Origin of the sequence: Flavobacterium chryseum, assembly GCF_004362015.1 — a bacterium.
GTDB lineage: Bacteria > Bacteroidota > Bacteroidia > Flavobacteriales > Flavobacteriaceae > Flavobacterium.
This window is the reverse complement of record NZ_SNWW01000014.1, coordinates 1-57,671: the sequence shown is the minus strand read 5'-3', so window position 1 is coordinate 57,671 and position 57,671 is coordinate 1. Positions and strand designations below refer to the sequence as shown.

Sequence of the window (57,671 nt, the reverse complement as noted above, 5' to 3'; positions counted from 1 at the left end):
AGAGATTCACTTTCAGTTATTGATTTATTTCAGAAAAATATAATTTCAAAAATTAGAAAAAGAAGTTTACAAAAAGCCACTTCAAATCAATTGATAATTAAAGAAGAAAACAATTTTGAATTATTTTGGAATGAGGTTTTAATTCCGAATTTAGAAATAAAACACAATGCAAAACCCGTTCATTCAGTAGAAGAAATCAACCAATTAAAATCGCATTTTCCAGATAATATTCATCAGTTTAATGTTTATTTAGAAGATAAAATTGTTGCAGGAACAACTGTTTTTGAAACTGAAACCGTGGCACATTGTCAATATATTTCAAAAAATGAGAACGACGAAGATTTAGGAAGTTTAGATTTTTTATTTGATTATCTGATTCAGGAAAGATTTGCTAAAAAGAAATTTTTCGATTTTGGAATTTCAAATGAAAATCAAGGAAAAAATCTTAACGAAGGATTGTCTTATTGGAAAGAGAGTTTTGGTGCAAGTACGATAGTTCATGATTTTTATGAAGTGGGGACGGCAAATTATAACAAGTTAAATGGTATTTTTGTTTAAACAATTAAAGATAAAATGATATCATTTCTTGATCTTAAAAAAATAAACGAGCCTTACGAAACTGCTTTTCAGGAAAAATTGAAAACAGTTTTGCATAACGGCTGGTATATTTTAGGAAAAGAATTGGAAACTTTTGAAAAGGCTTTCGCCGAATATAATCAGGCAAAATACTGCATTGGAGTAGGAAATGGTTTCGATGCTTTAGTTTTGATTTTTAAAGGATATATCGAATTAGGAAAACTTCAAAAAGGCGATGAAGTTATTGTTCCCGCCAACACTTATATTGCGAGTATTTTAGCCATTTTACAGGTAGATTTAGTTCCTGTTTTGGTCGAGCCAAAGTTAGAAACCTACAATATCAATCCAGATTTAATTCAGGAAAAAATTACTCCAAAAACAAAAGCCATTTTAGTCGTTCATTTATATGGACAATTGGCTGAAATGGAAAGAATTAATAAGATTGCGAATCAAAATAATTTGTTAGTTATTGAAGACGCAGCACAATCGCATGGAGCTTTTGAAAATCCCAATAATTCTAAATCCCAAATCCCAAACGCAATGAATGTCATTCTGAGCGAAGTCGAAGAATCTTCAGGAACAAAAGCTTTCAGTTTTTACCCAGGAAAAAATCTTGGTTGTTTAGGCGATGGCGGAGCAATCACAACAAATGATAAGGAATTGGCAAAAGTACTTTTTTCGCTTCGTAATTATGGTTCTGAAAAAAAATATTATAATGAATATGTTGGAGTAAATTCAAGATTAGATGAACTTCAGGCTGCTTTTTTAAATTTAAAATTGCCAAATTTAGATAATGACAACAATAAGCGCCGGGCAATTGCAAAACGTTATTTATCTGAAATAAAAAACAACAAAATTGAATTGCCATTTTGGGGTTTTTCAGAAAATCATGTTTTTCATTTATTTGTAATCCGGACAGAAAACAGAGAAGCTTTGCAGGAATATTTAACTCAAAATAATATTCAAACCGTAATTCATTATCCAATTCCGCCGCACAAACAAAAAGCATTTCCGGAATGGAATAATTTATCATTTCCAATTACAGAAAAAATTCACAACGAAGTTTTAAGTTTGCCTATTAGTCCGGTTTTGACAGAGGAAGAAGTCAGTTTTGTTATTGAAATTTTAAATAGGTATTAATTTTAATTTGATAAAATGACAGAATTAAAATTAGCTATTAAAAAACACGTACCTGAAAAGATTTGGTTTTCACTTATTAGAATTTATAATTTCACAAAACTTCGTGCTTTATATGATTTATATCAAATTAAAAAAGCACCTAAAAAACACGAAAAAGCGCTTCAAATTGTTAGAAAAAAAGAAAAAGTAAAAGTAAAAGTTGCCTTCTTTTTAATTCATGAATCGGTTTGGAAATATGATGTGCTTTTTGATTTAATGCTACTGCATCCCAGATTTGAACCTCAAATTTTTGTTTGTCCAGCCGTAAATTTTGGTATGGAAAATATGCTGTTTGAAATGGACAAATCATATGATGCATTTAAAAAGAAAGGTTATGAGATTATTAAAACTTATGATAAAGTAACGGGAGAATATTTAGATATAAAAAATACTTTTTCCCCGGAAATAATCTTTTTTACAAATCCTTATGAAGGTTTACAAGATTATAGATATTATATAAAACAGTTTTCTGACACCTTGACTTGTTATGTGCCTTATGCTATTATGACAACCAATTATGATGCTTTTTATGATTTAAATTTTCATAATCTTGTTTGGAAAATATTTTCAGAAACGCCTATTCACCAAAAAATAGCATTTAAAAAGCAAAGAAATAAAGGAAAAAATAATGTTGTAACAGGTTATCCGGGATTTGATAAGTTGTTAATTAATAAAATGCCAAATAATAGTATTTGGAAAAATAAAAATGCAAAGCTAAAAAAAGTAATATGGGCACCGCATCATTCAATGAATGAACTAAATAAGGTTTCCAATTTTTTAGAGTATTTTGATGTATTTTTAGACTTGGCTAATACTTATAAGAACAAGTTGCAAATAGCATTTAAACCGCATCCGTTATTGAGAATTAAATTAGAAAATGATTTAAATTGGGGTAAAGAAAAAACGGACATATATTATGAAAAATGGATGAATTTAGAGAATGGTCAGTTTGAAAATTCAGATTATGGAGATCTTTTCTTAACATCCGATGCTTTAATTCACGATTGCGGTTCGTTTATGGCAGAATATCTCATTACAGGAAAACCTTCTCTTTTTATGGTTAGAAATGAATCTGTTATGAAAGAATGGAGTGAATTTGGAGAGAAGGTTGTGTCGGTGCACTATCAATCCAGAAATAAGGAACAATTGATAGATTTTATCGATAATGTTGTGTTGAATGAAAATGACTGGATGAAAGAAAAGCGTTTAGATTTTGTGCAGGATAATCTAATACAAAAGAATAAATTAACCGCTTCTCAAAATATAATGAATTACTTAGAAACTCAAATTTTCAACTAATCTATCTAATGAATTTTAAACTTTTATTAAAGAATAATAAATGAATATAGCTGTCATTTTAGCGGGAGGAACGGGAATTAGGTTAGAAAAATCTTTACCTAAACAGTTTTTTAAAGTTGCCGGAAAGATGGTTATAGAACATGCTGTTGATGCATTTGAAAAAAATGAATTAATTGATGAAATTGCCATTGTTATTAATAAGCATTATCTCTTTATGGTGGAAGATATGATCATTAAAAATGAATGGAAAAAGATTAAGCGAGTTTTAATTGGAGGCGAAGAGCGATATCATTCCAGTCTTTCGGCAGTTAGTGCTTATGATGATTTTAAAGATGCTAATTTGATTTTTCATGATGCTGCCCGTCCGTTAATTAGTCAAAGAATCATTAATGATGTTGTAAAAGCAATGGATCATTATAAAGCTGTTGATGTTGCTATTAATTCTGCGGATACTATTATTGAAGTTGAAAATGATATTATAACAGCTATTCCGGAGAGAATAAAAATGCGTCGAGGACAAACTCCTCAAGGGTTTAAACAAGTTGTTATTGCAAAGGCATACGAGTTGGCATTACAAGATAAAAATTTTAAGGCAACCGATGATTGTGGAGTTGTAAAGAAATATTTGCCCGATGAAAAAATTTATGTAGTAAATGGTGAAGAAGTTAATATGAAGTTGACTTATCCGGAAGACACTTATTTATTGGATAAATTATTTCAATTGCGTTCGGTCGAAATTCAAAATATAAAACTGTCTGTAGAGTCTTTATCAGATAAAGTTATGGTTGTTTTTGGTGGTGCTTACGGAATAGGGAAAAGTATTGTAGATTTAGGAAAACAGAACGGAATTCGAGTTTATAGTTTTTCACGAAGTGAAAATAATGTAGATGTCTCTAATATGGATGCCGTTATAAATGCTTTGGAAAAAGTGTTTCAAATAGAACATAAAATTGATTTTATTGTTAACACAGCAGGAATATTGTATAAAGAGCCATTGGAAACGATGAATTATCAAGATATTCTGAATTCGATAAATGTAAATTATACTGGAATAGTTAATATTTCACTTGCTTCATTACCTTATTTAAAAAAATCAAAAGGACATATTTTATTTTTCACTTCGAGTTCCTATACAAGAGGCAGAGCATTTTACAGTATTTATTCTTCGAGTAAGGCTGCTACTGTAAATTTTGTGCAGGCAATTTCGCAAGAATGGGAAACGTTAGGTATCAAAGTAAATTGCATGAATCCGGAACGTACACAAACACCAATGCGAATAAAAAATTTTGGTAATGAACCGGAAGATACTTTATTAAAACCAGAAATTGTTGCTTTAAGATGTATCCAGACTTTATTGTCTAATTATTCAGGGCAAGTTATAGATGTACGACTTTAAAGCAATAAATTGAATGCACGATAGCTCTCTAAAATCAACCGCAACAAAAGGAATTATTTGGTCTGCTGTAGATAAATTTGCAGTTCAGTCAGGACAATTCTTTGTGGGTATAGTACTTGCACGAATTTTGCTGCCGGAAGATTTTGGTTTAATAGGAATGTTAACCATTTTTATAGCCATTTCACAAACTTTTATTGAAAGTGGTTTAGGAGTGGGTTTAATTCAGCGTCAAAATAGGTCAGATATTGATTTTTCAACTCTATTCGTGTTCAATTTAGCAGTAAGTAGTTTTTTTTATTTTGCATTATTTTTTTCAGCGCCTTTTATTTCTTCTTTTTTTGGACAACCCCGATTAACTGACTTGACACGAATATTGGGACTAATTCTATTTTTAAATGCTTTTGCAATTGTTCAACGAACGAAACTAACAATCTTGATTGATTTCAAATCGATCGCAAAAAGTAATGTAATTGGAATGATTGCAGGCGGATTATGTGGAATATTTGCTGCTCTAAACGGATATGGTGTTTGGTCGTTGGTTATTCAAATGCTTATTGGTTCGTTCAGTTCTTCAGTGACTTTATGGTTTTTAAGTAATTGGTTTCCTTCTATATCTTTTTCTAAAAAATCATTTAAATCATTATTTGGTTATGGCTCAAAACTGCTGGCAGCCGGTTTGTACGCTCAATTATTAAACAATGTGTATAATATTTGCCTAGGAAAATTTTATACAACTGCTACACTGGGATATTACGTTAGAGCTAAAAGTTTTGCAGACATATCTGCAGGCACAGTTGTAAGTATTTTGCAACAAGCGACTTTCCCTATTCTTACCAAAGTACAACACGATAAAGAGAAATTAGTTTCTATTTATAGCAGAATAATTCGCATGTCGGCTTTTTTGATAATTCCATTAATGACTCTCATTGCTTTACTGGCAAAGCCAATTGTAATTCTATTACTTACAGAAAAATGGAATTCACTTATTCCACTTTTACAATGGATTGTTTTTTCGCGTGTTTTTCTTCCAATGAGTGCACTTAATATGAGTCTATTAAATGCAGTCGGACGTTCAGACTTATTTCTAAAAGTAGATTTATCTAAACTGCCCTTAACAATACTGGCTATGATTATCACAATTCCTCTGGGAGTAAAAGCTATTGTAATTGGGCATGTTGTTACATCAGCTGTATTTTTTGCTGTAAATGCTTATCTGCCAGGAAAGTTTTATGGTTATGGTTTTATTAAACAATTGAAAGATATGCTGCCTTTTTTGCTTGCTGCAATAGGAATGACAATTGTAGTATTTATAGTGTCTTATTTTATAAGTAATCTGATACTTCAGTTACTTTTAGGAACTATAGTTGGAATAATAACTTATTTGTTTATCTGCTGGTTATTAAAATTGAACGAGCTAACGGAAGTATGGAAATTATTTTTGAATTTGAGGAAAAGACAGCACTCTAAATAGAGAAAATAGGAGTTCTGAAATGATATGTACAAATTTACAGATTTCAATATTTTTTAAAATTTGTTCTGCAAAATAACCAAAATCGCAAACCTACATTTTTCAAAAATAAACTATAATCTTTAATTTTAAAAGTGTGAATTATTTCATGATGTACTCTTTTTTGAACAGTAAAATCTTCCTCTTTTGTGCGATTTAATTTAATACCTTTTTTCAGGACTAAATAAGTAGATAAATTTATTTTTTTAAATCGGGAAGTATGATTAATATAAAAGTTGGTAGTTAAGGAATTAGCCGAAATTCTTTTTTTAATTAAAACTTCATCTATAAAATCAAATTCATATAAACGAGATGAGCGTATCCAAAAATCTAAATCCTCATAAGCAAGTGTTTCATCATAACCGTTTAAGAAATCATAAACTGATTTTTTAGCCATTGAAGAAACGGAACAAATACTATCTCCGCCAGAAAGAACACTTAAATAGATATTACCTGTTTGTCTTTTTTGGATAATTTTTCGGTTATGATCTACAGGAAAATAATAAGAATCAAATTCACCATTTTCAGTAATTAATTCAGCATTTCCGTAAACAATTCCGAGGTTTTTAAAGATACTTTCGTTAAAGGCTTCTATTTGTAACGAAATGCAATTTGAAACTAAAACGTCATCAGCAGCCAAATCAATGATGTAATCTCCATTGGCTAATTTAAGCGCTTTATTGAATGATTTAGTATTTCCTAAATTGGTTTCATTGGCAATAAATTGAGCTTCAGGATAATTTAAGAGCCATTCTTTTATTATGTTTTTAGAATTATCAGTACTGTAATCATCTACAATTATTAATTCAATAAACGCATAATCCTGATTGATAACTGAAAGCAAACTCTCTGTAACAAATTTTTCGTGATTATAACACAAGCAAATAACTGTGACTAATTTATTTTGCATATTGTTTTTAAAGAGTTATATATTTGATACGAAAATAAGAAATCGATAAGTATTAGTGCCTAACAAAAATTATAAAATTGAAATAACATTATGAATATAGTTTTAATCGATTTTCCAAAAATTGAAAATATTTTAGGCAACATTGCAGTAATTGAAAATGATACTATTCCTTTTGAAATAAAAAGAGTCTATTATTTATACGATATCCCAAGTTCTTCAAAAAGAGGTGGGCATTCCCATAAAAAACTGCAACAAATTTTAATCGCAATTTCCGGAAGTTTTGACGTCGTTTTAAAAGATGGTAAAACCGAAAAAACAATCACTTTAAATAAACCAGATAAAGGTTTGCTGATTGAAAATAATATCTGGCGCGAGCTCGAAAATTTTTCATCTGGAGCAGTTTGTCTTGTTTTAGCATCTGAAGTTTTTGATGAAGATGAGTATTTACGAGACTACAGTGAATTTTTGAAATCAAAATAATGAAATTACTTTATATCACGCAAAGGGCAAATGAAGAAGGAGGAGTACAAAGAGTGCTTGCAGTAAAAACCAATTATTTAATTGAAAAATTTAATTATGAAGTTTGCATTATTACTCAAAATGAAGGAAATGAAAATCTTTTTTTTGAATTTAATAAGCAAATTAAATTCTATGATATTTCACTTAAAAGCAATAAAGCTTTTAATTTACTTCGATATAAAAAAGAGCTGCAGAAATATATAAAAAAAATACAGCCAGACTGTATTATCGTTTGTGATTTTGCACTAAAATCATTTTCAATTCCATTACTTATAAATACAAAAGTGCCCATAATTTTTGAAGCACACGGTTCCAGATTCAATGAATACAGGGAATCTCATTTTTTTGGATTTACCAATAAATTCAAATATATATATCGAAATTATTGTGCTTCTCAATTTTTATCTTTTATCGCATTATCAAAAGAAAGCTTGAACGAATGGTCTGTTAAAAACAGCACCATAATTCCTAATCCATTATGGATTGAAACGAAATCTTTTTCAGATTTGAAATCAAAAAAAGTTATTGCTGTCGCGAGACATTCACATGAAAAAGGAATTGACAGATTATTGCAAATATGGAAATTAGTTGCAGAAAAACATCCTGATTGGTTATTAGAGATTTATGGAAAAGAAAACGAAGATTTAGGATTATTAAACTTAGCAAAAAAATTAAAGATTGAAAAAAATGTAGTTTTTGCTGATCCGGTTAAAAAGATACAAGAAAAATATACAGAAGCATCAATATTGGTAATGACTTCCAGAAACGAGGCATTGCCAATGGTTTTAATTGAAGCTATGGCTTGCGGTTTACCCTGTGTCGCATATGATTGTCCTGTCGGTCCAAAAGCAATCATACAAAACAATAAAAATGGATTTCTTATTGAAGATGGGAATAAAGACGCTTTTGTTGAAAAATTAAGCCTCTTGATAGAAGATGAAAATTTACGGATAAAGATCAGTAAAGAAGCAATAAAAAGTATAGAAAAATATGATTTAAAAACTATAATGAACCAATGGAGAACTTTATTTGATTCAATTAAAGGAGTTAATTTATAAAGTACAATAATATCCCAATCGATAAATATCAAACAACAAAAGCGATGGTTTTTTACCTAGCAATTGTTTCAAAAAAAACAATCTAAATGTTTTAAACCCAAAAGCAATTATCGATTGTAAGCCATATTTTTTCAAGATTAAAAAATAATGGGACAGTCTTACATAATCAGAAGAAATTAAATTAGAATCTACAAGGTTTTTTAATCCCACAACCGCTTCCTCAGATTTTCTTAAGAATGTTTTGCTATCCTCAATTCCTAAATGATAAACGGGATTTTCAATATGAATAATTTCAATTTTATATTGCATTAATTCATAGGAAAACAAAGTATCTTCATGTCTTAAATTTGGAATGTTTTCATTAAAATTTACTTGAGAAAAAACACTCTTTTTAATCAGAAAATTTAAGGTTAAAAATGAAAGATAAGGATTTTTATTTCGCTCTAAAGTAGATAACGCTTCACGTTGTGTGCCATAAACCCAGCGTAAAAGTTGTTCTTTTAGAGGTTTTGAAGCTTCATACAAAATGCCTCCATAAACTACTTTTTCATTATTATTTATTTCTGAAACATAGTTAGAAAGAAAATTATCATGAACCGGAATTGTATCAGCATCCAGAAAAAGCAAGTTGTCATAAGTTGCTTTTTGAGCTAACAAATTCCGAATAGCACTTCGGCCTATGTTTTTATCTAAAACAGAATAAGAACTATCTTTGAGTAGATTGATTTTTTGATTTTCCGATAAAAAAGCTTCAGAACCATCATCTAAACAAATAATTTCAAAAGCAATATTACATTCCAAAGCCTGATTATACAATGTTTCGACAAGCGGAAAAACATTATAGTTATAAACAGGAATTAAAATAGAAAGCATTACACGCTGCGTTGCACCACTTCAAATATTCTTTCATCCTCGCATTTCAATGTTTTAGATGGAAATTTCATTAACAAAGCATAATCGTGCGTTGCCATTATAACCGTTTTACCATTTGCATTGATTTTTTTCAATACTTCAAGAACTTCAGAACTTGTTTGAGGATCAAGGTTTCCTGTTGGTTCATCGGCAAGAATAAATTCAGGATCGTTTAATAAAGCTCTTGCAATTGCAACACGTTGTTGTTCTCCGCCCGAAAGTTGGTGCGGCATTTTATTGATGTAATCTTTCATACCAACTTTATCAAGAACTTCATCAATTTTACGTTCCATTCCTTCTTTATCAACCCATCCTGTTGCTTTTAGAACAAAAAGCATGTTGTCTTTTACAGAACGGTCCGGAAGCAATTTGAAATCCTGAAATACGATTCCAATTTTACGTCTCAAGTACGGAATATCATTTTCTTTTAAATTAGCCAAATCAAATTCTACAATATGACCTTCACCTTCTGTTAAAGGCAAGTCTCCATATAAAGTTTTCATGAAACTACTTTTTCCGGAACCTGTTTTTCCAATTATATAAATGAATTCGCCGTGTTGAACATCTAAATTGATATGAGATAAAATTTTTCTTCCTTCTTGATATATAGTGACTTCCTTAAGAGATAGTACGGTTTGTGACATAATAAAAGTGATTTTAATGGTAAAAGTAATAAGATAACGGTTGGATTCAAAATAAAATTGAATCATTTCTAAAGAAAATTTATAAAACGCAGAAATGAAATTTTAAACGTCTTAAGTGATTTTAGCTGAGCTGAGTAAATATTCCCCAACTAAAAAAACATATGACTTGTATTGTTAAACTATAATTTGAATAATAAATTGTTTGAGAAAGTTTGAGAACCAATATTTTGAAGCTCAAGATGCCGATAAATAACAACTATTAAATAATTTGTTCATAATAAATGCCAGAAACGTTTCGTTATAAACGGTATAAAATGATACATTTGAATACTAAATAAAATTAAAATGCGTAAACTTTCCTGGTTCTTTTTATTACCAATTGTCCTTATTTCGACCATAGTTTCGGCACAAAAATCAGCTATATATACTTACGATTTAAAAGATTTTGACAAAGCACTTGCTTTATATAATGATAAACAATATGCTTCGGCACAACATATTTTTGAGTATGTAAAAAATAACGCGACGACCGAAGAGGTTAAGTCAGATTGTGCGTATTATATCGCCAACTGCGCCATCAGAACCAATCAGGCAAATGCCGATGAGTTGATGGAAAAATTCGTAAGCGATTATCCCACAAGTACCAAACAAAATCAGGCTTATATAGAAGTCGCTCATTTTTTCTTCGAACAAGGCAATTATCCAAAAGCACTGCAATGGTTCGATAGAGTTGACGAAAGCTATATGAGCAAATCTGATTTGGATAAATTCAATTTCCAAAAAGGATATAGTTATTTCAATGCAAAGAAGAAAAAAGAAGCAACCACTTATTTCAATAAAGTTGTAAACTCGCCTGAATTTGGTTCTCAAGCCAAGTATTATCTAGGATTTATGGCTTATGAAGGTGATGATTATAAAGAGGCAACTAAATATTTTGATGAAGTTTCGGGCGAAGAAAAATACAAAGAAAAGCTTTCGTATTATCAGGCTGATATGAATTTTAAATTAGGGAATTTCCAGAAAGCAATTGATTTGGGACAAGTAGCAATGGCTAAATCAAATGCACTTGAGAAATCAGAACTGAATAAAATTATCGGAGAAAGTTATTTCAATTTAAAACAATATGGCAAAGCAATTCCGTTTTTAGAGCAATATGCAGGTAAAAAAGGAAAGTGGAACAATACTGATTTCTACCAGTTAGGATATGCGTATTATGAGCAAAAAGAATATGAAAAGGCTATTTCTCAATTTAATAAAATCATTGAAGGAAAAGATTTCGTAGCACAAAATGCATATTACCATTTAGGTTTAAGTTATTTAAATACAGGAAAAAAACAAGAAGCTTTGAATGCATTTAAAAATGCATCGGAAATGGATTTTAATGCACAAATTCAGGAAGATGCAGCTTTAAACTATGCTAAATTGAGTTATGAAATAGGAAATGCTTATCAAACCGTTCCGGGAATTTTACTTGATTTCCTGAAAAAATATCCGAACAATTCAAGCAGAGCCGAAGTTGAAAAACTATTAGTCGATTCTTATATTTCATCTAAAAATTATAAGGAAGCTTTGGTTTTATTAGAAAAAAACAGAACTCCTGAAAATAAATTAGCGTATCAAAAAGTACTTTTTTATAGAGGTTTAGAATTGTACACAGAATCGAATTATTCTGAAGCATTAAAAATGTTTAACGGTGCTGTCAAAGAACAAAAAAATCCAGAAGTCACAGCTCGTGCTACTTTCTGGAAAGCAGAATCTGAGTATGTTACAGATGATTTTCAATCAGCATTATTAAGCTACAAACAATTTGCAGGTTTAGCTGGAGCGAAAGCAACGGATGAATACAAAAACATCAATTATAATATTGGATATACCTATTTTAAACTAAAAGAATACGATCAGGCAGCCAATTCATTTCAGGCACAAATTGATAATGTAAAAGATGATAAAGTTCGTTTAAACGATTCGTATTTGCGTTTAGGAGATTGCAGATTTGTAAGTTCTAAATATGGCCCTGCGATGGAAGCATACGCAAAAGCCATAGAAGCAAAAGGCGTTGATGCTGATTATGCTCAATTCCAAAAAGCGATTTCTTATGGTTTTATGGGTAAAAACGATAAGAAAATTGATGAGCTGAATAATTTTCTTCAGATGTACAAAAAATCAGAATATCGTGATGATGTTTTATTTGAATTAGCGAATACTTATGTTGCAGATAAAAGGAACGATCAGGCGATTAAAACATACGATCAGTTAATTTCAGAATATAAAAACGGTTCGTTTACTTCAAAATCAATTTTAAGACAAGGTTTAATTTATTACAACTCAGATCGTGATGAACAAGCTTTGGTTAAATTCAAAAAAGTAGCGGCAGAATTCCCAAAAACTCCCGAAGCTTTAGAAGCAGTTTCTACAGCAAGATTAATTTATGTAGATTCAGGAAAAGTAGACGAATATGCCACTTGGGTTCGTACCTTAAACTTTGTTGCCGTAACCGATGCTGATTTAGATAATGATACTTACGAAGGCGCATTTAAACAATATAGCCAAAATAATAGTAAGGTAGCCATTACCGGTTTTACAGGTTATATTAGCAAATTTCCATCAGGAATTCACGCTCTTGAAACTAACTTTTATTTAGCGCAATTGCTTTACGCAGAAGGTTCAGAAAGCAAATCGGTAACAAATTATCAATATGTAATCGATCAGCCTAGAAATGAGTTCACAGAACAAGCACTAACAAGATTGTCTCAAATTTTCTTAAAAGCAAAAGATTGCGATAAATCGGTTCCGGTTTTAGTTCGTTTAGAAAATGAAGCTGATTTTCCTCAAAATAAAAGCTTTGCCCAGGCAAATTTGATGAAATGTTACTATGATAAAAAAGATTACAATAACTCAGTAATTTATGCTGATAAAGTACTGCAAAATCCTAAGGCCGACGCCAATGTAAAAGCAGATGCACAAATTATAGTGGCACGTGCTGCAATGCAAACAGGCGATGAAGATAAAGCAAAAGCAGCTTACGCTAAATTATCGGCAACATCTAAAGGAGAATTAGCAGCAGAAGCTTTGTATTACGATGCTTATTTTAAAACCAAAGAAGGCAAATTTGATGCATCGAATGTTGCGGTTCAAAAACTGGCTAAAAATTATTCGGGCTTTAAATATTACGGAGCTAAGAGTTTAGTTTTAATGGCCAAAAACTTCTACGGATTAAAAGACAGTTATCAGGCAACTTATATTTTAGATAACGTAATAAACAATTTTACAGATTATCCGGATGTAGTTGAAGAAGCGAAAACAGAATTGAGCGCTATTAAACTGGAAGAATCTAAAACAAATTCGTCAATTACTAAATAAATAAAAAGAGTAAAGAATAAAGAAAATAGAACATAGAGTGGAAAGCAAAGATTTGAAATCTATTTTCTTTTTTCTTTGCTCTATATTCTAAAAAAAGAAAAAGAAATGAATTTACCCTTTTATATAATTGATGTTTTTACAGATAAAAAATATGCCGGAAATCAGTTGGCAGTTTTTTTAGAAGCCGGAAATTTAAGTTCAGAAGAAATGCAAAAGATAGCGCGCGAAATTAATTTTGCAGAAAGCACTTTTGTTACCAAACTTGATAAAGAAAACAATAAGGCAGAAATTAAAATATTTACACCATCTCAGGAAATGCAGTTTGCAGGTCATCCAATAATTGGAACTTCATGGGTTTTGATGAATAAAGTATTTGATAATTCGCCTGAAAATATAACGTTGAATGTTCCAATTGGACCAATTTCAATTCATCAATCAGATGATTTGATTTGGTTAAAAGCGGCTCAGCCAAAATTTTGGGATACTTTTTCGAAAGAAGATTTTACATTCTTCAGTAATCTGAAAGTAGAAGATTTTGAAAATCAATTCCCAATTCAGGAAGTTTCTACCGGAAGCGCATTTGTGATGGTAGGGCTGAGTAATAAAAAAGCGTTGGAAAATTTGGTTTTAGACAAAGATAAAACTGATAAATGGTTGAAAAACAATTGCAAAACAGCTCACAGAGGTTTGTATTTCTACTATTTAGAAGGTTCAAAACTTTTCAGCAGAATGTTGTGTATCGAACATAATCAATTGGTCGAAGATGCAGCTACAGGAAGCGCAAGTACTTGTCTGCAGGCTTATCTTTTAAAAAATAATACTCCGCAAATTGATTTGATAAATTATCAGGGAGATTATATAAATCGTCCTTCTCAAATTCACTTTAAAGGAAAATTAACCGAAAACGAATTTGATATTAAAATAGGAGGAAAAGCCCAGTTTATTGCTAAAGGCGAATGGGAAGCTTAATTTAAGAGAATAGAATAAAGATTTTAGAGTAAAGAATAAAGATTTTAGAAAATAGAGTAAAGAATATAGAGAATAGAATAAAGAGAAAAGATTAGTAAACAAAGAATATAGATAAACTATAAAGTCTATTTTCTTTATTCTATCTTCTTTGTTCTCAAAAAAATAAAATATGAAAATTAATTTCCATAATAAGACTATCATTTTGATGTTGCTGTTTGTATCTCAGCTTTCATTTTCGCAAAAGAAAGAAGAAAGCATTGGTACTGAAACCGTAAATGTTGTTAAGCCGTATTCGCCAACTATATCAGACGCTTATAAAGTAAAAGAAACTCCGTCGCTTGACGATAAAGGAAACCAGGCCAAAGAAACCATAAAATACAGTATTTTATCAGTTCCTGTGGCGTCGACTTTTACGCCTTCGAAAGGAAATGCCGCAAGCGTTGACAAATCGAAACAGGAACGTTTGTTTAGCAATTATGCGACTTTAGGCGTTGGAAGTTATGGAACATTGAATGCAGAATTGTTTGTGACACAAGATTTAGGAAATAATGATTATGTTGCTGGAATGTTTCGTCATCACTCGTCGCAAGGCGGGATTAAAAATGTGCCTCTGAATGATGAGTTTTATGACACAGCATTGAATGTTGGTTACGGTCAAAACAATCGCGATATGTCATGGAATATTGATTTAGGATATCAAAATCAAATTTATAACTGGTACGGTTTGCCGGCTGATTTTGGGTTGACTTTACTTCCTGAAGAGCGTTTTGGTTTAATAGATGCTATTAATCCGAATCATTCTTACAACACTATTTCTTTGGGAGGAAATATAGATTTAAACGAAAGTATTTTTAGTAAAGTAGCTGCAAGATTTACACATTTTTCGGATAGTTTTTCTTCATCAGAAAATCGTTTTTATGTGAAACCAACTTTTAAAGTTGATGTTATGGATCAGTCCATAAATACCAATGTTATTGTAGATCACGTAAGCGGAAGTTTTAAAAATAATTACTTTGAAAATACCGGACAGCCAATAGATTACAGTCTTACCAATTTTGGAGTTGAACCAAGTTTTGTGGTAAACGAAAATGACTGGACTCTGGAATTAGGAGCAGGATTATACTATGGTTTAGATTCAGAAAACAGCGGAAATAAATTTTATATTTATCCAAAAGTAAATGCTTCGTATAAGTTAGTAGGTGATTTGATGATTTTTTACACAGGAGTAAATGGTAGTTTAAATCAAAACTCTTATGCTGATTTTGTAACTGAAAATCCGTTTTTATCTCCAACTTTAAACATGAGACCAAGCAGCACTCAATACAATGTATTTGCTGGTCTAAAAGGTAAATTAGCGAATAATATCAATTATAACCTGACTGGTTCGTATTTGAATGAGAAAGATAAAGCTTTGTTTAAAAGCAATGATTATACAGAAGATATTTCTAATGAAAATTATGCTTTCGGAAACTCTTTTGGAGTTGTATATGAAGACATCAGAACGTTTCGTTTTTACGGAGAATTAAAAGCTGATTTTTCTGAAAATGTTAGTTTTGGAATCAACGGAACTTTTAATAGTTACAAAACAGATGGAGACGTAGAAGCCTGGAATCTACCAACGATAAAATTGAGTTCAAACCTTGATGTAAACATTACTAAACAATGGTATGCTGGTTTAAATGTGTTTTATGTTGGAGAACGTAAAGACATGCAAACAAATTTAGATATTAATGCTTTTGGAACGCCGGTTACTTTAAAAAGCTATTTTGATGCAAACGCACATTTAGGATACAAATTCAGCGAACGTTTGACTTTCTTCGTAAAATTAAATAATATCGGAAATCAGGCTTACGAAAAATGGTTGAATTATCCTGTACAAGGATTCCAGGTTTTAGGCGGGGCTAATTATAAATTCGATTTTTAAATTTATTTAGCCACTAAGGCACTAAGTTTTTTTATCCAAGTTTTAAAGCCACAAATTCACGAATTTATATTAATCTAATTCGTGAATTTGTGGCTTGGTTTTTTTTACGATCTTTGCGACTTAGCGCCTTTTTGGCAGACAGCTTATGGAATTCAAACAAAAAATACATTCTCATTATTTACAAATGGTTCAGGACCGAATAGATGTTTTTAGAGACATGATTTCGGCTTTGACCGAAGATTCTAAAAATGACGCCAAAGGTTCAGCGGGCGATAAACATGAAACCGCATTATCGATGATGCATATCGAACAGGAAAAACTTACCAATAAACTAAAAGAAGCCATAACTCAAAAAGCTATTTTAGATAAAATTGATGCCTCAAAAACAACCGAAAATATCATTTCAGGAAGTTTGGTAAAGGCAAACGGAATTCATTTATATTTGAGCGTGGCGTTGCCCAAAATCACAATAGATGGTGTAAATGTTATTGCGCTTTCTCCACAATCTCCTTTGGGATCTCATTTAATGGGGAATAAAGTGGGGTTTCAATTTGAAATTAATAAGACGCATTATACTATTGAAAGTGTTGAATAACTTTCTATTTCGTTTAGTCAAATGTAATAGACTTATCAGGTTTTTAAAACCTGTTAGGTCTCTCCTGATCTAAGTTTTTATGTCATTTCGAGGAACGAGAAATCACATCCAGAGAGAAACGAACCGTGAATCCGTAATGTGATTTCTCGTTCCTCGAAATGACACGATTGAGGAAAACAATAATTTTTGAACAGCTTTTCTTTCTCTCATTATGAATCTTTCAACGATTCTAAAATATTTCAAAATTTAATTCAAAGATCTCTCAAAACCCTTGTGCTTTATCACTTGTTTAAGCTCAAAATTAAAATTTTCAAGTTGAGAGCTTTATTTTGTGCTAAAATTTTACATTTTATATGTAAAAATAAAATTATGGTTATAAATTGTAATCGAAATAAGGATTTGTGTTTTTCGATTATAACCATTAACGCATCTTTGCCCTATCAAAATAAAATTTAAAAATAAAAATATATAGTTATGTGTGGAATCGTATGTGCCTTTGATCTAAAACAAAAAGCTGAAGCATTAAGACCTCAAGTATTAGAAATGTCTAAAATCATTCGTCACCGTGGACCGGACTGGAGCGGAATTTACAGCAATGAAAAAGCAATTCTGTCTCACGAGCGTTTGGCAATTGTAGATCCGGCTTCAGGAAAGCAACCTTTATTTACAGAAGATAAAAAATTGGTTTTGGCTGCAAACGGTGAAATTTATAACCACAGAGAATTGCGTAAACAATTTGAAGGAAAATATAACTTTCAGACTGAAAGTGACTGCGAAGTTATCCTGGCGCTTTACAAAGAAAAAGGTCCTCATTTTGTGGATGAAATGAACGGAATCTTCGGATTTGCGATTTATGATGTAGACAAAGATGAGTATTTTATTGCTCGTGATCACATGGGAATTATTCCACTTTACATTGGTTGGGATCAGCACGGAACTTTTTATGTAGCTTCAGAATTGAAAGCTTTAGAAGGATATTGTACAAAAATTCAATTGTTTCCTCCGGGACATTACATGACAAGTAAAGATGGTGAATTTGTACAATGGTACAAAAGAGACTGGGTTGATTATGATGCAGTAAAAGATAACGAAACAAGTATTCCTGCTATTAAGGAAGCGCTTGAAGCAGCGGTTCACAGACAATTAATGAGTGATGTTCCTTACGGAGTTTTACTTTCAGGAGGTTTAGATTCATCTATTACTTCGGCTGTAGCCAAAAAATTTGCACAAAAACGTATTGAATCTGATGATACTACAGATGCCTGGTATCCGCAATTGCACTCGTTTTCAGTAGGATTAGATGGTTCTCCTGATTTAGCAGCTGCTCAGATTGTAGCAAAGCATATCGGAACAATTCACCATGAAATTAAATTCACTATTCAGGAAGGTTTAGATGCTGTTCGTGATGTAATTTATAACCTGGAAACGTATGATGTAACTACGGTTAGAGCCTCAACACCAATGTGGTTAATGGCGAGAGTTATTAAATCTATGGGAATTAAAATGGTGCTGTCAGGAGAAGGCGCTGATGAATTATTCGGAGGATATTTATACTTTCATAAAGCACCAAACGCAAGAGAATTTCACGAAGAAAATGTTCGTAAATTAAGTAAACTTCACATGTACGATTGTTTACGTGCGAACAAAAGTTTAGCAGCGTGGGGAATTGAAGGTCGCGTTCCGTTTTTAGATAAAGAATTTATGGATGTTGCCATGCGCATCAACCCACAAGATAAAATGATCAACAAAGAACACCCAATGGAAAAATGGGTAGTTCGTAAAGCTTTTGAAGATATGTTGCCAGAAAGTGTAGCATGGAGACAAAAAGAACAATTTTCTGATGGAGTAGGATACAGCTGGATTGATACTTTGAAAGAAGTGGTAGGAAAAGAAGTTTCAGATGAACAATTGGCAAATGCGAAATATAAATTCCCATTACAAACACCAACTTCTAAAGAAGAATATTACTATCGTTCTATCTTCGCAGAACATTTCCCAAGTGATGCTGCGGCTCTATGTGTGCCTCAGGAAGCAAGTGTTGCTTGTAGTACAAAAATCGCTTTGGAGTGGGATGAAGCTTTTAAAAACATGAACGATCCTTCAGGTAGAGCAGTTGCAAGCGTTCACGATGATGCCTACGTAAAAGCTTAAACTTAGTTAATTAAATATTTTAGTTATTAGAAAAACGTTCTCAGTCAGTTCTGGGAGCGTTTTTCTTGTCTTAAAATGTTAATTTGTGATATTTCAATTACTTGAAGATAATTATTACTAATTATTTAACTTTCTTTTTTATATTTGACATTCCCCAATCAAATGTTTTAAAATTAGTTCAGCTAGATATAAATATCATTCAATAGTTGTAATTACTGCTTTGGAAAATATTTAGAAATAAAATTAAGAAATAAAAAAGAATAGTATGTCTGGTATATTGGCCGTTATCGGTAAAGGAAAAGACCCACAGCTCGTAAAAGAACTTTCTAAAAGAATGTCTCATCGAGGTCCTGATGAAAGTGATTTTCATATTATGAAAAATGGCAGTATAATTTGTCATGAGAGCCTGTCTATTATTGATTTGAAATCGGGGAAGCAGCCTATTCAGGGAACTAAAGATGCCTGGATGGTGCATGATGGTGAAATTTATAACTATCAGGAATTAAAAGACGGAATTTTAAAACACCATACTTTCAGAACAAAATCTGATTCAGAAGTCATTGTACATTTATACGAAGAATTTGGACGTGATTTTTGTAATAAATTAGATGGCGACTGGGCTTTTGTAATTGTAGACGGAGACGATTATATTGCAGGAAGAGACCCAATGGGTGTAAAACCGTTGTACTATGGTTTAGATGAAAGGGGAAGAATTTATTTTTCTTCAGAAATGAAACCTATTGCAGATCAATGCAAAACATTTTCGACATTTCCTCCTGGACATTATTATACACCAAAAAATGGTTTTGTAAAGTATTATCAACCAGAATATGAAGATTACGAAAATGCAGTTCAGGATCTTGATTTGTCTTTGATAAGAGGAAGTCTCACAGAAGCAGTTCGTAAACGTTTAATGAGCGAAGTGCCAATTGGAGTTTTGCTTTCAGGAGGTTTAGATTCATCTTTGATTGCTGCAATCGCTACCCGATTTGCAGATAGCGGTAAAAAACTGCAATCATTTTCAATTGGTTTAAATGCTGATGCGCCAGACGCAAAAGCAGCCAGAAAAGCAGCTGAATTTTTAGGAACAGAACATCACGAAATTCATTTTTCGGTTGAAGAAGGAATAAAACTTCTTGAAAAAATAATCTGGCATATAGAAACTTACGACATCATTTCTGTAAGAGCAAGTGTGCCAATGTATTTATTATCTAAGGTTATAGCTGAAAAAGGTGTAAAAGCCATTCTTTCAGGAGAAGGCGCCGATGAGATTTTTGGAGGACATTTGTATTTTAGAAATGCACCATCAACAGAAGAATTTCAAAAAGAAAGTATCGAAAGAGTTCAAAAGTTATTTACCGCAGATTTACTACGTGCAGATAAATCAACAATGGCAAATGGTATAGAAACCAGAATTCCGTTTTTAGACAAAAATTTTCTCGATGTGACCATGTTGATCAGACCTCAGGAAAGACAGCCAAAAACATACGACGGAGTTGAAAAATATATTTTAAGAAAAGCATTTGATACACCGGAAGATCCGTATTTGCCTCATGAAATTTTATGGCGCCAGAAAGAACAATTTTCTGATGGAGTAGGGTATAGCTGGATTGATGAATTAATTGAATATTGTGCTACTCAGGTATCAGATGAGCAATTAGCGGGTGCTGCGGCAGAATTTCCATACAATTCGCCAACAACGAAAGAAGCGTATTTATACAGATCAATTTTTCATAAATATTACCCACAGGTCAGTGCGGCACAAACCGTTCGTAAATGGATTCCGAAATGGCAGGAAAATCAAGATCCAAGCGGACGAGCAAATGCAGCTCACTTACAAGGAAACTTTGAAAGTGTTAAATCCGGCGTAACCGTTTAGAAATAAATTCCAAAATTCCAATATAGAAATTCCAAATTGGGGTTAAATAATAAAAATCCGAAACTACATGTATGAATGTCGGTTTCGGATTTTTATTATTTAAAATAAACCATATAGATTTGGGATTTTCAAAAATTGGAATTTAGTTTTTTTTATATTATTCCTGTTTTGGAATTTGGAATTTAAAAAATTAGAATTTTAAATCGATTGTTCTATTTTTTATTGACTTTTTTTGATAATATGTTAATAACTTACAAGCTTTAAATGGGATTTTAACGGATATATAATTTGCGTTTTTATATATTTGCGTGTTAGACACTAATTACATTTTTTAGAATAAATTATATGAGCGAAGAAATCAAGAAGAACAATTATTCAGCAGATAGTATTCAGGCATTAGAAGGAATGGAGCACGTAAGAATGCGTCCATCGATGTATATTGGAGATGTGGGGGTTCGAGGGCTACATCATTTGGTTTATGAGGTTGTTGATAACTCTATTGATGAGGCGATGGGAGGACATTGTGATACTATTGGTGTTGCAATTAACGAAGACGGTTCGGTAACAGTTGAAGATAACGGTCGTGGTATTCCAGTTGATTTACATAAAAAAGAAGGAGTTTCAGCACTTGAGGTTGTAATGACTAAAATTGGTGCCGGAGGTAAATTTGATAAAGATTCTTATAAAGTTTCAGGAGGTTTACACGGGGTTGGAGTTTCTGTAGTAAATGCACTTTCTATTCATATGAAATCTACGGTTTTCAGAGACGGAAAAATTTACGAGCAAGAATACGAAAGAGGTAAAGCAATGTATCCGGTTAAACAAATCGGAGAAACAGATAAAAGAGGTACACGCCAGACTTTTTACCCGGACGATACTATCTTTACTCAGACTACTGAGTTTTCTTATGATACTTTATCAGCACGTATGCGTGAGCTTTCTTTCTTAAATAAAGGAATCACAATTACCTTTACTGACAAAAGAGAAGTTGATGACAAAGGTGAATTTAAAGTTGAAGTTTTTCATTCTGATGAAGGTCTAAAAGAATACATTCGCTACTTAGATGGTAACCGTGAGCCAATTATTTCTCACGTTATCAGCATGGATAACGAAAAAGGAGAAATTCCGGTTGAAGTTGCCTTGATTTATAATACAAGTTATACAGAGAATATTTTCTCTTATGTAAATAATATTAATACTCACGAAGGAGGAACGCATTTACAAGGTTTTAGAAGTGGTTTGACAAGAACACTTAAGAAATATGCAGATGCCTCTGGAATGTTGGATAAATTGAAATTCGAAATTGCGGGAGATGACTTCCGTGAAGGATTAACAGCTATTATTTCGGTAAAAGTTGCAGAACCACAATTCGAAGGTCAGACAAAAACAAAATTAGGGAACAGAGAAGTTGTTTCTCCGGTTTCTCAGGCAGTTGGAGAAATGTTAGAAAATTATTTGGAAGAAAATCCAAATGATGCCCGTATCATTATTCAAAAAGTAATTTTAGCTGCTCAGGCTCGTCACGCTGCGAAAAAAGCACGTGAAATGGTACAGCGTAAAACCGTTATGGGTGGCGGTGGATTGCCAGGAAAACTTTCAGATTGTTCTGAGCAGGATCCTGCAAGATGTGAAGTTTACCTTGTCGAGGGAGATTCGGCTGGTGGAACAGCAAAACAAGGTCGTGACCGTGCATTTCAGGCGATTTTACCATTACGTGGTAAGATTTTGAATGTGGAGAAAGCGATGCACCATAAAGTATTCGAAAACGAAGAGATTCGTAACATCTTTACTGCTTTAGGAGTTACCGTTGGTACTGCAGAAGACAGTAAAGCATTAAATCTTGAAAAATTAAGATATCATAAGGTAATCATCATGTGTGATGCCGATGTCGATGGTAGTCACATTTCTACCTTAATATTAACGTTCTTCTTCCGTTTCATGAAAGAATTGATCGAAGAAGGTCACGTATACATTGCTGCACCACCTTTATATTTAGTTAAAAAAGGAAATAAAAAGGAATATGCATGGAATGACGTTCAACGCGATCAGGCGAATGAGAGAATGGGAGGAAGTGCTGCTATTCAACGTTATAAAGGTCTTGGAGAGATGAACGCGGAGCAATTATGGGAAACCACGATGGATCCAAGTTTCAGAACTTTACGTCAGGTAACAATCGATAGTTTAGCTGAAGCCGACAGAGTTTTTTCAATGTTGATGGGAGATGAAGTACCGCCACGTAGAGAATTTATTGAGAAAAATGCAGTTTACGCAAATATTGACGCTTAAAAGGTTTCGTTGTTTATTTGTTTAACCGTTTAATCGATTAACCAAATAAACGATTAAACAAATAAACATAAAAAAATAACCGATAAAGTATAAAATATGAAAGTTACCATTGTAGGAGCAGGAAATGTTGGAGCTACATGCGCAGATGTTATTTCTTATAGAGGAATTGCAAGCGAAGTAGTGTTGTTGGATATTAAAGAAGGTTTTGCCGAAGGGAAAGCATTAGATATTATGCAATGTGCCACAAATACGGGGTTTAATACCAAAGTATCTGGCGTAACCAACGATTATTCAAAAACTGCCGGAAGTGATGTAGTGGTTATTACGTCAGGAATTCCGAGAAAACCGGGAATGACTCGTGAAGAATTAATTGGTATAAATGCAGGAATTGTAAAAACAGTTGCTGAAAATGTATTAAAATTTTCACCGGATACCATAATAGTTGTAGTTTCTAATCCTATGGATACTATGACCTATTTAGCTTTAAAATCGACAGGAGTGCCAAAAAACAGAATTATTGGTATGGGTGGGGCGTTAGACAGTTCTCGTTTTAGAACTTATTTGTCTTTAGCTTTAGATAAACCTGCAAATGATATCTCTGCAATGGTAATTGGAGGTCACGGTGATACCACTATGATTCCGTTAACGCGTTTAGCATCTTATAACGGAATTCCGGTTACTGAATTCCTTTCAGAAGAAGAATTACAAAAAGTAGCTGCTGATACAATGGTAGGAGGAGCAACACTTACAGGTCTTTTAGGAACCTCTGCATGGTACGCACCAGGAGCTTCTGTTGCATATTTAGTAGATAGCATTTTAAATGACCAAAAGAAAATGATTGCTTGTTCTGTTTTTGTAGAAGGAGAATATGGTCAAAACGATATATGTATTGGAGTACCTTGTATAATTGGTAAAAACGGAGTAGAAGAAATTTTAGATATTCAGTTAAACGACCAGGAGAAGGCTTTGTTTGCTAAAAGTGCAGATGCAGTTAGAGGTATGAATGACGCTCTAAAATCGATTTTAGTATAATAAAAATGATAAAAAAAGGAGAAGGCTGCACTTTTGCAGTCTTTTTTTTGAGATTAATTAATAAATAAATTGGTTAATCTTTTCGTTAATTATATATTTGCTCGATTTAAAAAAAATGTGGTAACTCGTGATTTAGTTTTTTAGTTTAAAAAAATGATGTCAGGGCTTATTTTATGGGACTTTAAAACAAAAACAAACAATAAAACATAATTAATTTTTAGTAATAATGCAGAATAAAGGACTTATTAAATTTTTCGCAATTCTATTTGCATTGGTAAGTATTTACCAACTTTCGTTCACTTATGTGGCAAGTAATGTCAAAAGTGAAGCTAAAGCTTTTGCAGGAGATAATCCTGATAAAGAGCTAAAATATTTAGATTCTATTGGTAAAGAAAAAGTTGTAAACCTTGGATTTACGGATTTTACTTATAACGAAGTAAAAAACAAACAAATCAATAAAGGTCTTGACTTAGAAGGAGGAATCAACGTTATTCTTCAAATTTCTATTAAAGACGTTTTAAAAGGATTAGCAAACAATTCTAAAGATCCGATTTTTAATAAATCTTTAGCTGATGCGACTGCAAATTTAGAAGGAAATAAAACTTATTTAGATAAGTTTTTTGAAGCTTTTGATGCAAATTCAAATGGAACTAAAAAATTAGCATCTCCAGAAATTTTTGCTAACAGAAACTTACAAGGAGAAGGTGGAATCGCTTTTGAAATGACTGATGCGCAAGCACAAAGAGTAATTAGAAAAAAAGTTGATGAGTCTATCGAAAGTGCTTACAAAGTATTAAGAGAGCGTATTGATAAATTTGGAGTAACACAACCAAACATTCAAAAATTAGGTGCTTCTTCAGGAAGAATTTTAGTTGAACTTCCTGGTGCTAAAGATGTAGACAGAATTAAAAAATTATTAGGTGGAAAAGCTCAATTAGAGTTCTGGGAAACTTATAAAATGGAAGAAATCGGGAACTTTTTAGTTGCTGCAAACGAAGCATTAAAAAAGACTGAAATCAAAACAACTGAAACTAAAACTGTTGCTAATGATTCATTGAATGCTTTATTAACTGATACTAAAGATTCTACTGAAGCTAAAAAAGGAAACAATCCATTATTTGACAAAATTTTAGGTCAAGGTGGCGGACCAGTTTTAGGTTACTTCGCACCAAAAGATACTGCTGTTGTAAATTCATACTTAAAAAGAGCAGATATCAGAGTTTTATTAGCTGCTGATCAACATTATGCAAAATTTGTTTGGAGTAAACCAACTACTATCAAAGATGCAAAACAAAAAGATATTGAAGTTGTTGAATTATATGCTTTAAAAGGAAACAGAGACAATGTACCAGCTATGAATGGTGGTCTTGTAACTGATGCAAAAGATACATTTGACCAAATGGGTAAACCAGCTGTTTCTATGCAAATGAACAGTCAGGGAGCTAAAGTTTGGGAAGAATTAACAGGAAGAGCTTTTTCTCAAAAAAGTTATATCGCTATTGTTTTAGATAATATCGTATATTCTGCTCCTGGAGTTACTAGTGGTCCAATCGCAGGAGGAAGATCTGAAATTACAGGTTCTTTTGATGTTGCTGAAACTAAGGATTTAGCTAACGTATTAAACGCAGGTAAATTACCGGCTTCTGCAGATATTATTCAGTCAACAGTTGTAGGACCATCTTTAGGTCAGGCTGCAATTGATGCAGGAACAATTTCATCTGTATTAGGATTTTTATTAGTTTGTTTATGGATGGTATTCTATTATGGTAAAGCTGGTTTATATGCTAATCTTGCTTTATTATTAAACTTACTTTTCTTATTCGGAATTATGGCAAGTTTTGGTTTTGTATTAACATTACCAGGTATTGCAGGTATCGTACTTACATTAGGTACTGCGGTAGATGCGAACATTATTATATTTGAAAGAGCGAAAGAGGAATTGCGTGAAGGTAAATCATTATCTGAAGCAGTTGCTACATCTTACGGATGGCACGGAGCAATGCGTTCTATCATTGATGCGAACGTAACACACGTTTTAACTGGAGCAATCTTGTTTATCTTTGGAACAGGACCAATCAAAGGTTTTGCTTTAACTTTATTAATTGGTATCGTAACTTCAATGTTTACATCAATTTTTATCGCTAGAATCTTTATTGATAGAAATATTGCAAGAAAAGCTGATTTGACTTTCTCTACAAATATTACTAAAAACTGGTTTACTAATTTCCACTTTGACTTTATTAAAATTAAAAAATTCACTTACATCTTCTCTTCTATTGTAGTTGTAGTAAGTTTAATTTCTATCTTCTTCGTTAACGGATTAGATCAGGGTGTTGATTTTGTTGGAGGAAGAACTTTCCAGGTTAAATTTGAAAAACCAGTTGATGCAACTGTAGTTTCAGATGAATTATCTGCTGCTTTCGGAACTCCTGTTGAGGCTAAAATTTTAGGTGATGATGATCAATTGAAAATCACAACTAAATACAAAATCCAAGAAGATGGAGTAGCGGTTGATGAAGAAGTAAATCAAAAATTATATGCTGCGTTAAAGAAATATTATCCTAATACTTCTTATAACAAATTCACCAATACTTATGATGGTAAGAAAGTTGGAGTTTTACAGGCTTCTAAAGTTGGAGCTTCTATTTCTGAAGATATCAAAACAAATTCATACTGGGCAGTTCTTGGTGCTATGGCAGCAATTTTCTTATACTTAATGGTATCTTTCCGTAAATGGCAATATTCATTAGGTGCGATCGCCGCTGTTGCGCATGACGTAATCTTCGTATTAGGAATTTACTCTTTATGTTATAAATTCATGCCATTCCACATGGAAATGGATCAACACTTTATCGCTGCAATTCTTACTGTAATTGGTTACTCAATGAACGATACTGTAATTGTATTTGATAGAATTAGAGAATTTATTATCGGAAACCGTAAAGGTAGTTTCGAAGATATCGTAAATGCTTCTATTAATACTACATTGTCAAGAACGTTGAATACTTCATTAATGATGATCATTGTATTGTTAACAATGTTTATCTTCGGTGGAGAATCGATTAGAGGATTTATCTTTGCGATGTTGGTTGGTATTGTTGTAGGTACTTATTCTTCATTATTTATCGCTACGCCAGTATTGGTTGACACGATTTCTAAAGATGATAAACATACAATCGAAGACAAGCACAATAAAGCATAATTATTTGCTTCAACATATTTAATTAAAAAGATCCGGTATTCGCCGGATCTTTTTTTGTGCTATATTTAAACTAATTAAAAGTGGTTTATGATTAGAAAATTATTGCTATATGTATTTTTTCTTTTGTGTTTGTTTAAGATGCATGCACAGGTAGAGCAAAGCAAGTTTGCCATTGGTTTTAACTACGGATTTGGAAGCGAATTCAATAATAAAGATTACACGTTTACAAATCATTTTTATAAACTGCAATTGTACTATCGGTTAAAAGAAACCAAACATTTTCAATACGAAATCTTAGTTCAGCCGGAAGTTAATTTTGGTTCACATCAATTATTAAATTTCTATTTTGTAAAACCAGAAGAACCAGATTATATTAATAAACGAGCTGAATATACGCAGTTAAAGAATGTTCATGAATATGTCTTAAATATTGGTTTTTTGGTCAGAAAGCCTATTGGTAAAAGTTGTTCTTTTTATGTTTTAGGAAGTATTGGCCCGATGATAAATGATAAAGAAACAGAAAGAATGTCTGAAGGTCTTGCTTTTGCTGATGTGTTGGCGATTGGTTTTTCTGCAAAAATACAAAGACTTAGATTTGACATTAGACCAAATATCCGGCATGTTTCAAATGCAGGTTTAGGAAATAGCAACGCTGGTTATAATACTAAAAATATTGAAATGGGAATCTCATATTCTTTATAAAAAAAAATCCCGATATCTAAAAGATGTCGGGATTTTATATTTTGAACTATAAATTAAGAAGCTGATAAAGGATTTCTTTTGGCTCTAATGATAAAGAAAAGACCTATGATGATAAAAGGTATACTTAGCCATTGCCCTGTCGAGAATAAGCCTAATTCTTCTTCAATTCCGCCTTGACTCTCTTTTACAAATTCCACGATAAAACGAACTAAAAATAAAAGCACTAAAAATAATCCGAATAAATATCCTGATCGAAGTCTGGCGTTTGTTTTCCAATACAAGAAGTATAAAATTGCAAATACAAAGATGTAGCAAAATCCTTCGTATAATTGCGTTGGGTGTTTTGCAGGAACCTGAGCCAATAAATCAGCAAATTTAGGGTCTGTTGCTATTGCTGTGTAAGCCTCTTTTGGATTTGTAATTTGTGTTGCATTTACAGCTTCAGCTTTACTGAATTTATCATGTAAAAAACGAATTCCGAATGCAGAAGTTGTTTCGTGACCGATAATTTCAGAATTGAAAAAATTTCCTAAACGAACAAAAATGGCACCGCTTGCAACTGGAATAACAACTCGGTCTAAAATCCATAATAAAGGACGTTTCAAGACCTTTTTACTGTAATAATACATTGCAATAATAATTGCAATTGCAGCACCGTGACTTGCTAAACCCTGAAAACCTGTGAATTCAAATTTTGGTTCGAATCTAACCGGTAAAAAGATTTCAAGTAAATGATTTCTAAAATATTCCCAGTCATAAAACAAAACGTGACCTAAACGTGCGCCAATTAAAGTAGCTAAAACAGTCCAGACAAATAAAGAATCTAATTTGTCTAAAGATTCATTTTCGCGTTCGAAAATTTTCTTCATTATAAACCAACCTAATCCGAAAGCGATTACGAACATTAAACTGTAGTAGCGAATCATGAAAAATCCTAAATCGATTCCTTCTGAAGGATTCCAAATGATATTTAAGGCCTGTGTCATATATTATGTGTTTTGTATTGTAAAAATAAATATTTAAAAAACAGTCTGTCTTTATTTAAAGTTAATCTTTATGCGAACATTTCTTTTCCGGAACAGGATCGTAACCGGTTCTTCCCCAGGGATGGCAGCTCAAAATTCGTTTCACTCCTAAATAGCCGCCATAAAATAATCCGTGCATTTGTAACGCCTGAATCATATAAGTAGAGCAAGTTGGTTCGAACCTGCAGCTGGCTGGCGTAAAGGGTGAAATTGCAGTTTGATAAAAACGTACTAATAAAACAAATGGAGTTATTACTTTCATGATTTATTAGAAATTGAATTTATTATATTGAAAAACTTGTACCTTCTTTACCATCTTTCAACTGAATCCCTAAAGCAATTAACTGATCACGAATTTGATCAGAAAGAGCAAAGTTTTTATCCGCTCTCGCTTGATTTCTCATTCCGATAAGCATATTTACAACGCCTTCTAATTTATCATTGTTGCTATCAGCTACTTTGTCATCACTCAGACCTAAAACATCAAAAACAAAAGCATTAATTGCTGCTGTAAATTTTTTTAAATCATCTGCAGAAATGGTTTCTTTTCCTTCTTTCAATAAATTGATAAAACGAACGGCTTCAAATAATTGTGCAATTAAAATTGGCGTATTAAAATCGTCATTCATTGCATCATAACACAATTGTTTCCAAGATACAATATCAATAGAACTTGTTGCACTTGCAGAAATACCTGGTAATGCATCTACAGCTTCCATCAATCTTTTATAGCCTTTTTCTGCAGCAACAATCGCATCATCAGAAAAATCTAAAATACTTCTGTAATGCGCTTGTAACATAAAGAAACGTGTTACAGAAGCCGAAAAAGCTTTGCTTAAAATATTGTTTTCTCCGCTTAAAATTTCGCCCGGTAAAATGTTATTTCCGGTAGATTTTGCCATTTTTTTACCATTTAAGGTAAGCATATTAGCGTGCATCCAGTAATTAACTGGCGATTGACCTGTACAAGCTTCATTTTGAGCGATTTCACATTCGTGGTGTGGGAATTTTAAATCCATTCCACCTCCGTGAATGTCAAAATGGTTGCCAAGATATTTGGTGCTCATGGCTGTACATTCTAAATGCCAACCCGGAAAACCATCACTCCACGGCGAAGGCCATCTCATGATATGTTCAGGTTCTGCTTTTTTCCAAAGTGCAAAATCCTGTGGATTTCTTTTATCTGACTGACCATCAAGATCACGGGTATTGGCAAGCATATCTTCGATATTTCTGCCGCTTAAAACTCCGTAATTGTTGGTTTCGTTATATTTTACAACATCAAAATAAACCGATCCGTTAGCTTCATAACCAATTCCGGTATCGATAATTTTTTTGATGATTTCAATTTGTTCAATGATATGTCCTGTAGCCGTTGGCTCAATGCTTGGCGGTAAAAAATTGAATGACTTTAAAATGTCATGAAAATCTACTGTATAGCGCTGTACAACTTCCATTGGCTCTAACTGCTCTAGACGTGCTTTTTTGGCAATTTTATCTTCACCTTCATCAACATCATCTACAATATGTCCGACATCAGTAATGTTTCGAACGTAACGCACTTTATAGTCAAGATGCAAAAAGTATCTGAATATCACGTCAAAAGACATAAACGTTCTCACATTTCCTAAGTGTACATTGCTATAAACTGTAGGTCCGCAAACATACATTCCAACATTTCCTTCATGGATTGGTTTGAAACTTTCTTTTTCACCCGAAAGTGAGTTGTATATTTTTAGCGATTGTGAGTTGTATAAAGGCATATTTAGTTTTTCTGTTTAATCTTTTATTTGTTTAACTGGTTATTTGTTTAAATGTTTATCTGTTTAATTGCTTCGAATAAACAACAAACTAAAAAAAATAAACTTTTTAGAACTGAGTTTCTAGTTTGATGTAATCAAGAAATTCTCTTTTAGTTTGAGGATCTTTGAATTTTCCACCAAATTCAGACGTTACAGTGCTGCTTTCGATATCTTTAATTCCTCTTGAATTTACGCAAAGGTGTTTAGCATCGATAACGCAGGCAACATCTTCAGTTCCTAAAGCTTTTTGAAGTTCCTGAACAATTTGCATTGTTAAACGCTCCTGAACCTGAGGTCTCTTTGCATAATATTCTACAATTCGGTTCATTTTAGATAAACCAATAACTCTTCCGCTGGAAATATAGGCAACATGTGCGCGTCCTATAATTGGCAATAAATGATGTTCGCAGGTAGAATATACGGTAATGTTTTTTTCTACTAACATTTCACCGTATTTGTAATTATTATCAAAAGTTGAAGCTTTTGGTTGTTTTGCAGGGTTAAGGCCACCAAAAATTTCCTTCACAAACATCTTTGCTACTCGGTTTGGAGTACCTTTTATGCTGTCATCTGTCAAATCCATTCCTAGAGTTTGTAGAATGCTTTCGACATCTTTTTTTATTTTTTCTATTTTTTCTTCATCAGTTAAATCAAAAGCATCCTCTCTTACAGGGTTTTTTGCATTACTGCTGAAATGACTGTCACCTATTTCGTCTAAAAAATCTTCGTTATTTATCATTAAAAACTACTATTATAATGGGTATATCTTTTTAAGGCGGTAAAGATAATTAATAAAAAGGAAACCTTTTCTATCGTTTTTACTATTTAATCGATACTTTTTGGATATAATTTAAATTAAAATTAAATCCTCTGTTTTTTAAAAATGCAAAAGGCAATAACCAGAAGTTATTGCCTTTTTATGATTTGTTGTTTTTGTTTAAAATTATCTTTTGTTATAAACCAAAAGTGCTTCTTTTAAAATATTTACAGCAGTAACTAAATCTTTCTTATTCAGCACATAAGCAATTCGAACCTGATTTAAACCCATTCCCGGAGTCGAATAAAATCCGGCAGCAGGAGCAACCATCACAGTTTTGCCATTTAAATCATAACTTTCTAAAAGCCATTGTGCAAAATCATCAGCATTTTCTATTGGCAATTGTGCAATGCAATAAAAAGCTCCTTTAGGTTTTGTCACAACAACGCCATCAATTTTGTTTAATTCGGTAATTAAAGTATCACGACGGCTCTTGTATTCTGAAATAACTTCATCAAAATAACTTTGTGGTGTATCTATAGCAGCTTCACATGCAATTTGTTCGATAGTTGGCGGACTCAAACGGGCCTGGGCAAATTTCATAACTGTTGCTAAAACGGCTTTGTTTTTTGTAACTAAACATCCAATTCTCGCGCCGCACATGCTGTAACGTTTTGAAACTGAATCGACCATAATTACGTTTTGGTCAACTTCTTCTAAATTCATTACCGAAAAATGTTCGTCATCTCCATCGTATAAAAACTCACGATACACTTCATCAGCAATTAAATATAAATCATGCTTTTTAATCAGACCTGCTAATTGTTTGATTTCTGATTCAGAATATAAGTAACCCGTTGGATTTCCGGGATTACAAATTAATATAGCTTTTGTTTTTGGAGTAATCAATTGCTCAACAATATCAATACTTGGCAAGGCAAATCCGCTTTCAATAGTCGAAATTACAGGAATTACAGTTGCGCTAGTTGATGATGCAAATGCGTGATAATTAGCATAAAAAGGCTCAGGAATAATGATTTCATCTCCCGGGTCTGTAATTGTGGCCAATGCAAATAATAAGGCTTCAGAACCACCAGTAGTTATAATGATGTCTTCTGAGTTTACATTTACGTTTTGACGTTGGTAAAATTGAGCTAATTTATTTCTATAACTTTCATATCCGGCAGACGGACTGTATTCTATAATACTTAAATCAATATTTTTTACCGCCTCGATGGCCACTTCGGGTGTTTTGATATCCGGTTGACCAATGTTTAAATGATACACTTTTTTTCCTTGTTGTTTTGCACTATCTGCATAAGGAGCAAGTTTACGTATCGGAGATTCGGGCATGTTTCTGCCTTTGTTGGAAATTGTTGGCATGAGATTAAATTATTGAAGTGCAAATTTGCATTTTTTTTTCGAATTTAACGTAAACATTACAGTGACTTCTAAAAATCTAACAATTATAAATATATTTACTAATTTTATAATAAAATATTATCAATGAAAAAATATATTGTATTGTTTTTTGGGGTATTCTTACCTTTTTCACTTTTAGGGCAAAATGATTTTTTGATAGAAAACAATCGTAAGAAAGTAATTATCCCATTTAAATTGATAAATAACCTTGTTTTTATTCCTATAAAAGTGAATGGGATAGAACTAAATTTTTTGCTTGATTCTGGAGTTGAAGAAACAATTTTGTTTAGTATGGAAGAAAAGCAGGAAGTTAGTTTTAATAATGTAGAAAAAATAAGATTGAGAGGCTTAGGAAGCGAGCAGGAAATAGAAGGACTAAAATCGACAAATAATGTTTTAGAAACTCATGGCATAAAATCCAGTAACCACTTAGTTTATATTATTTTAGATCAAAGTTTTAATTTATCCTCCCACATTGGTATTCCGGTAAATGGTATTATTGGACATAAATTTTTTAAAAATAATTTAGTTGAACTTAATTATCAAAAAAAGAAAGTTATCATTCATTTCAATAACGCAGAAACCAGAAAAAAACTGGATAAAAAATTTAGATCTGTACCTATAACTATTGAGCGATCAAAACCATATATTTATGCAAAAGCAGTTACAGATGGGGTTGAAATACCTGCGAAACTGCTTATTGATATTGGAAACAGTGATGCATTTTGGATTTTTGAAAATAACAAAATAAAATTGCCTAAAAAGAATTTTCCTGATTTTTTAGGAAAAGGTTTTAGTGGAGATATTGAAGGGCATCGGGCAAAAATTGAAAAATTTTCGATTGCTGATTTTGAATTTAAAAATCCGATTGTTTCTTTTCCTGACTCAACTTCTATTCGAAATGTAAAGATGGTTCCGGACCGTATTGGTTCTGTTGGAGGGGAAATTTTAAAACGATTTACTTTAGTTTTAGATTATGCAGACCGCAAGTTATACATTAAAAAGAACAGCAAATTTTCGGAACCATTTACTTATAACAAAAGCGGAATTACAATTCAGCATAATGGTTTGCAATGGGTGCAGGAAACTGTTCATCTAGAAACCGTACAAGTGGAGACATCTGTTAATGATGTAGATTCAAATTCTAAAAATGATAACTTCAGGTATAAATTTTTATTGAAGCCAGTTTATGAAATTGTAAATATTCGCAAGAGTTCAGCTGCAGAAAAATGTGGGTTACAAAAAGGAGATATTATTGTGAGTATTAATAAAGTACTTCCGTACAGATATTCATTAGAACAAATAAACAATCTGTTGAAATCCGGAGACGATATTTGGATCAATTTAGAAGTCGAACGAAATAGTTTGATACTAAAATTCAGGTTTAAATTAGAAGATGAATTGTAATTTTATTAGAACGGAATTATTTAACTTTGTTGATGTTATTAAATATTTAATAAGAAAATTAAGTTTTTTTGATAAAATGATATAATATTTTATTATGTTTAGGTAAAATAAAATATATGATCAAAAAATACTATAATTTCTTACAATTTTTATTGTTTTTTGTTTTTTTAACGAGTGTATCTACAAAAATCTATAGTCAATGTGCAGGTAATGATGCAACATTGACAGTTTGTGATTATCCTAATCCGGCAAACAATTCCATCAATTTATTTTCTTTATTAGGAGGAGCAACTCCTGGTGGTACTTGGTCAGATGATGGCGAGTCAGGAGGACTGGATCCTGCAACAGGAATTTTGAATGTACATGTTATTACCAGTAGTGGTTTTTATAACTATACATATACTATAGATGGTATTGCGGGTTGTGCGGATAATTCATCTACTGTTACTCTAATACTTGGAGGATATACAGGAAAACCTGCTCAAGCAATAATCTGTAGTTCTTATGAAACTTATAATCTCTTTACGCCTTTTGACGGTAGCTATTTGAGTCCTCTTTTTAATGGAAAATGGCATAATGATACTACCAATACGGATATTAATGGATCTATCATTGATGTCAAGAAATTAAGTGGACTTTACTATTTTACTTATACTATGGAGGCTGTTGGTACCTGTCCGGCTCCTAATCCTGCGACTATTTCTATAAAAGTTGTTAGAGCACCCGAATCTGGAAAAGCTAATGATCCTTTAAAAGTTTGTAGTGATGCTTTACCAAATTTCACCAATTATGACTTGTTTAATATGGTTACAGGTGCTGATGCTGATGGTGCGTGGAGAGACGTTAATCTCCGACCAACAGGAGAATTAACTTTTGTCGGCGATCATATTATAGATCTGGAAAAAATTTACAACAGATTTGGTGAAGGGGATTATTATTTTAACTACAGTGTTCCTTCAACGGATAGAGTTTGTAGTTCTGCAGAGACAAGAATTAGAATAAGAATTGAAAGAAAACTCGATTTTACCGGAGCAAAGGTTACTGTTAATACAGATATATGTGAAACGGCTATTGCAACAGCAACTTATTCCGTTAGAATTGAAAAAGGACCGGCAGTTATTCCTAATGGAAATTATTATATAGAATTTAATGTTTCAGGACCAAATGGTGGCTCAGAAAAGGTTACAGCAAACTTAACTAATGGCGTTTTTCTTTTTCCAATCAAATCAGATTATTTTAAACAGGTTGGAGATTTTACAGTTACCATTCTCAATATTTATTCTGTAAATAGTGAAAGAGCTTGTGTTAATACACCAAATCTATCAGATGTATTGTACGTATATCCATTGCCGGATTTAAGCGGGGCAAAAATAGCGGAAACAACAACTTGCCAAAATAGTAGTCCTGCAATCGTGATTTCTGATGCAATAAATATCGCCGACGGTATTTATGATCTTCGCTACAATATCTCAGGTGCGAATAATGCAAATGCTCAAAATATTAGAGTAACATTTACCGGAGGCAATGCTAAATTTCAAATTCCGTCGTTTTTAACTTCCCAAAGTGGGAACGCTGTTATAACTATTACCAATATTACTTCTTTAATTTCTCAATGTTCAAATACTGCTAATATAAAAGGTGATATTATTATCAATCCTTTACCAAACATAGCAAATTTAAAAATACAAATTAACGATTATTGTTTTGGAGATCCCGTTACGGCCTCAATATCAGGATTAGGAAGTTTAACTGATGTCACGCTATCGTATGTTCTCTCGGGAAAAAATACTTCGGCAGTTCAAACCATTGGATTAAGTCCAACAAACGGAAATGCTACTTTTATAATTCCATCCGGTTTACTTATAAATACAGGTTCTACAACTGCGACCATTACAAATTTGATGAATAATAATACAACCTGTAATGTCAATGTAACAGGCGTTGCAGATCCGTTTTCATTAAATCCAATTCCAGCACCTCCAATAACAAATGACCAATCTTTTTGTAAGTCAGATGGTGCTACGATTGCCAATTTAGTGCCACATGGAGCTCAATATAAATGGTATAATTCAGCTGCTATGACAACACCTCTTGCTGACACTTATATTTTACAATCTGAAAATTACTATGTTACAGTAACTACTTTAAATTGTACCTCAGATCCTATTATGATTTCGGTTACTATAAATGATATTCCAGCTCCTGAATTAAACTCAAATGGAGCAAACTTTTGTGGATTAAATAATCCAACAATTGCAGATTTATCAATTAATACCAATGTACCTTCTACTGTAGTTTGGTATGATGCAGCAAATAATGGAAACTTATTATCATCAACCACCCGTTTAATCGAGCAAGGAAGATATTACGGATTCGATTTTTCAGATACTACAAACTGTTTATCAAATGAGAGTCTGGAAGTTACGGTTTCATTAACAGATTGCGATGAAGTACCAAACGACTTTTTTATTCCTGACGGATTTTCTCCAAACGGCGATGGCGTAAATGACACTTTTGTGATTCCAAATATTGAATTTTTATACCCAAATTTTACACTTGAAATTTTTAATAGATACGGAAATGGCATGTATAAAGGCTTTATAAATAAACCAGGCTGGGACGGAACGAATTATGAAACGAACGGAGTGGCCAGCGGAGTAGCGCCAAACGGAGTCTATTTTTACATTTTGAATTTTAATAAAGACAATAAAAAACCTAAACAGGGCCGCCTTTACTTAAACAGATAAATGCTTTACATTATTCAATATAATTTCAAATGAAAAAAATATTATTTTTTATACCTTTTTTCTTCTATATAGCGTTCGTTTCCGCCCAGCAAGATCCGGAATACACACATTATATGTATAATATGAGTGTCGTAAATCCCGCTTATGCATCCGGTACTCCATCAATGTTAAATCTTGGAGGATTATACAGAACACAATGGGTTGGTGCAGTTGGAGCTCCAAAAACGTTTACTTTTTTCGGACATACAGCTTTGAGTGATAAGGTTGAAATCGGTCTTTCATTTGTTTCTGATGATATTGGTGATGGAGCAAAAAAAGAGAATAACGTTTATGCTGATTTCGCTTATGTACTAAATTTAGGAGGACAAAATAAACTTTCATTAGGGATAAAAGGTGGATTTTCATCTTTGCAAACGAATTTTAATGGTTTTGTTCTGCAAAGCGGAGATACCTCTACAGATGCAGCTTTCGCCGAAAACATAAATGTCACAAAACCTAATATTGGAGTAGGGGCTTATTTTTTTAGAAATAACTTTTATGTGGGATTATCAGCTCCGAATTTGTTGAAAGCAAAACAAATCGAAGAAAAATCCGGAATAAACGCTTATGGTTCTGAAGAGATTCATACTTTTTTTACCGCCGGATATGTTTTTCAAATTAATGATGCATTAAAACTGAAACCGGCATTTATGTCAAAAATTGTTAAAGGAGCACCCGTTTCTGTAGATATAACAGCCAATGTTTTATACAATGAAAAATTCGAGTTTGGTGCGGCATACAGAATCGATGATGCTGTAAGCGCCTTGGTAAATATAAACATAACACCAACGCTTCGAGTGGGTTATGCTTACGATTATACATTATCAAATTTAGGTCAGTTTAATTCAGGAACGCACGAAATTATGCTGCTTTTTGATTTAGATTTATTAGGAAAAGGATATGATAAATCACCTAGATTCTTTTAAAATGAAAAATATGAAAAAACTACTCGTTATTATATTCGTATTTTCAATACAGTTTATAAATGCACAAGATCCGGAACTGTCCAGAGCTAAGCGATTTTTTGATAAAACATATTATACAGAAGCCATCATTTTATATGAAAAACTGGCAGAAAATAAGCCTTCGCAAGAAGTAATTAAAAACCTGGCTGATTCCTATTATTATACAAATGACTTAATAAAAGCGCAACGATATTACCGACTTCTTATAAAAAATTATGACAAAGATTTAGATAGAAATTATTATTTCAGATACGCACAAACTTTAAAAGCAAGCAATAGTTATGATGACGCAAATGCTGTTTTAAAAGAATATTACGGAAAATCAACGAACAGTCAGGACTCTGTTTATTTTCGAAAAAAAGTAAAAGAACTCGAAAATGTTTCAGCAATTGGAAATCGGTTTGAGATAAAGAATTTAGCAATCAATACACCAAATTCAGAATTTGGGGCTGTAAAATACAAAGACAATTTAGTCTTTGCAGCTGTAAAATTAAAAGCGGGGTTATTTGATAAAAAGTACAAATGGGACAATGAAACCTATTTAAATCTGGTTACAATTCCAATTCAGAATAGTAATGCTGCCGATGCTCTTATTAGTTATTTTGCCGAAGAACTAAAAACCGGAATGCACGAAGCCAATGCTGTTTTTGCTAAAGATGGTAAGACGATTTACTTTACAAGAAATAATTCTAAAAACGGTAAGAAAAAGAAAGACGACAAAAAAGTTTCCAATCTTCAGATTTTTAAAGCCGAATTGGTTGAGGGAAAATGGACAAATATTACCTCACTTCCGTTTAACAGTCCAAATTATTCTGTAGAACATCCTGCGTTAAGTGCTGATGAAAAAGTATTGTATTTTGCTTCAGACATGCCGGGAAGTTTAGGTTCATTTGATATTTATTCCGTCAACATAAACAAAGGCGCTTTTGATAGTCCAAAAAATTTAGGCCCAATTATTAATACCGATAAAAGAGAGCAATTTCCTTTTGTTTCAGCAGATAATAAACTTTATTTTTCTTCTGACGGACATTTAGGCTACGGATCTCTGGATGTTTTTGTGTCTGAAATCAAGGGAAATGAATACTCAGAGCCTGTAAATATCGGTTTACCTTTAAACTCCAATTTAGATGATTTCTCTTTTAATATTGATTCAAATACAAAAGAAGGATATTTTGCATCAAACAGAGAAGGAGGAAAGGGAAGCGACGATATTTATCAATTTAAAGAAATTAAAGATTTAATTGTAGAAGATTGTAAACAATTCATTGCCGGAATTATTACTGATGTTGATACAAAATTAGCATTAGAAAACGCAACCGTAATTTTGCAGGATTCGCAAAACAAAACACTAAATACAATCACCACTTCTGCTGATGGAAAATTTAGTTTTACCGTTGCTTGCGAAGCTTCTTATAAAATTTCTGCCTTTAAAGAAAACTATACCAATGAATCTAAAACACTGATTTTAGATAAAAGAAGAGATGTTGTAAATGATGGTTCTCTAGCATTAAAATCTTTAGCAGCCATTAAGTTAGAAGAAAAAGAAATTGCCGAAAATAAAAGAAAGCAAGAGATTATTATTGAAGAAGAAAACAAGAAAAAAGAAGCGCTGGCTGTAATCGAATTAAAACAAAAAGAAAAAAAAGCCAAAGAAGCTGAAATTGCTGCAACAGAAATCAGGAAAAAAGAAAAAGTAGAGCAAATTCTAAAACAGGAAAAAGACGTTGTTAGAGATAAAGATCGATTGATTATCAAAACAGATCCTATTTATTTCGATTATAACATGTGGTACATCCGTAAAGAGTCTAAAGTTGTTTTAGGAAGAGTTGTCGAACTAATGAAGAAATATCCGGGAATGGCAATCGAAATTGGTTCTCACACAGACTCACGAGGAAATGCAAAATTTAATGAAGACCTGTCTCAAAAAAGAGCAAATTCAACAAGAGAGTTTGTAATACAATCCGGAATTGATTCTAAAAGAGTTACGGCGAAAGGTTACGGAGAATCTGTTCCAATTATCAAATGTAAAACAGATGACGCCTGTAATGAAGAAGAACACGAATTAAACCGAAGAAGCGAATTTGTAATTAAGAATTTATAACAGATTAGCATTACTTTTGAAAGTAATTTTTAATTTATTAAAAGCCTTTTATTTCACTTCTTTTTTATTTAATTTTATAAGATAACAATCAAAATAATAATTATGAAAAATCTATTCATATCGTGTTTGCTTTTGTCCTTCGGACTTCAAAGCTGTAAAAATAATGAAAACAATAAGGAAGTTGAAGCCGTAAAAGCTGATACCGAGAAAATTGTAAGTACGGAATGCTACAAAGCAATATATGAAAAAGATACAATTGAATTAAAACTGAATACCTTAAAAAGTGGAAAGTTAAGCGGAAATATGGTAATGAAAGTTGCTGCTGCGACCGAGAGAACGGGAGAAATAACAGGAGAATTTCATGGCGATACCCTATTTGCTGATTATACTTTTATTGAGGTAACAAATAAGAGTAAAACTTTTAAAAACCCAATGGCCTTCTTAAAAAAAGACAAACAGCTTATTTTAGGAAACGGAACAATGCAGACAACTATGGGAGTAACGTATTTAGTAAAAGACAAACCTATTGATTTTGATAGTGTCAAATACAAGTTTGAACCGTCTGAATGTGTTAGTAAATAAAATATTTGATAATCTAAATCATTATAAAAAAAGCCGTTTCTTAATAAGAAACGGCTTTACTATTTTTAGATTTTAATTCTCTTATAAAACTTCCCCTTTAATTTTTAGGGCAACTCTGCCATCAGGATAATTTACCGCATTGGTTTCAACAGTAATTGTTTTACGAATTGGGCCGGTAGCCATATTATATTTTACGTCAATTTTTCCTTTTTTACCCGGCATAATTGCTGCGGAAGGTTTTGTAACAACAATCGTACTTACTGTAGATTCTGCAGATGTTATTAACAACGGTGCGTCTCCTGTATTTGTAAATTCAAAGGAACGGACTCCATTATCACTTTTTGATATTTTTCCATAATCAATAGTGTTGTCCGACGCTGAAAATTCAATTTTTGGGCCGTTTTGAGAATAACCTATTACACTAAATAGTACTATTCCAATAAAAGTGGCAACATTTTTCATTTTAAAATTGATTTTAAGTTGTAAGTAAATATACTTTCTTTTAATTAATACACAAATTATTATTTCTCTTTTTATAGTGTACTTAATTATTTACTTTTGCTGTGAGTTATAATTACAAAAACTGAACCAAAGTTTTTATGGTTTATTTGTTTCACTGTTTAATCGCTTAATTGATTCGTAAAATTATGGTTTAAAAGAGCCATAAAAACAAATCAACGATTAAACAAATAACAACTTAACGATTAAACAATTCAAAAATTACACTAATAAACATATCCACGATTAAACAAACCTATAAATGAGTATTCCAGCACAATTTGACGCTAAAACGATCGAGAATAAATGGTATGATTACTGGATGAAAAATAATTATTTTCATTCTGAGCCAGATCATAGAACACCTTATACTATTGTAATTCCGCCACCAAACGTCACTGGAGTTTTGCACATGGGGCATATGCTCAACAATACCATTCAGGATGTTTTAATTCGTAGAGCGCGTCTTAAAGGTTTTAACGCTTGTTGGGTTCCGGGAACAGATCACGCCTCTATTGCGACGGAAGCAAAAGTAGTAGCAAAATTAAAAGCAGAAGGAATCAATAAAAATGATTTAACCCGTGAAGAATTTTTGGCGCACGCTTGGGAATGGACGGATAAATACGGTGGTGTAATCTTAGATCAGCTTAAAAAGTTAGGAGCTTCGTGCGATTGGGAAAGAACCAAATTCACCATGGATCCTGATATGTCAGCATCTGTAATTAAATCGTTTGTTGATTTATACAATAAAGGATTAATTTACAGAGGTTACCGAATGGTAAACTGGGATCCGGAAGCAAAAACTACTTTGTCTGACGAAGAAGTTATTTATGAAGAACAACAAGGAAAATTATTTTTCTTAAACTATAAAATTGAGGGCTCTGAGGAATTTTTAACCATTGCCACAACGCGTCCTGAAACTATTTTTGGAGATACTGCAATTTGTATCAATCCAAATGATGAGCGTTTTACACATCTAAAAGGTAAGAGCGCCATCGTTCCTATTTGCGGTAGAGTGATTCCGATTATCGAAGATGAATATGTAGATATTGAATTCGGAACCGGATGTTTGAAAGTAACTCCGGCGCACGATATGAACGACAAAACGTTAGGAGAAAAACACAATCTTGAAATCGTTGATATTTTTAATGAAGACGCTACATTAAACAGCTTCGGATTACATTATCAAGGAAAAGACCGCTTTGTGGTTCGTACCGAAATTGCAAAAGAATTAGAAGAAATTGGAGCTTTGGCAAAAACCGAAATCCATTTAAATAAAGTTGGAACATCAGAAAGAACCAAAGCTGTAATCGAACCAAGATTATCAGACCAATGGTTTTTGAAAATGGAAGATCTTGTAAAACCGGCAATCAAATCGGTTTTAGAAACAGGAGATATTAAATTACATCCAAAACGTTTTGAGAACACTTACGCGCATTGGTTAAACAATATTCGCGATTGGAATATCTCCCGTCAGTTATGGTGGGGACAACAAATTCCGGCTTATTATTACGGAGACGGAAAAGAAGATTTCGTAGTTGCAGAAAACATCGAAGATGCTTTAGCCTTGGCGAAAGAAAAAACCAACAACCAACAACTAACAACTGACAACTTAAAACAAGATGTTGATGCATTAGATACCTGGTTTTCATCATGGCTTTGGCCAATGTCAGTTTTTGGTGGAATTATGGATCCTGAGAGCGCAGATTACAAATATCACTATCCAACTAACGACTTAGTTACAGGTCCGGATATTTTGTTTTTCTGGGTTGCCAGAATGATTATTGCAGGTTACGAATATGCAGGCGAAAAGCCATTTACAAATGTATATTTGACTGGTTTAGTACGTGATAAACAACGTCGTAAAATGTCTAAATCATTAGGAAATTCTCCTGATCCTTTAGATTTAATCGAAAAGTTTGGTGCCGATGGTGTTCGTGTAGGATTGCTTTTAAGCGCGTCTGCAGGAAACGATATTATGTTTGATGAAGAATTATGTCTTCAGGGAAAATCATTCACAAACAAGATTTGGAATGCCTTTAAATTAATCAAAGGCTGGGAAGTTTCAGAAACTATTCCACAACCGGAATCTTCAAAAGTAGCAATTGAATGGTACGAAGCTAAGTTGCAGCAAACCTTAGTTGACATTGAAGATAATTTTGAGAAATACAGAATTTCAGATTCATTAATGGCGATTTATAAATTGGTTTGGGATGATTTCTGTTCTTGGTTCCTTGAAATGATTAAACCGGCTTATCAACAACCAATTGACAAAGCAACGTTTGACAAAGCAATTGAAATGTTAGAAAGCAATTTGAAATTGCTGCATCCTTTCATGCCTTTCTTAACAGAAGAAATTTGGCATTTAATTGCGGATAGAACGCCGGAAGAAGCTTTGATTGTTTCAACATGGCCGGAATTAAAACCTTTCAACGCAAGTTTAATTACTGATTTTGAAAATACAATCGAAGTAATTTCGGGAATCAGAACCATCAGAAAAGATAAAAATATTCCGTTTAAAGATGTTATCGAATTAAAAGCAATCAACAGCGAGAATATCTCAACGTATTTTGATTCAATCGTAACGAAATTAGGAAACATTTCTGCTTTCGAATATGTTTCAGCTAAAGTTGACGGCGCATTGTCTTTCCGTGTAAAATCAAATGAATATTTTATTCCGATTTCTGGAGGAAATATTGATGTTGAAGCTGAAATTGCAAAATTAACTGCAGAGTTAGTTTACACACAAGGTTTCTTAAAATCGGTTCAGGCAAAATTATCAAATGAAAAATTTGTTGGTGGCGCACCAGAGAAAGTTTTAGCTAACGAAAGACAAAAAGAAGCTGATGCTTTAGCAAAAATTGCTACAATCGAGCAAAGTATTGCTGGGTTGAAATAGAAATCAAGATTTTTTTAAATATAAAAGCTGTCCATTTGGACAGCTTTTATATTTACAGGAATTATAAAACTGTGCGTGGAGAATGGATTAAAATCCATCCCTACGATATGATTTGTTCCTCTGGAACTCTGTATAAAATTCCGGAGGAATGATTTATTTTGTAGCAACGGATTTTAATCCGTTGAAAAGAAAAATTAAAATGTTATTATTTCTTCCTCAAAACCAAAAACAAAGGATAAGAAACCAAAGTAATTCCAACAATAATAATAAAGCTTTTTGGATCGCTGTAAATAAACCCAATTAATAACGCTATAGAAGCTATAATAGCAATTATTGTCGTCCATGGATACCAAAAAGAACGGTAAGGTCTTGGTAGATCGGGTTCTGAAGTTCTTAGTTTTAAAAGTGAAGCATAGGCTAGTCCCCAAACGATTATGGAGATAAAAGCAGCAAAGGAGAACAAGACTTCAAAAGATCCGATACAAATTAAAAATAAACTCACAAATGACGAAACCAAAAGTGCTACAATTGGCGTTCCGCCTTTATTAACCGTTGTTCCTTTTTCAATAAAAAATCCATCACGACTTAATCCGTAAAGAATTCTTGGCGGAATCATCATAAAAGCATTCAAAATGCTGATTAAAGAAAAAATAGAAATTACAGTAACGATAATAGCTCCGTTTTCTCCAAAAAGAATTTTAGCAACATCTGCGGCAGCGAGATTTGATTTTGCTAAAGTGGCAATTGGTAAAACATGAAAAAAGGCCACATTTACCAAAACATAAATTGCCACAACGAGAATAACACCGCTATATAATGATTTCGGAATATTTTTACTTGGATCATCATTTTCCTCGGCAAAAAAGCAGGCACTGTTCCAGCCATTATAAGTTCCGATGATAAGCTGTAATGATTTAAAAAATCCAAAAATTAAGCCGATTTGAAAGAAGGAATTATCTGTTTTAATTGGCGGAACCTCAACACCTGAATACATAAAGCAAGCCACAACAAGAGCTACAAAACAAATCACTTTTAGGAAACTCGTAATTTGCTGAATTGTACTTCCGTTTTTAACACCACTCAAATGAATCAACACAAAAGCAGCCAACAAAGAAATAGCCATTACGGTTGAATAACTCGCCAGTGCCGGAAATAAAATGATCATATATTCGCTAATGACAATACAATAAAATGCGGGAGGAATTGCATTGCAGATATAATCGTACCAACCGGATAGAAATCCGGCATATTCGCCAAAAGCTCTTTTAATATAATTATAAGATCCTCCGGCTTTTGGCAACATCGTAGCAAGTTCTGCATACGAATTAGCACCCAGTAAAACATATAAACCGCCAAAAAGCCACGAGGCAATAATTAACCAATAATTATTCAGCATTTCTGCAATAGTTCCCGGCGTTCTTAAAATCCCCACACCAATGGTTCCTCCAATTAATACGGCAATATTAAAACTTAGGCCTAAACTTTTCTTTAATTGGTTTTTCTTGAACTCTGTCATGTTTGAATATTGTTTGGGGTATTTAACTTCAAGCAAAAGTAATTATAATTGAGCCATTTTATCAAAATAAAAAACCTCATCTATTGCTAAATGAGGTTTTACTTTAATCTAATTCAAAAATTTATAATTTATATCGTAAGCTTACCATTACTTGTCTTGGTGCAATAGGATTTACACTGTAATTTTCGTGAACTGTATAATTTAATTCATTTGTAATGTTTGATAACCTGGCTAAAATCGAGATTTTTTTCCATTCGTATCCTAAAGAAGCATCGATAGTAGTATAACCTTCTAATGGAATATCTCTGTCTCTAATTGTTATAGTATAAGCTGGATCCGGTTTTGGATTTGCAGGAGTTGGTTTAACTTCTGTCCACAAATAATCATCATTCCAACCACCTGTACGATCGCCAACATAGTTTCCAATAGCTCCAAAAGTCAATCCTTTTAATACACCACTAGGCAATTTGTAGAAAAAACTCAAGTTAGCAGTATGTTTAGGAGTTCTTGCTAAAATATCGCCAACAACAAGACTTCCGTTTGTTCCGGATGATTTAGAGACTTTGGTTTCATTAAAACTATAACCGGCCATAATATTTAAGCCTTCAACAGGCTGAGCGGTAATATCTATTTCAACTCCTTTTCCTTTTGTTGCTCCAACCAGTTCTTTGAAATTGCTGTTCGCATTTTGTGTCACACCATCTGCTAAAAATTGTGCAGTTTGTGCCAGGTTATTGTTTGATATTTGATAAACAGTAACGTTTGTGCTCAAAAGACCTTTCCAGAAATCTTTTTTGATACCTACTTCATATTGGTCAATAATAGAAGGATCCAAAGGTTTTGAATTTACTGTTGTTCCGGTATTAGGCGTAAAAGAGTTCGAATAACTTGCAAAAAGAGATAAATCGGTAGTTGGCTGAATTACCAATCCTGCTTTAGGCGAAAAAGCTCTGTTTAAGGCTTTGGCTCCGGTAACAGGAATCGCATTTTCGTAAGCAGTTGTAATGACATTTACATTGTTCTTTTTCTCGATTACTTCTTTTGTAGTTGTAGCTTCGCTTTGTTGCCAGGACCAACGTAATCCTGCTAAAACTTTTACATATTGATTAATTGAAACCAAATCTTGAAAATAAGCTCCAAAACGTTGCGTTTCTGTACTTGTTAGTTGAGTAGTTCTTGTAGGGTAAGGAACGACATTATTTTGTGTGCTGTAATCGTAAGTATATAAGTTTATAACTGTATCTTCTGTTGTTAAGAGATCTGCAGGTTTTGCCGGAGCATAAAATCCAAAAGTATAACTTGGAGCTAGAGAATTTTCGTAGTCAACGCCCGTAAAAATTTGATGTTTTACACTTCCTGTATTAAAAATTCCCTGTAAACTCAATTGGTCGCCAAAAATTTGCTCAGCGCCATCCGCTTTTGTCAATCCTCGTTTCCAGTTTCCATTTGCTTCAACTGTGCTTAGTTGTGCTGTAGAAGTTTGAGTTCTACGGTACGATTGGTAAGAAGAATTAAAGTTTAATTTCCAGTTTTTATTAAAATCATGGTTTAGCAATAGCGAAGCACTAGAAGATTTAGTATTTGCGGTTGACCAAAGTGCTCCAAAAAATTCGTTACGTGGCAAGTCTAAAATTGTTTTTCCAACAATTCCGGTACCAAAATCAGGCGTCCAGTCGGCACTTAAATAATCTCCTTGTAATGTAATTTGAGTTTTATCACTTAATTTAAATAAAAAGGAAGGATTGATATAGATACGTTCGTTCTTTACAAAATCTCTAAAGCTTTCTGAATTTTCATATGAAGCTGTAAATCGGTAGGCGATAGAATTATTTAACGGTCCGTAGATATCAAATGAAGGTTTGTAAAAAGAATAGCTTCCTGCTTGCATCGAAACTTCGCCACCATGCGTAAATTTGGGTGTTTTAGTAACCAGATTCATAATTCCTCCTGGAGCAACATTTCCATACAATAAGGCCGAACCTCCTTTTAGGAATTCTACTTTTTCTAAAGAAGAAACTTCTGGTATTGAGCCCGCATTATAACGAAAACCGTTTTTAAACATGTTATTTGCAGACATATCGTATCCACGAGAAAAGAAAGATTCCTGGGCGCCACCACGGGCAGATCCTACATAAACACCATTCAGATTTTTTACAACCTCGCTTAAACGAATCGATTGCTGTTCTGCGATTATTTCGCTGCCAATGATTTGAACACTTTGCGGCAAGTCCATAACCTTAATTCCTGAACGGGCTGCTTCGATTGGTTTTTTAGGTTTATTTGATGTAATTAAAACTTCATTAAGAATTTCTCCTTTTTTGTTTTTTACTGTATCATTTAGAGCAGTACTATTTTCAATGCTTGAATATTCCTGACTGTAAGATGCTAAACTTATAAATAATAGTCCGAAGAGTAAAATATGCCTCATGTTGTTTATTAAGAATAATTAAAAATAATTTTTGCAAATATAAATAGGTATATGTTCTCTGGCAAAGTTTATTTAGATTAATTATGGCTAATATTATAACTGATTATATGTTAATTGTTTGTATTTTAAATTAGTAAGAAAATAACTTAAAAACATGTAATTAGTTTACTAATATTTTAAATTTAAACAAAAAAAGCCTTGCTCAACGAACAAGGCTTATGAATATAGTAAGTAAAAAAAATGAAATATTATTTAACTGTAATTAAGTAAGTAGCCATTTTCCAAATTTCATCGTATTTTTTACCATTATGATCTCCGGCAGCTTTTTCAGTATAAGCAAATTCTACCATATAATTTCCCGGCCAGATTGGTGTAAATGAAAACTGACCTTTATCATTTGTCCATAATTCTTTTTCCCAGCCGTTTGGAGCGATAACTTTTATTTTTTGTTCTTTTGCAGAAGCACCTTGGTACAACGCAAATCCTTCGATTTTTGCATTCTTTTTGGCGCTGTCTGCATTTTCGCTAAACAAACCAATAATATTATTGTTCGCAGTGGCGTAGTTTCCAGCAGTTTTATTTCCCACTACAACAGTTGCACTAGAGTTGTAATCTAAAACCATCGTTCCGTATACATCCTTTACTTTATGATGCATTACAATCGTGTAAACGCCATCTTCATCCGGAGTAAAAAATGCCTGATATTTATTATCTAATGCTTTTGCTGTTAATTTTGTTTCCTTTTTTGAAGGAGAAACCAACACCAAAGTAAAATCTTTTAAATCAGAAAACCACTTGTCAGCTTTTGTGATATCATTTTCAGAAAACTCTCCAAAATAAATAGAAATTTCCTGTGCTTTTCCTTTTGTTCCGGTTGCTTTAGTTTCAATCCAAAGGGCATGTGCAAATAGGGAAGGAGCTGTTATAAACATTAAAAGTAAAAAAGTTATTGTCTTTAAAGTTTTTGATTTCATAATATCAAGTTTAAATGTTAGGGATATTTTTTACAAACTTAAGTTTTATTTAGAATAATTAAAAATAAAAGCTTAAAAATCCCGCAATCATTTAATATTCTATGCATTTCAATACCTGTTTTTGATTTTCATTTTTTTGGAATCAGAGCAAGAAACTTTATGTAAAAAATTCAAAATTATAATCTTCCTGTTTTATTACAGTGCCACTATACGGATCTACGTAGAGATAAGTACTTTGATATTGGTTCCAATACCAAAATGCATTTGGGTTTAATTCTTCAAAAAACCAGACAGTTACAGTTCGATCACCCTCATTAATTATCTGGCATCCCGAAATAGATTTTTTCGGATTTTGTTGGCTTTTTTTGCAATTTCGATTATCTGGCTGATCGGCAGTCTTTTCTCTTTTACGTTATCGGTGAAATAATAGTCGTGAACTACAGGTCGCAATTCTTCTTCAAAAACATACAAACAGCCCGTTATGCCCAATATAATTACAATTAAACCGGAAGACAATCCCAACCAAAGGTGAATTTTTAGAATTAATTTTTTAAATGTCATAGAAGGAACTCTAAAAAGTTTATAATTAAAAGCGCCTCAATTGATAAAATTGAGGCGTCAGTTTAAGTTGTATTAAGTTTTAAAACTTGATGGTCAAATTGGCCAATATGCTGGTTGGTGCCTGCGATGTGCCCCAGAAATCCCAGTATTTCTCATTGGTTACATTATTAAATTTCAAACCTAATCTCCATGTAGGTTTTTCGTAGTATACTGTAGCATTGTAAACTGTATACGATGGCATGTAAAAAGTATTATCGGCTGTAAAATAATTTTTGTCTACAAAGTTGACGCCGGCACCAATTCCTAAACCTTTTAATTTGTTTTGAAAAGTATAAGTAGTCCAAAAGTTCACTACATTTTCCGGAGATGATGTCGCTTTGTTTCCTTCAATTGCAGCTACAGATGCTTTTACAATTCGATTATCATTGTACGCATAACCCGAAATAATGCTTAGTCCATTAAACGGAGTTGCCATCAATTCAAAATCAACACCTTTGCTCACTTGTTTACCATCTTGTATTGTAAATCCTGCCGCGTCAGTTCTGGTTGCGTTATCGATTGTAATGTTGTAGTAACTTACAGATCCGCTTAATTTTTTGTTGAAAGCTTCTGCTTTAATTCCTCCCTCATACTGAACAGCATAAATTGGGTCTAAAACCAATTGTGTTGCATCTGGCTGCGTAACCGGCTGCATATTTTGGAAACCGTTCATATAATTTCCAAAAACAGAAACCTGATCTTTTACGACTTCATACACTAATCCTAATTTTGGAGAAAGAGCTGTTTGGCTGTAACCTTCTGTAGTTCCCACTTTTGCACGTTCAAAATTATCCAGACGTAAACTTAGCATAGCAGAAAATCGGTCTGTAAAATTCACTACATCACTCGCGTACACACTAAACGTTTTTTGGTCGGCAACAGGTGAAGTTGTCAATACAAGTCCGGCGTCAACTGCTTTTCTTCTAATTGGAGCGAATTGAGCTGTTACATCTATATTGTCAAGTGTAAATGTTGTTCCTCCTGAAAAAGCAGAGCTGTAAAGTCTGTAGTTTACACCGGTAAGAAATTTATGTTTGATGCTTCCTGTAGAAAATTTTCCGTTAATGTTTTCCTGAATGTTAGTGAAGTTATTAAAAATTGGACCCCAAAGGCCAACTCTTCTTGCTGTCTGCGTTAGAGAACTCCAAACAGCATAACTTTGATAACTGCGTTCGACATCTTCGCCTACAAATGAAAATACGGTTGTCGATTTCCAGTTTTCTGATATTTCATATTCTGCCTGAGCAAAAACTTTTGTTGCTGTTGATTTGGCATCGTTATCATCATGAAACATCGATTTTTTGTAATCAATTTTTAAGTCGTTTGGATTTGTAATGCCCGAAGTTGCAGCATATGTGTTATAAGTACGTCTAGTATTATTCACGTTATAAAGCTCCGCATCGAAGTTAAAAGTAAGCTTATCAGATGCTTTATAAGTAAGACTTGGCGCCACAAGAAGTGTATTGTTGAAGCCATAATCAAGGAAACTTTTTTCTCGGTTTACGGCAAGATTTACTCTGAATAAAACCGTTTTTTCCTGATTTAAAGGCGTATTGACATCGGCTGTAAGACGGTTTAGGTTGAAACTTCCGGTTGTATACGATATTTCGGCAGCAGTAGTTTCAAAAGGTTTTTTAGTAACTAGGTTTACAACACCTCCAAACGAAGAAACAGACGAACCAAACAAAGTACCGGATGGGCCTTTCATGATTTCAATACGTTCTACGTTTCCGAGATCAACAGAAGAACGTCCGGAAGCGGTTTCCATTCCGTTTCTTGCATTAACTCCGGTAGAAAAACCTCTAAAAATTACACCAACTCCTCCCGAAGGATAGCTGATAGAAACCACACCAGGTGAGTTTTGCACAGCGCCTCTAATGTCTACGGCCACTTGTTCCATTAAAAGTTCTTTCTGTATAACACTGTAAACTTGAGGGTTCTCCAGATTCGTTAATGGCATTCTGGCAACGTAATCTGTTTTTTTAGATAAGATGCTTTTTTTACTATTTACCACAACTTCTTTCAATTCCTTGTTAGAAACTTTAAGTTGTAAATTGATTGCTGCGGTTTCATTTTCAGTAACAACAACTTCACTTTCTGAAGTTTCGTAACCTGTCAAAGAAACTTGTAATGTATAGGTATTTGGTTTGACTCTGTTGAATTCAAAGTTTCCGTTTTCATCGGAAATGGTCCAGTATTTTGAGTTTTTTAAGCTAACATTGACTCCGGCTGCCTGCTCCCCATCAGAAGTTGTGATGGTTCCTTTAATTTTTCCATTTTGTTGCGCAAAAGAACAAAAAGCAGAAAGCAATAAACTGATTGTAAATAGAAAACGAATCATTTTCACACTAGAATATTTCATTTTTTTTAAAGTTTTAGTTATTGTTTTTATTTAGAATTAATAAAAACAATGCAAATGTAAAAATTAATCTTTCTTTAACAAGTTTTATTTATTCTCAATGAAATGTTTTTTTGTGATTTTTGAAGTGAATTTGAAATTCTGTTATAAATTATAAGATTTATAGTATTGTTTGTGCTTCATTATTACATTAAATCATGTAATTGTATTAACAGGAGTAAGTTAAAAATGAAAGATTTGGATTAAAAAACCTTAATTTTGCTGTCTGAAAAATGACATGATGATTTTATCTTTCTTTAAAAAAATTCAAAATACACCCAGAGGATTTCGTATAGCAAACACTGTATTTTTTTTCCTTTCCGGATTTGGATATTCTTCCTGGGTATCAAGAATTCCACACATACAAGCTCGTTTACATTTAAGCGAAGCCGAATTTGGAGCTGTTTTATTTGCATTTCCTATAGGTTTAATGCTGACCATGCCTTTTACAGGAAGATTATTAAATAAATACAGCAGCCGTTATATTATGCTATTAGGGGCAATCATGTTTAATGTTGTTCTGGCTTTGCCTGGTTTAGCTGCTTTTGTATGGCAGTTGGTTATTATACTTTTAATTTTTGGAGCTTCTCGAAATATTTTCAATTTATCAATTAATGCACAATCTCTTGAGGTTCAAAAATTATATCCAAAATCAATCATAACCCGTTTTCATGCGGTTTGGAGTATTGCCGTTTTTTCGGGAGCAGGTTTAGGATATGTAATGGTAACACAACATATTGCGCCATCAGAACATTTATTGGGAGTAAGTGTATTTATGTTAGCTCTTACGGCTTGTTTTTATCCGTTGAGTATTCATAACGAGCCTGTACCGGTTAAAAAGAAGTTCTTTTCAATGCCAGAAAAAAACCTGATCAAGTTTGCACTGATTTGTTTTGTCTCTATGGCCTGCGAAAATACCATGTACGATTGGAGCGGTATTTATTTTGAAAATATATTGCATGCTTCACCAAAGTTAACAAGCGCAGCATTCGTATTTTTTGCGACAGCCGTAACGTTGGGACGTTTGTTTGGAGATTTTGGAGTAATGAAATTTGGTACTAAACAAATTCTGCTTTACAGTGGTATTCTAATTACTTTAGGATTTTCCATTTGTTTTCTTCTGCCGTATGTTTACCCCACTATTTTTGGTTATGTTTTAATCGGATTTGGCGTTTCCTGCGTGGTGCCGTTAGTGTTTAGCATCGCCGGAAGATCATCAAAACTAAGCAGCGGTTCTGCGCTAACGTCTATATCTACAATTGGTTATTTAGGATTTTTACTTGTTCCGCCAATGGTTGGTTTTATCTCCGAATATTTAAGTATGAAATGGGCATTTTTAGTAATGGCGCTTTTGGGTATACTGATGATTTTAATGGTAAATAAAATTGGAGAGAACGAATAAATATCTGACACGAAGGCAATAAAACAAAAAGATTTTTTTATTTGCTGACACTTAAATAGACAGAAGCTCAATACTATAAAATTGTTTGAATTAATGATTCCTTTTTAGATTTTAAAATTCGGGAGAAATCAATAATTCTATTGTAAAACAGATTATACCAAGTGAGGCTAGGAGATTTCAAAGCTTCAAATAATTAATTTTATTAATTAAAAAGTATCTTCAATAAGTTGTAAATAGTTAGAGTAAAATTTTAGTCCTAATTCAGCAAGTTCAATAGGATTTTTTGATTCTTTTATATTCTTTCCTATATGAAATGTTGGAGGTAAATATATAATTCCTTGGTTTGTAAATGCCTTTGCTTGAATTGTTGGAGGTTTTTCCACTACAACTAAAGGCTGACTTCCTTCATATTTAGTAATCTTTCCATCAACTATCTCTATTTTGTCTATTAATAAGTTTTTTTTCCAATCCAATGCATCGAGTTTTAATGAACCAGAAATTTTATTTATGATTTCTTCTATTGAATGCGTATCAACATCTCTTGCATTCTTTAAATATTTTAATAAAGGATCATTTTTTCTAGTTTTCACAAATTTTCCTTGCCATGGTTGAAATTTATTTCTAAAATCAACACATTCTCTTTCAGATTTTATCCAAGCTTTTTCAATACTGATGAGAAAATCTCTCCAATTATTTTCAAAATCAATCATTGTTTTTGATTCCTTCATTAGCATTAAAGAATTTTCTGCTTTTTGAATTTCAATTTTGGATTGATTTAGTTTCATAATAAATTATATGTAATAAGATTAAAAATACGTTTCATTAATTTTTATTTCTTCACCAGAATAAAGCGCTCAGTAGTTTTCTTTCCTCTTAAATCTCCTGTGATTTCAGCAGTCAAAGTATTGTTTGCACCTTTTGTATAAGTGATTTTTTGAGGATAATCGTGTGACGGATTTTCGAAAATCAATTTGTTTTCCGTTTCTGTAGTTGACGGAAAATTGATCGCTTTATCATTATTTTGCCCGTTTACCGTTGCGCTGTACATTAGCATTTCGCCTTGTTGCGATAAAGTGATTTTTTCAGAATGTAAAGTGTCATTTCCTCTAATGAAAAGAGAGGTCGCACTAAACATACTATCGTTTACTTTTTTCCAGTTTTCGGTTAATATTCCATCGGGTGATTTATTTTCCCAATTCCCAATAAGCCAGTCGGCAACTTTGATTTTGTCTTTTTCGACAGTTACCTTTTTTTCGCAGGATATAATAGAAAAGAAAATAATTATAAGAATAATTTTTTGGAACATGGTAGTTAATTATTTGGTGTTAGATTAAAGCTAAGATAATAAAAAAAGTCATAGCCACGAATCACACCAATTTGCACGAATTGTATGTTTCAACTCTACAAATTTTTATTTTGAAATAAATTAATTCGTGAAAATTCGAGATTAGTGGACAAAAAAATTAAATACTGCTATTTAAGATAGAATAAACCAGTTCTTTAGTTGGTTTTTGATCTTTCAATTGTCCTCTGACGTCATCAAAAGTGACTTTAAAATCACAGCCTAATTTATAATCACCGCAGCCATAAGCCGTTTTACCTTTTAAAACAGTTCCTTTTTTGCATTTAGGGCATGTTAATGAATCCGATGCTGCTGTCGGTACTTTCTTTGGAGTTGTTTTTTTAGGTTCTAATTTAAGTTTGAAATTTTCTTCAAAACGAATCAAACCTTCAACCGTTTCTGAATCTGTTTTAAAACCTTTTATGTTTACTGTCGATCCTTTTTCAAGCAATCTTAAATATTGAATTTCCGAAATCTTTTTCTCTGCAAAAACATATGGTAAAACAAAATCACAGCCCGATTTATAATCAGAACATCCGTAAGCCGATTTACCTTTTATAAGATTTCCTTTTTTGCATTTCGGGCACGTTTCTGCCAGAATTCCTGCTGCTTTCTTTTTTTCGACTTTCGCTACTGGTTTTTGAATGGTTGCAGCATGCGAAATATTAGCGTGTTTGGTTTCGCTTCGTACTTCGGTTACCAAAGCTTCAACCATGCGTTTCATGTTTTTAATAAACGCAGCGGCGGTAAAAGTTCCTTTTTCGATATCTTTTAACTGCTTTTCCCAGGAACCTGTAAGTTCGGCCGATTTGATTAATTCATTTTGAATTGTATCAATAAGCTGAATCCCCGTTGGAGTAGGTAAAACCTGTTTTTTGTTTCGAACAATATATTGACGTTTAAAAAGTGTTTCAATAATATTCGCGCGCGTTGACGGACGCCCGATGCCGTTTTCCTTCATTAATTCGCGTAAATCTTCATCATCAACCTGTTTTCCTGCTGTTTCCATCGCGCGGAGTAAAGTCGCTTCCGTAAACTGATTGGGCGGTTTGGTTTCTTTTTCTAAGAACGAAGGTTCATGCGGACCTTTTTCGCCTACAACAAAACTCGGTAAAATATCAGCTTCTTTTTCTTTTGCATTCGGATCTTCAAAAACTACGCGGAATCCTTTTTTTAAAATTTCTTTTCCCGTAGTTTTAAACATTACATCGGCAGCTTTTCCAATTACAGTGGTGTTGGCTACCAAACAATCATCATAAAATACCGCAATAAAACGCTTTACAATTATATCATAAACTTGTTGCTGATTGAAGGGCAAATTGGCTTCTATTCCGGTTGGAATAATGGCATGGTGATCTGTAACTTTTTTATCGTTGAAAACCTTAGGCGATTTCTTAATCTTTTTTTCTAAAAGTGGTTGCGTCAACGCAGCGTATTTGGTTAATTTCTGCAGAATTCCAGGCACTTTGGGATAAATATCATTTGGCAAAAAAGTGGTATCAACTCTGGGATACGTCACTACTTTTTGTTCGTAAAGTGATTGTGCAATTTTAAGTGTTTCATCTGCCGAAAATCCAAATTTGGTATTGCAATACACTTGTAAACCCGTTAAATCAAATAGTTTAGGAGCAAATTCATTTCCGTTCTTTTTTTCAACCGAAACAATTTCGAACTCGCTTTCTTTGACTTTATTCGCCAAAGTTTGCCCGTCTTCCTTATTCAGAAAACGGCCTTCTTCATAACTAAAAAGTGTTTCCCTGTATAAAGTCTGTAATTCCCAATAGGGTTGGGGTTTAAAATTTTCAATTTCTTTAAATCGGTCTACAACCATTGCCAATGTTGGCGTTTGCACGCGGCCAATAGACAATACTTGTTTGTAACCGCCATGTTTTACGGTATACAAACGTGTAGCATTCATGCCGAGTAACCAGTCGCCAATAGCTCTTGAAAATCCGGCGTAGAATAAATTATCGTAATTGGTTGATGGTTTTAAGTTTTCAAAACCTTCTTTTATAGCTTCAGTAGTTAGAGACGAGATCCATAAGCGTTGTACTTCGCCTTTATAATGTGCTTCGTTCATGACCCATCGCTGAATGAGTTCTCCTTCTTGCCCGGCATCCCCGCAATTTATCACAACTTCGGCTTTGTCGAATAGGCTTTTTACAATTTTAAATTGCTTTTGAATTCCTGAATTCTGAACCACTTTGGTTTCAAATTTTTCAGGAAGCATTGGCAAGTTGTTCAAATCCCAGCTTTTCCAATGTGGTTTGTAATCGTTAGGTTCTTTTAAGGTACATAAATGCCCAAAAGTGTAGGTTACGGCATAACCGTTTCCTTCGTAATATCCGTCGTGTTTGGTATTGGCTCCCAAAACGGATGCAATTTCGCGTGCTACACTTGGTTTCTCAGCAATACAGACCTTCATTTTCTCCTTCTAATTTGAAAGCGAAATTAATGATTTTTTTATAAGAAAGGGGCAAAGGTTTTAAGGAACAAAGGCACAAAGGTTTATTTGGTTCTTATTTTTTTATTGTGTGTAGTAACCCACAAATTCTCTTAAAATCGAATAGATATTGGATATTCTGGATAAAGTGAGCACCTAATTCTGGATAAAAGTGAGCAGTATAAATGAACTCAAAAAGGTGTCTAAAAAGTAGTTTAAAAGTA

The 57,671-nt window shown here is 32.7% G+C and carries 41 protein-coding genes (1 of these 41 running past the window's edge); 24 read left to right on the top strand and 17 right to left on the bottom strand.

The features are described 5' to 3' along the window. The 5 genes in view from EV143_RS19965 to EV143_RS19945 are tightly spaced (at most 40 nt apart) and all read left to right on the top strand, a layout consistent with a single transcriptional unit that may run on beyond the window. A protein-coding gene (locus EV143_RS19965; RefSeq protein WP_133509694.1) for a GNAT family N-acetyltransferase crosses the window boundary here: on the top strand, positions 1–558 show its 3' portion. It extends 420 nt beyond the left edge of the window; 558 of the gene's 978 nt are visible here — the last part of the coding sequence; its start codon lies beyond the left edge, outside the window; its stop codon occupies positions 556–558. A gap of 15 nt (positions 559–573) precedes the next feature. Then, the gene (locus EV143_RS19960; protein WP_133509693.1) at positions 574–1,716 is read left to right on the top strand and encodes a DegT/DnrJ/EryC1/StrS family aminotransferase; all 1,143 of its coding nucleotides are present in this window, start codon (positions 574–576) and stop codon (positions 1,714–1,716) included. A gap of 15 nt (positions 1,717–1,731) precedes the next feature. Next, on the top strand, positions 1,732–3,054 hold the full coding sequence (locus tag EV143_RS19955; RefSeq protein WP_133509692.1) for a CDP-glycerol glycerophosphotransferase family protein: 1,323 nt from the start codon (positions 1,732–1,734) through the stop codon (positions 3,052–3,054). A gap of 40 nt (positions 3,055–3,094) precedes the next feature. Continuing rightward, complete coding sequence (locus EV143_RS19950; protein WP_133509691.1) at positions 3,095–4,450, top strand: bifunctional cytidylyltransferase/SDR family oxidoreductase; 1,356 nt, start codon at positions 3,095–3,097, stop codon at positions 4,448–4,450. A 13-nt stretch (positions 4,451–4,463) separates the two neighbouring features. Further along, a complete protein-coding gene (locus tag EV143_RS19945; RefSeq protein ID WP_133509690.1) occupies positions 4,464–5,921 on the top strand; it encodes a lipopolysaccharide biosynthesis protein in 1,458 nt (485 codons plus the stop codon). A gap of 43 nt (positions 5,922–5,964) precedes the next feature. Here the strand turns inward: EV143_RS19945 and EV143_RS19940 are convergent, their stop codons facing one another. Further along, positions 5,965–6,867 (bottom strand): glycosyltransferase, encoded by a 903-nt coding sequence (locus EV143_RS19940; protein ID WP_133509689.1) that lies wholly within the window; start codon positions 6,865–6,867, stop codon positions 5,965–5,967. A 90-nt stretch (positions 6,868–6,957) separates the two neighbouring features. On the opposite strand from EV143_RS19940, the gene EV143_RS19935 reads away from it, so the two are divergent. Beyond that, positions 6,958–7,347: a sugar 3,4-ketoisomerase gene (locus EV143_RS19935; RefSeq protein ID WP_133509688.1), complete on the top strand. Its 390-nt coding sequence runs from the start codon at positions 6,958–6,960 to the stop codon at positions 7,345–7,347. Continuing rightward, positions 7,347–8,444: a glycosyltransferase family 4 protein gene (locus EV143_RS19930; protein WP_133509687.1), complete on the top strand. Its 1,098-nt coding sequence runs from the start codon at positions 7,347–7,349 to the stop codon at positions 8,442–8,444. The genes EV143_RS19935 and EV143_RS19930 overlap by 1 nt, the downstream gene beginning before the upstream one ends. Here the strand turns inward: EV143_RS19930 and EV143_RS19925 are convergent. Both EV143_RS19925 and EV143_RS19920 read right to left on the bottom strand, forming a co-directional pair. Beyond that, positions 8,439–9,317, bottom strand: a complete 879-nt coding sequence (locus EV143_RS19925; protein WP_133509686.1) for a glycosyltransferase family 2 protein — start codon at positions 9,315–9,317, stop codon at positions 8,439–8,441. The two genes, EV143_RS19930 and EV143_RS19925, sit on opposite strands and share 6 nt — an antisense overlap. Further along, positions 9,317–10,000: a cell division ATP-binding protein FtsE gene (locus EV143_RS19920; RefSeq protein ID WP_133509685.1), complete on the bottom strand. Its 684-nt coding sequence runs from the start codon at positions 9,998–10,000 to the stop codon at positions 9,317–9,319. The genes EV143_RS19925 and EV143_RS19920 overlap by 1 nt, the downstream gene beginning before the upstream one ends. Before the next feature lie 345 nt (positions 10,001–10,345). Here EV143_RS19920 and EV143_RS19915 point away from each other — a divergent pair, with 345 nt between their 5' ends. The 10 genes from EV143_RS19915 to EV143_RS19865 all read left to right on the top strand — a co-directional run bounded on the left by EV143_RS19915 (position 10,346) and on the right by EV143_RS19865 (position 28,100). Continuing rightward, positions 10,346–13,360 (top strand): tetratricopeptide repeat protein, encoded by a 3,015-nt coding sequence (locus tag EV143_RS19915; RefSeq protein WP_133509684.1) that lies wholly within the window; start codon positions 10,346–10,348, stop codon positions 13,358–13,360. Between the two features lie 105 nt (positions 13,361–13,465). Further along, positions 13,466–14,329 (top strand): PhzF family phenazine biosynthesis protein, encoded by an 864-nt coding sequence (locus tag EV143_RS19910; protein ID WP_133509683.1) that lies wholly within the window; start codon positions 13,466–13,468, stop codon positions 14,327–14,329. Positions 14,330–14,498: 169 nt separating this feature from the next. Next, positions 14,499–16,253: a TonB-dependent receptor gene (locus EV143_RS19900; protein ID WP_133509681.1), complete on the top strand. Its 1,755-nt coding sequence runs from the start codon at positions 14,499–14,501 to the stop codon at positions 16,251–16,253. Between the two features lie 145 nt (positions 16,254–16,398). Next, complete coding sequence (locus EV143_RS19895) at positions 16,399–16,848, top strand: hypothetical protein (RefSeq protein ID WP_133509680.1); 450 nt, start codon at positions 16,399–16,401, stop codon at positions 16,846–16,848. A 474-nt stretch (positions 16,849–17,322) separates the two neighbouring features. Further along, positions 17,323–18,999 (top strand): asparagine synthase B, encoded by a 1,677-nt coding sequence (asnB, locus tag EV143_RS19890; RefSeq protein WP_133509679.1) that lies wholly within the window; start codon positions 17,323–17,325, stop codon positions 18,997–18,999. Between the two features lie 265 nt (positions 19,000–19,264). After that, positions 19,265–20,878 (top strand): asparagine synthase B, encoded by a 1,614-nt coding sequence (gene asnB, locus EV143_RS19885; protein WP_133509678.1) that lies wholly within the window; start codon positions 19,265–19,267, stop codon positions 20,876–20,878. 345 nt (positions 20,879–21,223) lie between these two features. Beyond that, positions 21,224–23,164, top strand: coding sequence for a DNA topoisomerase (ATP-hydrolyzing) subunit B (gene gyrB / locus EV143_RS19880; protein ID WP_133509677.1), 1,941 nt, complete (start codon positions 21,224–21,226; stop codon positions 23,162–23,164). Positions 23,165–23,260: 96 nt separating this feature from the next. Then, positions 23,261–24,196, top strand: coding sequence for a malate dehydrogenase (gene mdh / locus EV143_RS19875; protein ID WP_133509676.1), 936 nt, complete (start codon positions 23,261–23,263; stop codon positions 24,194–24,196). A gap of 226 nt (positions 24,197–24,422) precedes the next feature. Then, positions 24,423–27,398: a protein translocase subunit SecDF gene (gene secDF / locus EV143_RS19870; protein ID WP_133509675.1), complete on the top strand. Its 2,976-nt coding sequence runs from the start codon at positions 24,423–24,425 to the stop codon at positions 27,396–27,398. Positions 27,399–27,485: 87 nt separating this feature from the next. Further along, positions 27,486–28,100, top strand: a complete 615-nt coding sequence (locus tag EV143_RS19865; RefSeq protein ID WP_133509674.1) for an acyloxyacyl hydrolase — start codon at positions 27,486–27,488, stop codon at positions 28,098–28,100. 53 nt (positions 28,101–28,153) lie between these two features. Here EV143_RS19865 and lgt read toward each other — a convergent pair whose 3' ends face one another. From lgt to EV143_RS19840, 5 genes are all read right to left on the bottom strand, one after another. After that, positions 28,154–29,086: a prolipoprotein diacylglyceryl transferase gene (gene lgt, locus EV143_RS19860; RefSeq protein ID WP_133509673.1), complete on the bottom strand. Its 933-nt coding sequence runs from the start codon at positions 29,084–29,086 to the stop codon at positions 28,154–28,156. Between the two features lie 61 nt (positions 29,087–29,147). Then, positions 29,148–29,387 (bottom strand): membrane protein insertion efficiency factor YidD, encoded by a 240-nt coding sequence (yidD, locus tag EV143_RS19855; protein WP_133509672.1) that lies wholly within the window; start codon positions 29,385–29,387, stop codon positions 29,148–29,150. A 22-nt stretch (positions 29,388–29,409) separates the two neighbouring features. Beyond that, complete coding sequence (cysS, locus tag EV143_RS19850; RefSeq protein ID WP_133509671.1) at positions 29,410–30,888, bottom strand: cysteine--tRNA ligase; 1,479 nt, start codon at positions 30,886–30,888, stop codon at positions 29,410–29,412. 106 nt (positions 30,889–30,994) lie between these two features. After that, positions 30,995–31,666: a GTP cyclohydrolase I FolE gene (folE, locus tag EV143_RS19845; protein WP_133509670.1), complete on the bottom strand. Its 672-nt coding sequence runs from the start codon at positions 31,664–31,666 to the stop codon at positions 30,995–30,997. 204 nt (positions 31,667–31,870) lie between these two features. Beyond that, entirely contained in the window at positions 31,871–33,067 is a 1,197-nt protein-coding gene (locus EV143_RS19840) for a pyridoxal phosphate-dependent aminotransferase (protein ID WP_133509669.1), read from the bottom strand. 123 nt (positions 33,068–33,190) lie between these two features. On the opposite strand from EV143_RS19840, the gene EV143_RS19835 reads away from it, so the two are divergent. The 5 genes from EV143_RS19835 (at position 33,191) to EV143_RS19815 (ending at position 40,947) form a co-directional block, all read left to right on the top strand. Then, positions 33,191–34,513, top strand: a complete 1,323-nt coding sequence (locus EV143_RS19835; RefSeq protein WP_133509668.1) for a PDZ domain-containing protein — start codon at positions 33,191–33,193, stop codon at positions 34,511–34,513. A gap of 116 nt (positions 34,514–34,629) precedes the next feature. Further along, positions 34,630–37,260, top strand: a complete 2,631-nt coding sequence (locus EV143_RS19830; protein WP_133509667.1) for a gliding motility-associated C-terminal domain-containing protein — start codon at positions 34,630–34,632, stop codon at positions 37,258–37,260. Between the two features lie 29 nt (positions 37,261–37,289). After that, positions 37,290–38,225, top strand: coding sequence for a PorP/SprF family type IX secretion system membrane protein (locus EV143_RS19825; RefSeq protein WP_133509666.1), 936 nt, complete (start codon positions 37,290–37,292; stop codon positions 38,223–38,225). Between the two features lie 10 nt (positions 38,226–38,235). Further along, positions 38,236–40,365: an OmpA family protein gene (locus tag EV143_RS19820; protein WP_133509665.1), complete on the top strand. Its 2,130-nt coding sequence runs from the start codon at positions 38,236–38,238 to the stop codon at positions 40,363–40,365. A gap of 102 nt (positions 40,366–40,467) precedes the next feature. Then, positions 40,468–40,947 carry a hypothetical protein gene (locus EV143_RS19815; protein ID WP_133509664.1) on the top strand — a complete coding sequence of 160 codons (480 nt, stop codon included), beginning with the start codon at positions 40,468–40,470 and terminating at the stop codon, positions 40,945–40,947. 81 nt (positions 40,948–41,028) lie between these two features. On the opposite strand, the gene EV143_RS19810 is transcribed toward EV143_RS19815, so the two are convergent. Continuing rightward, positions 41,029–41,409, bottom strand: a complete 381-nt coding sequence (locus tag EV143_RS19810) for a DUF1573 domain-containing protein (RefSeq protein WP_133509663.1) — start codon at positions 41,407–41,409, stop codon at positions 41,029–41,031. A gap of 298 nt (positions 41,410–41,707) precedes the next feature. Here EV143_RS19810 and EV143_RS19805 point away from each other — a divergent pair, with 298 nt between their 5' ends. Continuing rightward, positions 41,708–44,344 carry a valine--tRNA ligase gene (locus EV143_RS19805; protein ID WP_133509662.1) on the top strand — a complete coding sequence of 879 codons (2,637 nt, stop codon included), beginning with the start codon at positions 41,708–41,710 and terminating at the stop codon, positions 44,342–44,344. 205 nt (positions 44,345–44,549) lie between these two features. On the opposite strand, the gene EV143_RS19800 is transcribed toward EV143_RS19805, so the two are convergent. The 5 genes from EV143_RS19800 to EV143_RS19780 all read right to left on the bottom strand — a co-directional run bounded on the left by EV143_RS19800 (position 44,550) and on the right by EV143_RS19780 (position 52,224). Beyond that, positions 44,550–45,860 carry an APC family permease gene (locus tag EV143_RS19800; RefSeq protein ID WP_133509661.1) on the bottom strand — a complete coding sequence of 437 codons (1,311 nt, stop codon included), beginning with the start codon at positions 45,858–45,860 and terminating at the stop codon, positions 44,550–44,552. Between the two features lie 121 nt (positions 45,861–45,981). Next, positions 45,982–48,288: a TonB-dependent siderophore receptor gene (locus EV143_RS19795; RefSeq protein WP_133509660.1), complete on the bottom strand. Its 2,307-nt coding sequence runs from the start codon at positions 48,286–48,288 to the stop codon at positions 45,982–45,984. A gap of 248 nt (positions 48,289–48,536) precedes the next feature. Continuing rightward, entirely contained in the window at positions 48,537–49,262 is a 726-nt protein-coding gene (locus EV143_RS19790; protein ID WP_133509659.1) for a hypothetical protein, read from the bottom strand. A 318-nt stretch (positions 49,263–49,580) separates the two neighbouring features. Next, complete coding sequence (locus EV143_RS19785) at positions 49,581–49,823, bottom strand: PepSY domain-containing protein (protein WP_133509658.1); 243 nt, start codon at positions 49,821–49,823, stop codon at positions 49,581–49,583. 79 nt (positions 49,824–49,902) lie between these two features. After that, positions 49,903–52,224 carry a TonB-dependent receptor gene (locus EV143_RS19780; protein ID WP_133509657.1) on the bottom strand — a complete coding sequence of 774 codons (2,322 nt, stop codon included), beginning with the start codon at positions 52,222–52,224 and terminating at the stop codon, positions 49,903–49,905. A gap of 274 nt (positions 52,225–52,498) precedes the next feature. On the opposite strand from EV143_RS19780, the gene EV143_RS19775 reads away from it, so the two are divergent. Then, positions 52,499–53,662 (top strand): MFS transporter, encoded by a 1,164-nt coding sequence (locus EV143_RS19775; protein ID WP_243739921.1) that lies wholly within the window; start codon positions 52,499–52,501, stop codon positions 53,660–53,662. A gap of 206 nt (positions 53,663–53,868) precedes the next feature. On the opposite strand, the gene EV143_RS19770 is transcribed toward EV143_RS19775, so the two are convergent. The 3 genes from EV143_RS19770 to EV143_RS19760 all read right to left on the bottom strand — a co-directional run bounded on the left by EV143_RS19770 (position 53,869) and on the right by EV143_RS19760 (position 57,429). Beyond that, a complete protein-coding gene (locus tag EV143_RS19770) occupies positions 53,869–54,447 on the bottom strand; it encodes a hypothetical protein (RefSeq protein ID WP_133509656.1) in 579 nt (192 codons plus the stop codon). A gap of 44 nt (positions 54,448–54,491) precedes the next feature. Then, positions 54,492–54,968 (bottom strand): DUF6265 family protein, encoded by a 477-nt coding sequence (locus EV143_RS19765; RefSeq protein WP_133509655.1) that lies wholly within the window; start codon positions 54,966–54,968, stop codon positions 54,492–54,494. A gap of 157 nt (positions 54,969–55,125) precedes the next feature. Then, positions 55,126–57,429, bottom strand: coding sequence for a DNA topoisomerase 3 (locus EV143_RS19760; RefSeq protein WP_133509654.1), 2,304 nt, complete (start codon positions 57,427–57,429; stop codon positions 55,126–55,128). Between the last annotated feature and the right edge of the window lie 242 nt (positions 57,430–57,671).

What these genes read in the sequence shown, in the direction of transcription:
- EV143_RS19770 (WP_133509656.1), bottom strand. Translation starts at nt 54,447, where the DNA reads ATGAAACTAAATCAATCCAAAATTGAAATTCAAAAAGCAGAAAATTCT.
- EV143_RS19900 (WP_133509681.1), top strand. Translation starts at nt 14,499, where the DNA reads ATGAAAATTAATTTCCATAATAAGACTATCATTTTGATGTTGCTGTTT.
- lgt (WP_133509673.1), bottom strand. Translation starts at nt 29,086, where the DNA reads ATGACACAGGCCTTAAATATCATTTGGAATCCTTCAGAAGGAATCGAT.
- EV143_RS19775 (WP_243739921.1), top strand. Translation starts at nt 52,499, where the DNA reads ATGATGATTTTATCTTTCTTTAAAAAAATTCAAAATACACCCAGAGGA.
- EV143_RS19895 (WP_133509680.1), top strand. Translation starts at nt 16,399, where the DNA reads ATGGAATTCAAACAAAAAATACATTCTCATTATTTACAAATGGTTCAG.
- mdh (WP_133509676.1), top strand. Translation starts at nt 23,261, where the DNA reads ATGAAAGTTACCATTGTAGGAGCAGGAAATGTTGGAGCTACATGCGCA.
- EV143_RS19960 (WP_133509693.1), top strand. Translation starts at nt 574, where the DNA reads ATGATATCATTTCTTGATCTTAAAAAAATAAACGAGCCTTACGAAACT.
- EV143_RS19865 (WP_133509674.1), top strand. Translation starts at nt 27,486, where the DNA reads ATGATTAGAAAATTATTGCTATATGTATTTTTTCTTTTGTGTTTGTTT.
- folE (WP_133509670.1), bottom strand. Translation starts at nt 31,666, where the DNA reads ATGATAAATAACGAAGATTTTTTAGACGAAATAGGTGACAGTCATTTC.
- EV143_RS19840 (WP_133509669.1), bottom strand. Translation starts at nt 33,067, where the DNA reads ATGCCAACAATTTCCAACAAAGGCAGAAACATGCCCGAATCTCCGATA.
- asnB (WP_133509678.1), top strand. Translation starts at nt 19,265, where the DNA reads ATGTCTGGTATATTGGCCGTTATCGGTAAAGGAAAAGACCCACAGCTC.
- EV143_RS19765 (WP_133509655.1), bottom strand. Translation starts at nt 54,968, where the DNA reads ATGTTCCAAAAAATTATTCTTATAATTATTTTCTTTTCTATTATATCC.
- EV143_RS19955 (WP_133509692.1), top strand. Translation starts at nt 1,732, where the DNA reads ATGACAGAATTAAAATTAGCTATTAAAAAACACGTACCTGAAAAGATT.
- EV143_RS19800 (WP_133509661.1), bottom strand. Translation starts at nt 45,860, where the DNA reads ATGACAGAGTTCAAGAAAAACCAATTAAAGAAAAGTTTAGGCCTAAGT.
- EV143_RS19920 (WP_133509685.1), bottom strand. Translation starts at nt 10,000, where the DNA reads ATGTCACAAACCGTACTATCTCTTAAGGAAGTCACTATATATCAAGAA.
- EV143_RS19805 (WP_133509662.1), top strand. Translation starts at nt 41,708, where the DNA reads ATGAGTATTCCAGCACAATTTGACGCTAAAACGATCGAGAATAAATGG.
- EV143_RS19910 (WP_133509683.1), top strand. Translation starts at nt 13,466, where the DNA reads ATGAATTTACCCTTTTATATAATTGATGTTTTTACAGATAAAAAATAT.
- EV143_RS19935 (WP_133509688.1), top strand. Translation starts at nt 6,958, where the DNA reads ATGAATATAGTTTTAATCGATTTTCCAAAAATTGAAAATATTTTAGGC.
- EV143_RS19930 (WP_133509687.1), top strand. Translation starts at nt 7,347, where the DNA reads ATGAAATTACTTTATATCACGCAAAGGGCAAATGAAGAAGGAGGAGTA.
- EV143_RS19810 (WP_133509663.1), bottom strand. Translation starts at nt 41,409, where the DNA reads ATGAAAAATGTTGCCACTTTTATTGGAATAGTACTATTTAGTGTAATA.
- EV143_RS19950 (WP_133509691.1), top strand. Translation starts at nt 3,095, where the DNA reads ATGAATATAGCTGTCATTTTAGCGGGAGGAACGGGAATTAGGTTAGAA.
- yidD (WP_133509672.1), bottom strand. Translation starts at nt 29,387, where the DNA reads ATGAAAGTAATAACTCCATTTGTTTTATTAGTACGTTTTTATCAAACT.
- EV143_RS19815 (WP_133509664.1), top strand. Translation starts at nt 40,468, where the DNA reads ATGAAAAATCTATTCATATCGTGTTTGCTTTTGTCCTTCGGACTTCAA.
- EV143_RS19785 (WP_133509658.1), bottom strand. Translation starts at nt 49,823, where the DNA reads ATGACATTTAAAAAATTAATTCTAAAAATTCACCTTTGGTTGGGATTG.
- EV143_RS19760 (WP_133509654.1), bottom strand. Translation starts at nt 57,429, where the DNA reads ATGAAGGTCTGTATTGCTGAGAAACCAAGTGTAGCACGCGAAATTGCA.
- EV143_RS19795 (WP_133509660.1), bottom strand. Translation starts at nt 48,288, where the DNA reads ATGAGGCATATTTTACTCTTCGGACTATTATTTATAAGTTTAGCATCT.
- EV143_RS19835 (WP_133509668.1), top strand. Translation starts at nt 33,191, where the DNA reads ATGAAAAAATATATTGTATTGTTTTTTGGGGTATTCTTACCTTTTTCA.
- EV143_RS19780 (WP_133509657.1), bottom strand. Translation starts at nt 52,224, where the DNA reads ATGAAATATTCTAGTGTGAAAATGATTCGTTTTCTATTTACAATCAGT.
- EV143_RS19940 (WP_133509689.1), bottom strand. Translation starts at nt 6,867, where the DNA reads ATGCAAAATAAATTAGTCACAGTTATTTGCTTGTGTTATAATCACGAA.
- secDF (WP_133509675.1), top strand. Translation starts at nt 24,423, where the DNA reads ATGCAGAATAAAGGACTTATTAAATTTTTCGCAATTCTATTTGCATTG.
- EV143_RS19820 (WP_133509665.1), top strand. Translation starts at nt 38,236, where the DNA reads ATGAAAAAACTACTCGTTATTATATTCGTATTTTCAATACAGTTTATA.
- asnB (WP_133509679.1), top strand. Translation starts at nt 17,323, where the DNA reads ATGTGTGGAATCGTATGTGCCTTTGATCTAAAACAAAAAGCTGAAGCA.
- EV143_RS19945 (WP_133509690.1), top strand. Translation starts at nt 4,464, where the DNA reads ATGCACGATAGCTCTCTAAAATCAACCGCAACAAAAGGAATTATTTGG.
- EV143_RS19790 (WP_133509659.1), bottom strand. Translation starts at nt 49,262, where the DNA reads ATGAAATCAAAAACTTTAAAGACAATAACTTTTTTACTTTTAATGTTT.
- EV143_RS19925 (WP_133509686.1), bottom strand. Translation starts at nt 9,317, where the DNA reads ATGCTTTCTATTTTAATTCCTGTTTATAACTATAATGTTTTTCCGCTT.
- cysS (WP_133509671.1), bottom strand. Translation starts at nt 30,888, where the DNA reads ATGCCTTTATACAACTCACAATCGCTAAAAATATACAACTCACTTTCG.
- gyrB (WP_133509677.1), top strand. Translation starts at nt 21,224, where the DNA reads ATGAGCGAAGAAATCAAGAAGAACAATTATTCAGCAGATAGTATTCAG.
- EV143_RS19830 (WP_133509667.1), top strand. Translation starts at nt 34,630, where the DNA reads ATGATCAAAAAATACTATAATTTCTTACAATTTTTATTGTTTTTTGTT.
- EV143_RS19915 (WP_133509684.1), top strand. Translation starts at nt 10,346, where the DNA reads ATGCGTAAACTTTCCTGGTTCTTTTTATTACCAATTGTCCTTATTTCG.
- EV143_RS19825 (WP_133509666.1), top strand. Translation starts at nt 37,290, where the DNA reads ATGAAAAAAATATTATTTTTTATACCTTTTTTCTTCTATATAGCGTTC.